The 57,671-nt window shown below is 71.0% G+C and carries 49 protein-coding genes and 2 pseudogenes (1 of these 51 only partly in view); 35 read left to right on the top strand and 16 right to left on the bottom strand.

What is annotated here, in order from left to right; all coding sequences use genetic code 11:
• The 10 genes from AB0D59_RS18180 to AB0D59_RS18135 form a co-directional block, all read left to right on the top strand.
• Positions 1-276: the 3' end of an ABC transporter substrate-binding protein gene (locus tag AB0D59_RS18180; RefSeq protein ID WP_362565876.1), read on the top strand. Its footprint begins 1,320 nt before the window's first position; 276 of the gene's 1,596 nt are visible here — the last part of the coding sequence; its start codon lies off the left edge, out of view; its stop codon occupies positions 274-276.
• 4 nt (positions 277-280) lie between these two features.
• Complete coding sequence (locus AB0D59_RS18175; protein ID WP_362565875.1) at positions 281-1,240, top strand: ABC transporter permease; 960 nt, start codon at positions 281-283, stop codon at positions 1,238-1,240.
• Positions 1,237-3,261, top strand: coding sequence for a dipeptide/oligopeptide/nickel ABC transporter permease/ATP-binding protein (locus tag AB0D59_RS18170; protein WP_362565874.1), 2,025 nt, complete (start codon positions 1,237-1,239; stop codon positions 3,259-3,261). Before AB0D59_RS18175 ends, AB0D59_RS18170 begins: the two co-directional genes overlap by 4 nt.
• Complete coding sequence (locus tag AB0D59_RS18165; RefSeq protein ID WP_362565872.1) at positions 3,258-4,256, top strand: ABC transporter ATP-binding protein; 999 nt, start codon at positions 3,258-3,260, stop codon at positions 4,254-4,256. The genes AB0D59_RS18170 and AB0D59_RS18165 overlap by 4 nt, the downstream gene beginning before the upstream one ends.
• An 80-nt stretch (positions 4,257-4,336) precedes the next feature.
• Positions 4,337-5,248: a dihydrodipicolinate synthase family protein gene (locus tag AB0D59_RS18160; protein ID WP_362565979.1), complete on the top strand. Its 912-nt coding sequence runs from the start codon at positions 4,337-4,339 to the stop codon at positions 5,246-5,248.
• A 105-nt stretch (positions 5,249-5,353) separates the two neighbouring features.
• A complete protein-coding gene (locus AB0D59_RS18155) occupies positions 5,354-5,578 on the top strand; it encodes a hypothetical protein (protein ID WP_352218895.1) in 225 nt (74 codons plus the stop codon).
• A 49-nt stretch (positions 5,579-5,627) separates the two neighbouring features.
• Positions 5,628-5,780, top strand: coding sequence for a hypothetical protein (locus AB0D59_RS18150; protein WP_362565870.1), 153 nt, complete (start codon positions 5,628-5,630; stop codon positions 5,778-5,780).
• Positions 5,777-6,526: a DNA repair protein RecO gene (gene recO, locus AB0D59_RS18145; RefSeq protein ID WP_351691460.1), complete on the top strand. Its 750-nt coding sequence runs from the start codon at positions 5,777-5,779 to the stop codon at positions 6,524-6,526. Before AB0D59_RS18150 ends, recO begins: the two co-directional genes overlap by 4 nt.
• Before the next feature lie 17 nt (positions 6,527-6,543).
• A complete protein-coding gene (locus tag AB0D59_RS18140) occupies positions 6,544-7,383 on the top strand; it encodes an isoprenyl transferase (protein ID WP_362565869.1) in 840 nt (279 codons plus the stop codon).
• Positions 7,384-7,467: 84 nt separating this feature from the next.
• Positions 7,468-8,208: a histidine-type phosphatase gene (locus AB0D59_RS18135; RefSeq protein WP_362565867.1), complete on the top strand. Its 741-nt coding sequence runs from the start codon at positions 7,468-7,470 to the stop codon at positions 8,206-8,208.
• A gap of 81 nt (positions 8,209-8,289) precedes the next feature.
• On the opposite strand, the gene AB0D59_RS18130 is transcribed toward AB0D59_RS18135, so the two are convergent.
• From AB0D59_RS18130 to AB0D59_RS18115, 4 genes are all read right to left on the bottom strand, one after another.
• A complete protein-coding gene (locus tag AB0D59_RS18130; RefSeq protein ID WP_362565865.1) occupies positions 8,290-8,709 on the bottom strand; it encodes a transcriptional repressor in 420 nt (139 codons plus the stop codon).
• A gap of 61 nt (positions 8,710-8,770) precedes the next feature.
• Positions 8,771-9,673 carry a metal ABC transporter permease gene (locus AB0D59_RS18125; RefSeq protein ID WP_362565864.1) on the bottom strand — a complete coding sequence of 301 codons (903 nt, stop codon included), beginning with the start codon at positions 9,671-9,673 and terminating at the stop codon, positions 8,771-8,773.
• The gene (locus tag AB0D59_RS18120) at positions 9,673-10,437 is read right to left on the bottom strand and encodes a metal ABC transporter ATP-binding protein (protein WP_362565863.1); all 765 of its coding nucleotides are present in this window, start codon (positions 10,435-10,437) and stop codon (positions 9,673-9,675) included. The genes AB0D59_RS18125 and AB0D59_RS18120 overlap by 1 nt, the downstream gene beginning before the upstream one ends.
• Positions 10,438-10,448: 11 nt before the next feature.
• Positions 10,449-11,405: a metal ABC transporter substrate-binding protein gene (locus AB0D59_RS18115; protein ID WP_362565862.1), complete on the bottom strand. Its 957-nt coding sequence runs from the start codon at positions 11,403-11,405 to the stop codon at positions 10,449-10,451.
• A 186-nt stretch (positions 11,406-11,591) separates the two neighbouring features.
• On the opposite strand from AB0D59_RS18115, the gene AB0D59_RS18110 reads away from it, so the two are divergent.
• The gene (locus AB0D59_RS18110) at positions 11,592-12,974 is read left to right on the top strand and encodes a glycine--tRNA ligase (protein ID WP_362565860.1); all 1,383 of its coding nucleotides are present in this window, start codon (positions 11,592-11,594) and stop codon (positions 12,972-12,974) included.
• A gap of 97 nt (positions 12,975-13,071) precedes the next feature.
• Here the strand turns inward: AB0D59_RS18110 and AB0D59_RS18105 are convergent, their stop codons facing one another.
• Positions 13,072-14,118 carry a chitinase gene (locus AB0D59_RS18105; RefSeq protein ID WP_362565859.1) on the bottom strand — a complete coding sequence of 349 codons (1,047 nt, stop codon included), beginning with the start codon at positions 14,116-14,118 and terminating at the stop codon, positions 13,072-13,074.
• 158 nt (positions 14,119-14,276) lie between these two features.
• Here AB0D59_RS18105 and AB0D59_RS18100 point away from each other — a divergent pair, with 158 nt between their 5' ends.
• Positions 14,277-15,287 carry an aldo/keto reductase gene (locus AB0D59_RS18100; protein ID WP_362565857.1) on the top strand — a complete coding sequence of 337 codons (1,011 nt, stop codon included), beginning with the start codon at positions 14,277-14,279 and terminating at the stop codon, positions 15,285-15,287.
• Positions 15,288-15,313: 26 nt separating this feature from the next.
• The gene (locus AB0D59_RS18095; protein WP_362565856.1) at positions 15,314-15,910 is read left to right on the top strand and encodes a TetR family transcriptional regulator; all 597 of its coding nucleotides are present in this window, start codon (positions 15,314-15,316) and stop codon (positions 15,908-15,910) included.
• On the opposite strand, the gene AB0D59_RS18090 is transcribed toward AB0D59_RS18095, so the two are convergent.
• From AB0D59_RS18090 to AB0D59_RS18080, 3 genes are all read right to left on the bottom strand, one after another.
• Positions 15,897-16,328 (bottom strand): hypothetical protein, encoded by a 432-nt coding sequence (locus AB0D59_RS18090; RefSeq protein ID WP_362565854.1) that lies wholly within the window; start codon positions 16,326-16,328, stop codon positions 15,897-15,899. The two genes, AB0D59_RS18095 and AB0D59_RS18090, sit on opposite strands and share 14 nt — an antisense overlap.
• Before the next feature lie 210 nt (positions 16,329-16,538).
• Positions 16,539-17,681, bottom strand: coding sequence for a serine hydrolase domain-containing protein (locus AB0D59_RS18085; protein WP_362565977.1), 1,143 nt, complete (start codon positions 17,679-17,681; stop codon positions 16,539-16,541).
• A 61-nt stretch (positions 17,682-17,742) separates the two neighbouring features.
• On the bottom strand, positions 17,743-17,961 hold the full coding sequence (locus AB0D59_RS18080) for a hypothetical protein (protein WP_362565853.1): 219 nt from the start codon (positions 17,959-17,961) through the stop codon (positions 17,743-17,745).
• A 290-nt stretch (positions 17,962-18,251) separates the two neighbouring features.
• Here AB0D59_RS18080 and AB0D59_RS18075 point away from each other — a divergent pair, with 290 nt between their 5' ends.
• Complete coding sequence (locus AB0D59_RS18075; protein ID WP_362565851.1) at positions 18,252-20,513, top strand: ATP-binding SpoIIE family protein phosphatase; 2,262 nt, start codon at positions 18,252-18,254, stop codon at positions 20,511-20,513.
• 7 nt (positions 20,514-20,520) lie between these two features.
• Here AB0D59_RS18075 and AB0D59_RS18070 read toward each other — a convergent pair whose 3' ends face one another.
• Positions 20,521-21,948, bottom strand: a complete 1,428-nt coding sequence (locus AB0D59_RS18070; RefSeq protein ID WP_362565849.1) for an MFS transporter — start codon at positions 21,946-21,948, stop codon at positions 20,521-20,523.
• Positions 21,949-22,049: 101 nt separating this feature from the next.
• Here AB0D59_RS18070 and AB0D59_RS18065 point away from each other — a divergent pair, with 101 nt between their 5' ends.
• Positions 22,050-22,943 (top strand): helix-turn-helix transcriptional regulator, encoded by an 894-nt coding sequence (locus AB0D59_RS18065; protein ID WP_362565847.1) that lies wholly within the window; start codon positions 22,050-22,052, stop codon positions 22,941-22,943.
• A 119-nt stretch (positions 22,944-23,062) separates the two neighbouring features.
• Entirely contained in the window at positions 23,063-23,422 is a 360-nt protein-coding gene (locus tag AB0D59_RS18060; protein ID WP_362565845.1) for a hypothetical protein, read from the top strand.
• Here AB0D59_RS18060 and AB0D59_RS18055 read toward each other — a convergent pair.
• The gene (locus AB0D59_RS18055) at positions 23,406-24,296 is read right to left on the bottom strand and encodes a LysR family transcriptional regulator (RefSeq protein ID WP_362565843.1); all 891 of its coding nucleotides are present in this window, start codon (positions 24,294-24,296) and stop codon (positions 23,406-23,408) included. The genes AB0D59_RS18060 and AB0D59_RS18055 overlap by 17 nt on opposite strands.
• Before the next feature lie 366 nt (positions 24,297-24,662).
• Here AB0D59_RS18055 and AB0D59_RS18050 point away from each other — a divergent pair, with 366 nt between their 5' ends.
• From AB0D59_RS18050 to AB0D59_RS18005, 10 genes are all read left to right on the top strand, one after another.
• Complete coding sequence (locus AB0D59_RS18050; RefSeq protein ID WP_362565841.1) at positions 24,663-25,358, top strand: lysophospholipase; 696 nt, start codon at positions 24,663-24,665, stop codon at positions 25,356-25,358.
• Positions 25,355-26,233, top strand: a complete 879-nt coding sequence (locus AB0D59_RS18045) for a sulfurtransferase (RefSeq protein WP_362565839.1) — start codon at positions 25,355-25,357, stop codon at positions 26,231-26,233. The genes AB0D59_RS18050 and AB0D59_RS18045 overlap by 4 nt, the downstream gene beginning before the upstream one ends.
• Positions 26,230-27,099, top strand: a complete 870-nt coding sequence (locus AB0D59_RS18040) for an ABC transporter permease (RefSeq protein ID WP_362565837.1) — start codon at positions 26,230-26,232, stop codon at positions 27,097-27,099. Before AB0D59_RS18045 ends, AB0D59_RS18040 begins: the two co-directional genes overlap by 4 nt.
• Positions 27,100-27,101: 2 nt before the next feature.
• Complete coding sequence (locus AB0D59_RS18035; protein ID WP_362565835.1) at positions 27,102-27,818, top strand: ABC transporter ATP-binding protein; 717 nt, start codon at positions 27,102-27,104, stop codon at positions 27,816-27,818.
• A complete protein-coding gene (locus AB0D59_RS18030) occupies positions 27,815-28,783 on the top strand; it encodes an ABC transporter substrate-binding protein (protein ID WP_362565834.1) in 969 nt (322 codons plus the stop codon). Before AB0D59_RS18035 ends, AB0D59_RS18030 begins: the two co-directional genes overlap by 4 nt.
• 23 nt (positions 28,784-28,806) lie before the next feature.
• The gene (locus AB0D59_RS18025) at positions 28,807-29,907 is read left to right on the top strand and encodes an LLM class flavin-dependent oxidoreductase (RefSeq protein WP_362565832.1); all 1,101 of its coding nucleotides are present in this window, start codon (positions 28,807-28,809) and stop codon (positions 29,905-29,907) included.
• A 29-nt stretch (positions 29,908-29,936) separates the two neighbouring features.
• Positions 29,937-30,938, top strand: coding sequence for an ABC transporter substrate-binding protein (locus AB0D59_RS18020; RefSeq protein WP_362565830.1), 1,002 nt, complete (start codon positions 29,937-29,939; stop codon positions 30,936-30,938).
• Positions 30,935-32,044, top strand: coding sequence for an acyl-CoA dehydrogenase family protein (locus AB0D59_RS18015; RefSeq protein ID WP_362565828.1), 1,110 nt, complete (start codon positions 30,935-30,937; stop codon positions 32,042-32,044). Before AB0D59_RS18020 ends, AB0D59_RS18015 begins: the two co-directional genes overlap by 4 nt.
• Positions 32,045-32,046: 2 nt before the next feature.
• Positions 32,047-33,426: an FAD-linked oxidase C-terminal domain-containing protein gene (locus tag AB0D59_RS18010; RefSeq protein WP_362565976.1), complete on the top strand. Its 1,380-nt coding sequence runs from the start codon at positions 32,047-32,049 to the stop codon at positions 33,424-33,426.
• A 143-nt stretch (positions 33,427-33,569) separates the two neighbouring features.
• The gene (locus tag AB0D59_RS18005; protein ID WP_362565826.1) at positions 33,570-33,701 is read left to right on the top strand and encodes a hypothetical protein; all 132 of its coding nucleotides are present in this window, start codon (positions 33,570-33,572) and stop codon (positions 33,699-33,701) included.
• On the opposite strand, the gene AB0D59_RS18000 is transcribed toward AB0D59_RS18005, so the two are convergent.
• Positions 33,698-35,149: an MFS transporter gene (locus AB0D59_RS18000; RefSeq protein WP_362565825.1), complete on the bottom strand. Its 1,452-nt coding sequence runs from the start codon at positions 35,147-35,149 to the stop codon at positions 33,698-33,700. The genes AB0D59_RS18005 and AB0D59_RS18000 overlap by 4 nt on opposite strands.
• A gap of 131 nt (positions 35,150-35,280) precedes the next feature.
• Here AB0D59_RS18000 and dusB point away from each other — a divergent pair, with 131 nt between their 5' ends.
• Positions 35,281-36,468 carry a tRNA dihydrouridine synthase DusB gene (gene dusB / locus AB0D59_RS17995; protein ID WP_362565824.1) on the top strand — a complete coding sequence of 396 codons (1,188 nt, stop codon included), beginning with the start codon at positions 35,281-35,283 and terminating at the stop codon, positions 36,466-36,468.
• A gap of 115 nt (positions 36,469-36,583) precedes the next feature.
• Here the strand turns inward: dusB and AB0D59_RS17990 are convergent, their stop codons facing one another.
• From AB0D59_RS17990 to AB0D59_RS17980, 3 genes are all read right to left on the bottom strand, one after another.
• Entirely contained in the window at positions 36,584-38,203 is a 1,620-nt protein-coding gene (locus AB0D59_RS17990) for a sulfatase-like hydrolase/transferase (RefSeq protein ID WP_362565974.1), read from the bottom strand.
• Positions 38,204-39,196: 993 nt separating this feature from the next.
• A complete protein-coding gene (locus AB0D59_RS17985; RefSeq protein WP_362565823.1) occupies positions 39,197-41,134 on the bottom strand; it encodes a glycogen debranching N-terminal domain-containing protein in 1,938 nt (645 codons plus the stop codon).
• Between the two features lie 64 nt (positions 41,135-41,198).
• Positions 41,199-42,644 carry a hypothetical protein gene (locus AB0D59_RS17980; RefSeq protein WP_362565821.1) on the bottom strand — a complete coding sequence of 482 codons (1,446 nt, stop codon included), beginning with the start codon at positions 42,642-42,644 and terminating at the stop codon, positions 41,199-41,201.
• 120 nt (positions 42,645-42,764) lie between these two features.
• Here AB0D59_RS17980 and AB0D59_RS17975 point away from each other — a divergent pair, with 120 nt between their 5' ends.
• The 7 genes and pseudogenes from AB0D59_RS17975 to AB0D59_RS17945 all read left to right on the top strand — a co-directional run bounded on the left by AB0D59_RS17975 (position 42,765) and on the right by AB0D59_RS17945 (position 50,797).
• On the top strand, positions 42,765-43,988 hold the full coding sequence (locus AB0D59_RS17975) for an ROK family protein (RefSeq protein WP_362565820.1): 1,224 nt from the start codon (positions 42,765-42,767) through the stop codon (positions 43,986-43,988).
• A gap of 555 nt (positions 43,989-44,543) precedes the next feature.
• Positions 44,544-47,264, top strand: coding sequence for a pyruvate, phosphate dikinase (gene ppdK, locus AB0D59_RS17970; RefSeq protein WP_362565819.1), 2,721 nt, complete (start codon positions 44,544-44,546; stop codon positions 47,262-47,264).
• A 373-nt stretch (positions 47,265-47,637) separates the two neighbouring features.
• Positions 47,638-47,823: pseudogene (locus AB0D59_RS17965) on the top strand (IS3 family transposase); the annotation flags it as partial.
• A 17-nt stretch (positions 47,824-47,840) separates the two neighbouring features.
• Positions 47,841-48,755, top strand: a complete 915-nt coding sequence (locus AB0D59_RS17960) for an IS3 family transposase (protein WP_362565818.1) — start codon at positions 47,841-47,843, stop codon at positions 48,753-48,755.
• Between the two features lie 415 nt (positions 48,756-49,170).
• Entirely contained in the window at positions 49,171-49,995 is an 825-nt protein-coding gene (locus AB0D59_RS17955; protein WP_362565816.1) for a hypothetical protein, read from the top strand.
• 149 nt (positions 49,996-50,144) lie between these two features.
• Positions 50,145-50,276: pseudogene (locus AB0D59_RS17950) on the top strand (tyrosine-type recombinase/integrase); the annotation flags it as partial.
• 80 nt (positions 50,277-50,356) lie between these two features.
• Positions 50,357-50,797, top strand: a complete 441-nt coding sequence (locus AB0D59_RS17945; protein ID WP_362565815.1) for a hypothetical protein — start codon at positions 50,357-50,359, stop codon at positions 50,795-50,797.
• Between the two features lie 207 nt (positions 50,798-51,004).
• Here the strand turns inward: AB0D59_RS17945 and AB0D59_RS17940 are convergent, their stop codons facing one another.
• On the bottom strand, positions 51,005-51,562 hold the full coding sequence (locus AB0D59_RS17940; RefSeq protein ID WP_362565813.1) for a hypothetical protein: 558 nt from the start codon (positions 51,560-51,562) through the stop codon (positions 51,005-51,007).
• Positions 51,563-52,124: 562 nt separating this feature from the next.
• Positions 52,125-53,111, bottom strand: a complete 987-nt coding sequence (locus tag AB0D59_RS17935) for a helix-turn-helix domain-containing protein (RefSeq protein ID WP_362565812.1) — start codon at positions 53,109-53,111, stop codon at positions 52,125-52,127.
• 203 nt (positions 53,112-53,314) lie between these two features.
• Here AB0D59_RS17935 and AB0D59_RS17930 point away from each other — a divergent pair, with 203 nt between their 5' ends.
• Positions 53,315-57,559 (top strand): hypothetical protein, encoded by a 4,245-nt coding sequence (locus AB0D59_RS17930; protein ID WP_362565811.1) that lies wholly within the window; start codon positions 53,315-53,317, stop codon positions 57,557-57,559.
• Positions 57,560-57,671 lie beyond the last annotated feature (112 nt).

The raw sequence follows: 57,671 nt of genomic DNA, 5'->3' as shown, positions 1-57,671 counted from the left end.
TACGGCCCCGACAACCTCTGGATGGGCTACGCCCGATGGGCCGACAACGCTGTCGCGAAACGGCTCTTCAAGGACATGGACGCGGCCACCCGCGAACCGGACCCGGACAAGAAGAAGACGATGATCCAGGACTACATCGACATCGTCGCCGAACAGGCCGTCCTCTACCCGGTCGTCCACAACGAGCTGATCACCGCCTGGGACCCGCGCAGGATCACCGGCATAAGGGCCCAGCCCTACCCCGGCATCAACGTCCTGACGGCCAAGTGGGCCTGACGGCATGAACGCCGTCCTGCGCATCCTGCTGCGCCGAATCGCCCTGCTGGTGCCGCTGCTGCTCGGCATCGCCCTGTTCGTGTTCCTGGTGATGCGTTTCTCCGACGTCGACCCGGCGTCCGCGTTCTTCCAGGGCGCCAACCCCACCCCGCGCCAGCTCCACGACTTCCGGGAGCGGGGCGGCCTCCTCGACCCGCTCCCGGTCCGCTACGTCCACTTCGTCGGCGACCTGTTCCACGGCGACCTCGGCACCAGCGCCCTCACCCGCACCCCGGTCCTCGACCAGGTCGCCACCGCCCTGCCGCTCACCCTCCAGCTGACCTTCCTCGGCCTCGGCATCGCGGTCGTCCTGGCGCTGGCCGGCGGCGTCACGGCGGCCATCCACCGGGACCGCTGGCCGGACCAGGTCATCCGGGTGCTCTCGCTCGGCGGCGTCGCCGCCCCCGCCTTCTGGCTGGCGCTGCTGATGATCCAGTACCTGGCGGTCGACCGGGGCTGGTTCCCGTCCGGCGGCTACATCAACCCGGAGGACTCCGTCACCGGCTGGCTGAAGACCATGGCCCTGCCCGCCCTCGCGCTCTCCCTTCCGGTCGCCGCCCAGCTCACCCGGATCGTCCGCACCTCGGTGGTCGAGGAACTCGACCGGGACTACGTCCGCACGGCGATCGGCAGCGGCCTGCCGCCCCATGTCGTGGTCGGCCGCAACGTCCTGCGCAACGCACTGGTCAACCCCCTGACCGTGCTCGGGCTGCGGGTCGGCTACCTCCTCGGCGGCGCCGTCGTCATCGAGACCATCTTCGCCCTGCCCGGCATGGGCAAGCTGATGATCGACGCCGTGCAGAACGGCGACCCGGCCGTCGTCCAGGGTGTCGTCCTCACCACCGCGACCGGCTTCGTCGTCGTCAACCTCGTCATCGACGTCCTCTACCTGCTGGTCAACCCCCGTCTGAGGGAGGCGACATGACGACATTCACCCGCGCGGCCCTCACCACCGCCCTGGCCCGTCCCGGCGTACGACTGCGCAGACTGTCGCCGCTGTCCAAGGCGGGCCTCGCCTTCCTGGCGTTGGTGGTCCTGGTCGCGGCGTTCGCCCCCCTGCTGGCCCCCGACGACCCCCTCGCCCAGCAGGCCCCCGCCGACGGCACCGGGCACCCCTCCGCCGCTCACTGGATGGGCCAGGACAGCCTCGGCCGGGACATCCTCAGCCGGCTGATGTACGGCGCCCGCTGGTCCCTCGCCATCGGCCTCGGCGCGACCGGCCTCGCCCTGGTCGCCGGCGCGCTGCTCGGCGCGCTCGCGGCCACCTCCCGCAAGGGCGTCGACGAGACGCTGATGCGCTGCCTGGACGTGGTGATGGCGTTCCCGGGCATCGCCCTTGCCGCTGTCCTGGTCGCTGTCTTCGGCGGCGGCATCACGGTCCTGATCTGCGCGATCGCCTTCCTCTTCACCCCACCGGTGGCCCGCGTGGTCCGGGCGAACGTCCTCGACCAGTACGGCGAGGACTACGTCACCGCGGAACGCGTGATCGGCGCCCGCACCCCGCACATCGTGCTCCGCCACGTGGCCGTGAACTGCGCCGCCCCCGTCCTGGTCTTCTGCACGGTCCAGGTCGCCGAGGCCATCGTCTTCGAGGCGTCCCTGTCCTTCATCGGCGCGGGCGTCCGGCCCCCGGACCCGTCCTGGGGCAGCGTCATCGCGGACGGCAGGAACATGGTGCTGACGGGAGGCTGGTGGGCGACCCTCTTTCCCGGCCTGCTGATCCTGCTCACCGTCCTCTGCCTGAACATCCTCTCCGAGGGCGTCTCGGACGCGTGGGCGTCACCGGCGCCCAGGGAGGTGGAGCCGACGGAGGCCGACCCGGTGGAGGCCGTCGAGCGGGGCGAGGTCCTGGAGCTGACCGGCCTGACGGAGGCGGGGGAGCGACTTCGCGCCCGGGCCCGGCCCCCCGTTGCGGACGGGCAACCGGTACTGGCCGTGGAGAGGCTGGCCATCGGCTTCCCCGACCGCCACCGGGGTGTGAACATCGTCGACGGCATCAGTTTCGAGGTACATCCCGGTGAGGTGCTGGGCCTGGTGGGGGAGTCGGGTTGTGGAAAGTCCCTGACGGCGCTGACGATCATGGGCCTGCACCCGAAGTCGGCACGGGTGAACGGGCAGATCCGGTTCGCCCCGAAAGGGGCGCGGGGCTGTACCGAATATGCGGCTGCCGCCGCGCGGGCGCGACCAGCACCCGCGAGCCCGCACCCGCCCACCGACCTCACCACCCCCCACCGCCGCCTCCTCGGCCACGAGCTCGCGATGGTCTACCAGGACGCCCTGTCCTCCCTGAACCCCTCCATGACCGTCAACGCCCAGCTCAAGCAGCTGACAAGACGCGGCGGCCACCACACCCCGGCCGAACTGCTCGCTCTCGTCGGCCTCGACCCCACCCGAACCCTGCGCAGTTACCCCCACGAACTCTCCGGCGGCCAACGCCAGCGTGTCCTGATCGCCATGGCCCTCTCCCGCGACCCCCGCCTGATCATCGCCGACGAACCGACCACCGCCCTCGACGTCACCGTCCAGGCCCAGGTGATGGAACTTCTCCTGCGCCTGCGCGAGGAACTCGGCTTCGCGCTGATCCTCGTCTCCCACGACCTGGCCCTGGTCGCGGACGTCACCGACCGGGTGGTGGTGATGTACGGCGGACAGATCGTCGAGACCGGCGTCACCGCGGAGCTGGTCGCCGCCCCCACCCACCACTACACGCGCGGCCTGCTCGGCAGCGTGCTGTCGCTGGAGTCCGGGGCCGAGCGGCTGACCCAGATCCGGGGCGTGGTGCCGTCCCCCGCCGACTTCCCGGCGGGCTGCCGCTTCGCGGACCGCTGCCCGGCGGCGAGCGAGATCTGCCGCACGACACCACCGGACCTCGTCGGCTCCCGCATCCACACCGCGGCCTGCCACCACCCGGCCGTCGACCTGGCGAGCACCGAGGCGGTGACATGAGCGCGGTGGAGCTGTCCGGCGTCCACGTGGTCCACCGGGCCCGCGGCGGAGGCGTGTTCGGCCGGGACCGGGTGTACGCGCTGACCGGCGCCGACCTCACCGTGGCGCCCGGCGAGACGGTCGGCGTGGTCGGCGAGTCGGGATGCGGGAAGTCGACGCTGGCGAAGGTACTGGTCGGCATCCAGCGGCCGACCGCCGGCACGGTCACCTTCCACGGCCGCGACCTGTGGGCGATGCCGGGGGCCGAACGCCGGTCGACCGTCGGCGCCGGCACCGGCATGATCTTCCAGGACCCGTCGACGGCCCTCAACCGCCGGCTGCCGGTACGCCGCGTCCTCCGCGACCCGCTGGACGTCCACGAGCGCGGCACCCGGGCCGAACGGGAGGAGCGGGTACGGGAGTTGATGAGCCTGGTCGGTCTGCCCCGGGCCCTCGCCGAGGCCCTGCCCGGCCAGCTCTCCGGCGGCCAGCGCCAGCGGGTGGCGATCGCCCGGGCCCTCGCCCTGGACCCCGACCTGGTGGTGGCGGACGAACCGACCAGCGCCCTGGACGTCTCCGTCCGCGCCCAGATCCTCAACCTCCTCCTCGACCTGCGCGAGCGGCTCGGCCTCGCCATGGTCTTCGTCTCCCACGACATCCAGACGGTACGGCGGATGAGCGACCGGGTGATCACCATGTACCTGGGCCGGATCGTCGAGGAGACCCCGGCCGCCGAGGTCACCGAGCACGCCCGGCATCCGTACACCAGGGCCCTGTTCTCGGCCACCCCCGGGCTGCTCCGCCCGATCGACCCCATCCCGCTCACCGGTCCGGTGCCCTCGGCCACCCGGCCGCCGTCCGGCTGCCCGTTCCGCACCCGCTGCTGGAAGGCGGACGACGAGTGTGCCGTCCGCATGCCTGACTTCACGGCCGCGTCACGCACCGCTCACCGTTACCGCTGTCACCATCCACTGGAGGAGGACCAGCCGAGCCACAGCCTGCCCAGGGAGCCCTGATGACCCTGCCCACCCCCCACCCCCGTGAGCCGAAGGGGCGCGCTCCGGCTTCCAGCGCCCCGGAGGGGAACGGTCAAAAGATGGTGTCCGGTGTCGTACCGCCCGTCTGCACCCCCCTGACACCGGACCGCGAGGTGGACGTCCCGTCCCTGCGCAGGCTCGTCGACCATCTGGTGGCGGCCGGGGTGGACGGCCTGTTCGTCCTCGGTTCGACGTCGGAGGCGGCGTATCTGACGGACCGGCAGCGCAGGCTGGTCACGGAGACCGTGGTGACGCACGCGGCCGGGCGGCTCCCGGTGCTGGCGGGCGTGATCGACATGACCACGCCCCGGGTCCTGGACCACGTCGAGTCCGTCACCTCCGCCGGCGCCGACGCGGTGGTCGTCACCGCGCCCTTCTACACCCGCACCCACCCCGCCGAGATCGCCCGCCACTTCCGCCTGGTCGCCGGCCGCTCGCCCGTCCCGGTGATCGCCTACGACATCCCGGCCGCCGTCCACACCAAGCTCCCCGCCGGCCTGGTCCTCGAGTTGGCCGCCGACGGGGTGCTGGCCGGACTGAAGGACTCCAGCGGCGACCTGGCGGGCTTCCGCGAGGTCGTCATCGGCAGCCGGAACCTGCCCCGTTTCAGCGCGCTGACGGGCTCCGAGCTGACCGTCGACTCGGCCCTCGCGCTGGGCGCCGACGGGGCGGTACCGGGTCTCGCCAACGTCGACCCGGACGGCTATGTCCGCCTGCACCGGCTCTGCCGGGCCGGTGACTGGGAGCGGGCGCGGGCGGAGCAGGAGCGCCTGTGCGGGCTCTTCCGGATGACCGGCGTCGGGGACCCGGCCCGGATGGGCGGCAGTTCGGCGGCGCTGGGCGCGTTCAAGACGGCGCTGCACCTGCGCGGGGTGATCGGCTGCCCGGCCACGGCCGAACCGCAGGTGCCGCTGTCGGAGGCGGAGACCGAGTGCGTGGGGAAGTTCCTGGCGGGAGCGGGGCTGCTGTAGCCGGCCGCGCCGGCGTCCGGGACAGACTCCGGCCGAGTCTAGGCACGCAGCGCCACCTCAGTGATGCGAAGCGTGAAATTCCCGGGGGCGGGGGAGCCAGGTGAGGTGAACGCGAAGAACCTCCCTCTCGGCTCCTGTGCCGTCGACACCCGTACCGGACGGCTGGGCATCGTCATGGGGCACGAAGGCCCCTATGTGCAGCTGAGGCCGTACGGGGGAGGGCGGGAGTGGGACGCCCACCCGGACGCCGTACGGATCGCGACCCAGGCCGAACGGCTCAGCGCGGCCACCGCCCACGCCAACGCCCGCAGCCGCGGCGAGGTGCCTTGAAGGTTCCGGTCCGGACCGGTCCCCTGCCACGGCAGGGCAGAATGGGCCCATGAGCCTGTTCCGCGACGACGGCATCGCGCTGCGCACCCGGAAGCCGGGTGAGGCGGACCGGATGGTGCTGCCGCCAGGCGGGGGCCACGGCATCCGATCGCGGCTGCGCCGCGGGCCGCACCCCCAGCCGCCCAGGGCCGGTGCGCGATGAGTCTCTTTCGGGATGACGGCATCGTCCTTCGGACCCAGAAGCTCGGCGAGGCGGACCGCATCATCACCCTGCTCACCCGCGGACACGGCCGGGTGCGGGCCGTCGCCCGTGGGGTGCGGCGGACCAAGTCGAAGTTCGGGGCGCGGCTCGAGCCGTTCTCCCATGTCGACGTGCAGTTCTTCGCGCGGGGGAGCGAGCTGATCGGGCGCGGGCTGCCGCTGTGCACCCAGAGCGAGACCATCGCGCCGTACGGCGGCGGGATCGTCACCGACTACGCCCGGTACACCGCCGGGACGGCCATGCTGGAGACCGCCGAGCGGTTCACCGACCACGAGGGCGAACCGGCCGTGCAGCAGTACCTGCTGCTGGTGGGGGCGCTCAGGACCCTCGCCCGCGGCGAGCACGCGCCCCACCTCGTCCTCGACGCCTTCCTGCTGCGCTCCCTCGCCGTCAACGGTTACGCGCCCAGCTTCGACTCCTGCGCCAAGTGCGGAATGCCCGGCCCGAACCGTTTCTTCTCGGTCGCTTCCGGCGGCAGTGTCTGCGTCGACTGCCGGGTGCCCGGCAGCGTCGTACCCTCGCCGCAGACCCTGGTTCTCCTCGGCGCGCTGCTTACGGGAGACTGGGAGACGGCGGACGCGGCCGAGGCACGGCACGTCCGGGAGGGCGGCGGGCTGGTGTCCGCCTATCTGCACTGGCACCTGGAGCGGGGGCTGCGCTCGCTCAGGTACGTAGAGAAGAGCTAGAGGGAGACGAGAAGCACATGGTCGTACGCGGGATCCTGGGGAGCCGGCGCCGCGAGTACCGGACGCCGGAGCCACACCCGTCCGGTGCCCGACCGCCGAAGCTCCCGGGCGAGCTGGTCCCGAACCATGTGGCCATCGTCATGGACGGCAACGGCCGCTGGGCGAAGGAGCGCGGGCTGCCGCGCACCGAGGGGCACAAGGTCGGCGCCGAGTGCGTCCTCGACGTGCTCCAGGGCTCCATCGAGATCGGCGTCCGGAACATCTCCCTCTACGCCTTCTCCACCGAGAACTGGAAGCGCTCGCCCGAAGAGGTCCGCTTCCTGATGAACTTCAACCGCGACTTCATCCGCAAGACCCGCGACCAGCTCGACGAACTCGGCATCCGGGTGCGCTGGGCGGGCCGGATGCCCCGGCTGTGGAAGTCGGTCGCCAAGGAGCTCCAGGTCGCCCAGGAGCAGACCAAGGGCAACGACCTGCTCACCCTGTACTTCTGCATGAACTACGGCGGCCGGGCCGAGATCGCCGACGCGGTGCAGGCGATCGCCGAGGAGGTGAAGGCGGGCCGCCTCGACCCGTCGAAGGTCAGCGAGAAGACCATCCAGAAGCACATGTACTACGGGGACATGCCCGACGTGGACATGTTCCTGCGCCCCAGCGGCGAGCAGCGCACCTCCAACTTCCTGCTCTGGCAGAGCGCCTACGCCGAGATGGTCTACCAGGACGTCCTGTGGCCCGACTTCGACCGCCGTGACCTGTGGCGCGCCTGCCTCGAATTCGCCTCCCGGGACCGCCGGTTCGGCGGCGCCATCCCCAACGAGGAACTGCTGGCGATGGAGGGCAACCACCCCGGCGACTGACGGCCACCCGCCGTTCACGCGAGCCGTCCAGGATGCGGGGGATCATGCCAGGCCCCCGGTCTCCCGCCTCTGGAACGGTCCCTCGTGAAGCGTGTCACCCCTGTCCTCGCCCTGGGCGCCCTGCTCCTCACCGCGCTGCCCGCGCACGCCACGGACAACGGGCCCACCCACCGCGACAGTTACGGCACCAAGGCCGTGTACTCCCTGGGCCAGAACCCGCGCACCTACCAGCAGGCGCCCGCCGGGTACACCGCCGTGTTCACCGAGAACGTCTCCCGGCACGGGTCCCGCTCCGCCACCGACGGCGAGGACGGCGAGACGATCCTCGCGCTCTGGAACCAGGCCGAGGCCGATGGCCAACTCACCAGGCTCGGCAAGGAGTTCGGCCCGGACGTGCAGGCCCTCGAGGCGGCCATGAGCACCATCGGGTACGGCAACCTCAGCGGCCGCGGCAAGGACGAACTCCGCGCCACCGCGGTGCGCCTGGAGAAGCGTCTGCCCTCCCTCTTCTCGTCCATCGCCGAAAACGGCGAGAAGATCGACGTCGTCAGCTCGGGCCAGGGCCGCGCGGTCGACAGCGGTACGGTCTTCGCCACCGCCCATCAAGAAGAACAGCAAGTTCTACGACCTGAACGAACTGGAGCGCTGCTTCGGCAGGGACTGACCGGGGTGGGGACGGGCGGCGACGCTTACCGGCGCTTGCAGGGTGCCTCCCCCGGAGGGGGTACCCCCAGCGCCCACCCTCCCCCACTCTCGGCTTCGCTCGAGCGGGGGGACCCCCATCGCCCCAGCGGCACGACTACCCACGGCCAACGAGCCCCGTGAGGGGCGCGGGGCTGTATCAATCTGCGGCTCCGCCGTGTGGGCGCGCCCAGCCCCCACCCACCCGCGGCCGAAACGAACGGCTCAACCCGCGGCGCACTCCGCACAGTCCGCGCACGTACCAAAGATCTCCACGGTGTGCGCCACATTCACGTACCCGTGCTCCGCGGCGATCGCCTCCGCCCACTTCTCGACGGCGGGCCCCTCCACCTCCACCGCCTTGCCGCACACGCGGCAGACCAGGTGGTGGTGGTGTTCACCGGTGGAGCAGCGGCGGTACACCGACTCGCCCTCGGACGTGCGCAGGACGTCCACCTCGCCGGCGTCGGCGAGGTTCTGGAGCGTGCGGTAGACCGTGGTGAGGCCCACCGAGTCGCCCTTGTGCTTGAGCATGTCGTGCAGTTCCTGCGCGCTGCGGAACTCCTCGACCTCGTCCAGGGCCGCCGCCACGGCTGCCCGCTGACGGGTCGAGCGGCCCTTCACGGGCGGTCCAGCGGTCGTCACCGGTTGCCTCCTCACATCACTGCTTCTGCCGGGCCATTGTGCCAGCCCGGACTGTGCGCGGTCAGACGCCGACCTCGTCGGCGGCCCCCCTGGTGGCCGGAATCGCGCACTCCGCCGGGTCCCCGGCGGGCCGCCGCGCGGCGGCCGTGCGGGCGCGTCGCCGGGCCAGCGGTGCGGCCAGCAGGCTCAGCACGATGAACGCGGCGATCGTCAGCAGCACGATGGTCGCGCCCGGCGGAACGTACTGGTAGTACGACGTGATCGTGCCCCCGATCGTCACCGTCACGCCGATTGCGACGGCGATCGCGAACGTGGCCGCGAAGCTCCGGCTGAGCTGCTGGGCGGCGGCCACCGGGACCACCATCAGCGCCGACACCAGCAGCAGGCCCACCACCCGCATCGCGACCGTCACCGTGACCGCCGCCGTGATCGCCGTCAGCAGGTTCAGCGCCCGCACCGGCAGACCCGTCACCCGGGCGAACTCCTCGTCCTGGCTCACCGCGAACAGCTGCCGGCGCAGGCCGAGGGTGACCAGCAGGACGAAGGCGGCGAGCACGCAGATCGCGGTCACGTCCGACTCCGAGACCGTCGACAGCGAGCCGAAGAGATACGACATCAGGTTGGCGTTGGAGCCGCCCGGCGCGAGGTTGATCAGCATCACCCCGCCGGCCATCCCGCCGTAGAAGAGCATCGCGAGGGCGATGTCGCCACGGGTCCTGCCGTACCAGCGGATCAGCTCCATCAGGATCGCGCCGAGCACGGAGACGGCCGTGGCCATCCACACCGGGGAGGTCGAGAGCAGGAAGCCGAGGCCGACGCCGGTCATGGCCACGTGCCCGATGCCGTCGCCCATCAGGGCCTGGCGGCGCTGGACCAGGTAGATGCCGATGGCGGGGGCGGTGAGGCCGACCAGGACGGCGGCGAGCAGGGCCCGCTGCATGAAGGCGTAGTTCAGGAAGTCCATCAGCTCAGCAGTCCCGTGCGGATCGGCGCGTGCTCGTGGGGGTGTACGTGGTCGTGGCCGGGGAGGGCGTGCTGGCCGACCGCGCGCGGCGGCGGGCCGTCGTGCAGCACGCAGCCGTCGCGCAGCACGACCGCGCGGTCGATCAGCGGCTCCAGCGGGCCCAGTTCGTGCAGGACCAGCAGGACCGTGGTGCCCTGCTCGACCTGCTCGCGCAGCGTCCGCGCGAGGATCTCCTGGCTGGCCAGGTCGACGCCCGCCATCGGCTCGTCCATGATCAGCAGTTCGGGCCGGGCGACCAGGGCGCGGGCGATCAGCACCCGCTGGTGCTGGCCGCCGGAGAGCGCCTCGACGTTGTCCTTGGCCCGGTCCGCCATCCCGACCAGGCCGAGCGCGTCCCGTACCGCCTGGTGGTCGGCCTTGCGGAAGAGGCCGAAGCGGGTGCGGGAGAGGAGACCGGCGGAGACGACCTCGGTGACGGTGGCGGGGACCCCGCCCGCGGCGGTGGTGCGCTGTGGGACGTAGCCGACCCGGGACCAGTCGCGGAAGGTGCGGCGCGGGGTGCCGAAGAGGGTGATCTCGCCGTCGCCGGCCGGTACCTGGCCGATGATGGTGCGGATCGCGGTCGACTTGCCGGAGCCGTTCGCGCCGAGCAGCGCGACGACCTCACCGCGGTGCACGGTGAGGTCGATGCCACGCAGTACGGGGCGCGAGCCCAGCTCGGCGGTGACACCGCGCAGGGATATGACGGGCTCGCCGGTGGTCATCTCGTCTCCGCTCACTTGGTGCCCAGGGCCGTCTGGAGGGCCTTGAGGTTGGCTTCCTGGACCGCGAAGTAGTCCTTGCCGCGGGACTTGGCGGTGATGCCCTCGATCGGGTCGAGGACGTCCGTCTTCAGTCCGGCGTCGGCGGCGATGGTCTTCGCGGTCTTGTCGCTGACGAGCGTCTCGTAGAACACGGTGCTGACGCCGTCGGCCTTGGCCATGGTCTCCAGGTCCTTCACGCGGGCCGCGCTCGGCTCCGACTCCGGGTCGAGGCCGTTGACGGCCTCCTCGGTCAGGCCGTAGCGCTCGGCGAGGTAGCCGAAGGCCGCGTGGGTGGTGATGAAGACCTTGGTCCTCGTGTTCGCGAGCCCGTTCTTGAACTGGGTGTCGAGCGCGTCCAGCTTCTTCACCAGGGTCGCGGTGTTCTTCCGGTAGTCGGCCGCGTGGTCCGGGTCGGCCTTCTCGAAGGCCTTGCCGACCCCTTCGGCGACCTGGGCGTAGCGCACCGGGTCCAGCCAGATGTGGGGGTCGAGGCCGGACAGCTCCTCGTTCTTCGAGGTGTCGTGGGAGGCAGCGTGGCCGCCGGCCTCGTTGCCGTGCTGCTCCAGCGTGGTCAGGGAGGCCGCGTCGATCTTCGTCCCCACCGAGGACTGGGCGACGGCGTCGTCGACGGAGGGCTGGAGGTTCTTCAGGTAGAGGACCGCGTCGGACTTCTCGATCCCGATGATCTGCTTGGGGCTGATCTCCAGGTCGTGCGGTTCCTGGCCGGGTGATGTGAGACTGGTGACGTGGACGTGGTTCCCGCCTATCCGGTCGGCGAGGAAGGCCATCGGGTAGAAGGACGCGACGACGTCGAACTTGCCGGTCTGGGCCGCCGTGGCGTCGCCGCCGCAGGCGGAGAGGGTCGCGATGCCGAGTGCGGTGACGGTGGCCGCGGCGGCCGTGGGTATGAGGCGTCGTCGTACGTTCATGAGACTCATTTTCAACAAATATGGAAACCGTTGTCAACAAGCAGCGGTAAAGGCCTCGGTGAGCCCTGGGTGGTCTGTCCGTCATGGGGGACCGATTTGGTCGAGGGGGAGCCCCCGCCGGTAACCTGAAGCATTCGCTCTGAAGCATCTCGCTTCGTCGCCCGTCGTCGTAATGAAGAGAGCACCGTGGCCGCCGACAAGATCGACACCATCGTCAGCCTGAGCAAGCGCCGTGGCTTCGTATTCCCGTGCAGTGAGATCTACGGCGGACAGCGTGCCGCCTGGGACTACGGGCCGCTCGGTGTCGAGCTGAAGGAGAACCTGAAGCGCCAGTGGTGGCGCTACATGGTGACGTCGCGCGAGGACGTGGTCGGTATCGACTCGTCCGTCATCCTGGCCCCCGAGGTCTGGGTGGCCTCCGGCCATGTCGCCACCTTCACGGACCCGCTGACCGAGTGCACCGCCTGCCACAAGCGGTTCCGCGCCGACCACCTGGAGGAGGCCTACGAGGCCAAGCACGGCCGCCTCCCGGAGAACGGCCTGGCGGACGTGAACTGCCCGAACTGCGGAAACAAGGGCCAGTTCACCGAGCCCAAGCAGTTCTCGGGTCTGCTCTCCACGCACCTCGGCCCGACCCAGGACAGCGGCTCGGTCGCCTACCTGCGCCCCGAGACGGCGCAGGGCATCTTCACCAACTTCGCCCAGGTGCAGACCACCTCGCGCCGCAAGCCGCCGTTCGGCATCGCGCAGATGGGCAAGTCCTTCCGCAACGAGATCACGCCCGGCAACTTCATCTTCCGCACCCGCGAGTTCGAGCAGATGGAGATGGAGTTCTTCGTCAAGCCGGGCGAGGACGAGACGTGGCAGGAGTACTGGATGGAGCAGCGCTGGAACTGGTACACCGGCCTGGGCCTGCGTGAAGAGAACATGCGGTGGTACGAGCACCCGAAGGAGAAGCTCTCCCACTACTCCAAGCGCACCGCCGACATCGAGTACCGATTCCAGTTCGGCGGCAACGAGTGGGGCGAGCTGGAGGGCGTCGCCAACCGCACCGACTACGACCTGGGTGCCCACTCCAAGGCCTCCGGCCAGGACCTCTCCTACTTCGACCAGGAGGCCGGGGAGCGCTGGACGCCGTACGTCATCGAGCCCGCGGCCGGTGTCGGCCGCGCGATGCTGGCGTTCCTGCTCGACGCCTACGTCGAGGACGAGGCGCCGAACGCCAAGGGCAAGCTGGAGAAGCGCACGGTGCTGCGCCTGGACCACCGCCTGGCGCCGGTGAAGGTCGCGGTCCTGCCGCTGTCCCGCAACCCCGAGCTGTCCCCGAAGGCCAAGGGGCTGGCCGCCGCCCTGCGGCAGAACTGGAACATCGAGTTCGACGACGCCGGCGCCATCGGCCGCCGCTACCGTCGCCAGGACGAGATCGGCACGCCGTACTGCGTGACCGTCGACTTCGACACGCTCGAGGACAACGCGGTCACGGTCCGGGAGCGTGACTCGATGAAGCAGGAGCGGATCTCGCTGGACCAGATCGAGGGTTACCTCGCCGGGCGCCTGCTGGGCTGCTAGGTCCGGGGTCCTTACGCCTTTGCGCCCACCCGCCACCCGACTCGGTCGGCTGGAGGGTGGGCGTTTCGGGTTGGGGGACTCGGCCGGTTCGGTGGGGTCAGCGGTGCTGCAGTGCCTTCACGTTGTCGCCGAACGTCCAGTTCTTCGAGCCGTCCCAGTTGACCGACCAGGTCATCAGGCCCTTGAGGGACGTGCCGTAGTGGTTCCAGGCCTGGGCGACCAGGCTCGGTGACATGTAGCCGCCGCCCGCGCCGGACTGCGCGGGCAGCCCCGGCACCTGCTTGTCGTACGGCACCTTGATCGTCGTACCCTGCACGACCAGGCCCTTGTTGAGGCAGTCGGTCTGGGCGGTGAAGCCGGCCACCGTGCCCGCCGAGTAGGAGTCGCCGGAGCAGCCGTACATGCTGCCGTTGTAGTACTGCATGTTGAGCCACCACAGCCGGCCGTTGTCGGCGTACTTCTTGACGATCGGCAGGTAGGCGCCCCAGATCGAGCCGTAGGTGATGCTGCCGCCGGTGACGTACGCCGTCTCCGGGGCCATCGTCAGGCCGAAGCCCGCCGGCATCTGGGCGAGGACCCCGTCGATGATGCGGACCAGGTTGGCCTGCGACGTGGAGAGCTGGGTGATCGACCCGCTGCCCACCAGGCCGGTCTCGATGTCGATGTCGATGCCGTCGAAGTTGTACTTCTTGAGGATCGGGACGATCGTCGCGACGAACCTGTCGGCCACGGTGGAGGAGCTGAGGTCGATGCCGGCGGCCGCGCCGCCGATCGACAGCAGGATGGTCTGGCCGGCGGCCTTCGCCGCGCACATCTCCGCGGGCGTCGCCACCTTCACGCCCGCGTCCATGCCGTCCTCCCAGAGGGCTGTTCCGTCGGAACGGATCACGGGGAACGCCGCGTTGATCACGTTGTAACCGTGGGTGGCGATCCGGGAGTCGGTGATCGGGGTCCAGCCGAAGGGCGGGTGGACGCCGTTGGCGGAGCCGTCCCAGTTCTCCCAGTAGCCCTGCAGGACCTTTCCGGTCGGCCTCGACTTCACCGCGCAGGTGTCGGCGGCGGAGGCGGGCGCGGCGGCGGGGAGTTGGGTGAGTGTCGCGGTCGCGAGCGCTGCGGCGAGCAGGGCGAGGGCGCGGCGGATCATGCGGGGCCTCCCGGTGGGGTCGGGGTGGGGCGCACGGGTGTCGTAGTCATGACAATGCTCGTGGTCCAGACCTCCCGTCAATAGGTCTGGACCATTCTTGCCTCCGCCATGGAATGACAGATATTGAAATCTGTCAGCTGTCATGCCAGGGTGGAACCATGACGACGCACACCCGAACCCTCGGATCCACCGGCCCCCGGGTCTTTGCCCTCGGCCTCGGCTGCATGGGCATGTCCGCGCTGTACGGCGAGGCCGACCGCGCCGAGTCGATCGCCACCGTCCACGCCGCCCTCGACGCCGGCGTGACCCTGCTCGACACCGGCGACTTCTACGCCATGGGCCACAACGAGATGCTGATCGGCGAGGCCCTGCGCACCGCCCCCGCCGCCCTCCGTGAAAAGGCCCTGACCAGCGTCAAGTTCGGCGCCCTGCGCGACCCGGCCGGCGGCTGGAACGCCTACGACGGCCGCCCGCAGGCCGTGAAGAACTTCGCCGCCTACTCCCTCCAGCGCCTCGGCGTCGACCACATCGACGTCTACCGGATCGCCCGCGTCGATCCGGACGTGCCGATCGAGGAGACGGTCGGCGCGATCGCCGAACTGGTCGAGCAGGGATACGTCCGGCACATCGGCCTCAGCGAGGCCTCCGTGGACAACATCCGCCGGGCCGCCGCCACCGCGCCCATCTCCGACCTGCAGATCGAGTACGCGATCATCACCCGCGACATCGAGCGGGAGATCCTGCCCACCACCCGTGAGCTGGGTATCGGCATCACCGCGTACGGCGTGCTGTCCCGGGGCCTGATCTCCGGCCACTTCACCCGTGACCGGCAGCTCGGCGCGGGCGACTTCCGGGCCTTCTCGCCCCGCTTCCAGGGCGAGAACCTCCGGCACAACCTCGACCTCGTCGAGGCGCTGCGCAAGATCGCCGAGGAGAAGGGCGTGACCGTCGCGCAGATCGCGATCGGCTGGGTGCTCTCGCGGGGCGACGACATCGTGCCGCTGGTCGGCGCCCGCACCCGTGAGCGGCTCGCCGAATCCCTCGGGGCGCTGGACGTCACCCTGGACGCGGCCGACCTGGCGGCGATCGAGGCGGCCGTACCGGCGGACGCGGCGGCGGGCACCCGCTACCCGGCCGCGCAGATGTCCCACCTCGGCACCGAGCACTGACGACGGCTTTGGGTACCGTCTAGGTCATGGCAGCCACCTCCCCGCCCCCGACCCTCACTGCCGAGCGCATCCTTCAGGCGACCGAGGAGGTCCTGCGCCGGCACGGCCCGGCCAAGGCCACCGTGGTGGACGTGGCCCGTGCGCTCGGCGTCAGCCACGGCAGTGTCTACCGGCACTTCCGGACCAAGGCGGCGCTGCGCGAGGCGGTGACCAAGCGGTGGCTGGACCGCACCTCGCTGGTGCTGTCCGTCATCGTGGCCGAGGACCGCGCTCCGCAGGAGCGGCTGCGCGACTGGCTGTGGGCGCTCTTCGACGCCAAGCGCCGCAAGGCGGGCGACGACCCGGAGCTGTTCGCCACCTACATGGTGCTGGTCGACGAGAACGGCCCGGCCGTCACCGAGCACATCGACGACCTGACCGGGCAGCTCACCGACATCCTCCGGGACGGGGCCGGCACGGGAGCCTTCACCGTGTCCGACCCCGCCGCGGCGGCCCGGGTCGTCTTCCAGGCCACCGGCCGCTTCCACGACCCGGGCTACGCGCGCGAGTGGGTGCGGCCGGAGGCCGAGGCGGACTTCGCCTCGCTGGTGGACCTGCTGCTGCGCGGCCTCAGTTCACCTTGACGGTGACCGTGGGGGAGTGGGTCCGGCCGGCCGCGATCCGCAGATGCTCGGTGCCCTTGGTGTTGATCTTCGCGGTCAGCGAGTAGGCGCTGCCGTTCTTGACCTTGACGCTCGCCCTGAGCGGGATCCACTTGCCGTGGTTCTGGTGCTGGAGCACCAGCGGCGTGCCGATCTTCAGGCCCTGGGTGCGGCCGGTGAAGGTCACCGGGTCGCCGGCCTTGACCGAGGTCTTGCTCGCCTTGATCGTGATCGAGCCCATGGCGGACATGGACGGGCTCGGCTTCGGCCTGGGGCTGCTGGGCGCGGGGGTCGGCCTGGCCTCCGAGGCGAAGGCGCCGGCGGTACCGGCGGACAGCAGGGCCAGGGAGAGGGCGCCGGCGGCGAGGGCCCGGGACACCGGGCGGTGGATGCGGTGCATGGCAGAGCTCCTGTCGACGAGGACGGGGGACTCCTCAAGGCTTGGCCGGGCCGCGTGCGACGGCGACCCAGGAGAGTCGGCAAGCGGTGGGGGCGGCCCCATGCTCCGGTAAAGTCCGCAGGTGGCGATATGTGCGCTGACCTCGCGATTCTTACCCGCGCTGTCACCCGAATGCAGTAACCGAAGGGCTAGGGCCCGTCTGACGGGGCCCTAGGCGGTGACCCGCCAGAAGTCGCGCATCAGCGGGGTCGGCGTCGGGCCCGTCATGGCCACCTGGGTCAGCAGGACCGTGACCGTGCCGGTGGCGGGGACCAGGTGCGCGGCGGTGCCGGTGCCGCCGACCCAGCCGTAGCGGCCGGGGACGTTCCAGGGGCCGGCCGGGGTGACGTCGACCTGGCCGCCGTAACCCCAGCCCTGGCCCTCCAGGAAGAGGGTGGCGCGCTCGCGCTGGGCCGCCGTCAGATGGTTGGTGGTCATCCGGCTGACCGAGGTGGCGGACAGGAGCCGGCGGCCGTCCGGGGCGGCGCCCGCGTTCAGCAGCAGCCGGGCGAACGCCAGCCAGTCGTCGGCCGTGGAGACCAGGCCCCCACCACCCGAGGGGAAGCGCGGCAGGCGGCTGAAGTCGCCGTCCGGAGTGTCCGTCAGGCGCAGGGTGCCGCCCTCGGCGGGGGCGTAGGACGACGTGAGGCGGTCCCGCTTCGACGCCGGCACCTCGAAGCCCGTGTCCCGCATGCCCAGCGGCGCGAAGATCCGCTCCGCCAGGAAGTCGGGGAGGGGACGGCCCGACACCCGGGCGACCAGGATGCCCTGGAGGGCGGACGAGGTGCCGTACAGCCAGGCCTCGCCCGGCTGGTGCAGCATCGGCACCTGGGCGAGCTGCCCCAGCCAGGTGTCCGGGTCCGGCCAGTCCTGGAAGGGGCGGCTGTGATCCTGCACCGCGAACAGGGCCCGCGCGGCGGGCAGCGCGAAGTCGTCGGGAAGGCCCCAGCCGGCGCGGAAGCTGAGCAGGTCCTCCACGGTGACCGGGCGGCCCGCCGGCACGACGTCGTCGACGGGGCTCGCGGGCGTCCGGACCACCACCGGCTTCGCCAACTCCGGGAGCCACTCGGCCACCGGGTCGTCGAGCCCGATCCGGCCCTCGTCCACCAGCATCAGCACCGCCGCCGCGGTGACCGGCTTGGTGATCGACGCGATCCGGAAGATCGACTCCCGGGTCATCGGCGCGGACCCCTCGGCATCCAGGTCCCCGACGGTCACGACCTCGACGTCGGCACCCCGGGCGACCAGCCCGACGGCCCCGGGGACCGTTCCGTCCTCGACATGACGGCGCAGGGTGGCGTGGAGCGGGGACACGGTCATCGGTCGTCCTTCCGTCGGGTGCGGTCGTGTGTACGACTGCCACGCCGACGGAAACTCATCGGGAGGGCTCGGCTCCCGCCGGGTCCACGGTGGCCTGGTGGGCCTCGGCCAGATGCTCCTCCGCCTTCAGCCAGGGCAGGAACTGCGCGCTCTGCCGCCAGCCGCAGGTGTCACACCTGATCGTGCGCTGGATGCCGGTGCGCTGCACCCGCACCGTGTGTTCGCGCCCGTGCTGGTCCCAGCGGCTGACCTTGCTCGAGTCGATCTGTGACATGACGCCTCCGAGTCGGTGCCCGATCTGCCGTTCGGCACGTGTCGACGGGAGGAGTGTGCAGCATGACCAACATCAACAGGGATTTCTTCACAGCGAGTTGGCCAAGCCGTGTCCGGCCCGCCGGGTTCCTGCCGCTGGACAGGCGGTACCCGGTGCGGATCCGGGCCGCCGGACCAACCCTCGGACCACGAGCCCGACTTGGTGTACCGGCGGAAACCCTGGACACGGCATTGACCAAGGCTCAAGATGAGAGCGACCTTAGCTGAAGCGGCCACCGGCACGGAGAGGCGATGCTGCCGGATCCTCAACGTTTCCTGGCCGTCTCCGGCCGCCGGATCGCTCGCGCCGAGGGCGCGGCCCAGGTCGTCAGGGAGCTGTGCCTGTCGACCGTCCCGGACCTGGCGGACGGAGTGTTCGTCTACCTCGCCGAGCAACGGCGGGACCCGGACGGCCCGTTGCGCCTGCGGCTGGACGGAGTGTCGGCCGAACTCGGCGGTCTGATGGGCGGCACGCCCCCGGCCGTCGCTCCCGTGCCGTCCGACGGCGTGCTGGCCGGGTTCCTGCGGTGCGGCGCGGCGCGCGGCAGAGGTCCGGACGACGTCGAGGAGGCACTCCGTGAGCTGCTGGGGACCGCTTCCCGCCTCCCGCAGGGGAACAGGGTCCTGCTCGCCCCGCTGCGCGCGCCCGACGCCGTCGTGGGCGTGGCGGTGTTCCTGCGGCGCATCGACCGGGAGGACTTCGTGGTGGACGACATCGCCCTGGCCGACGCGCTGGCCGCACAGGCCGCGCTCGGCGTGAGCGAGGACACCGGCGCCCCGCAGGCCCGGCCCGCCGCCATGCCCAAGGCCCCGGACGAGGACCGGCTGCGCTACGTCGGCGCCGCCACCCGCCGGATCGCCCGCGGCTTCGACACCGACGAGATCGTGCTCGGCCTGTGCCGGGCCGCCGTACCGACCTACTCGGACGCGGCCCTCGTCTATCTGCGCGACCCGCTGCCGGTCGGCGACGAACGCCCCGCCGGCCCCGCCGTGCTGCGGCTGCGCCGCACCGACCGGATCAAGGGCCCCGGAGCCGAGGGCCTGGTCTGGCCCGCGGAGACCGTGAACGACGAGCAGGGCGACCTGGACGCGGCCGACTGGAGCGAGGTGGTGCCCGGCGGCGCGCTCGCCGAGGTGCTGCGCGGGGTCCGGCCGGTGTTCGCCGACGACCCGGCCACCCGGGTCGCGCTGAGCGAACTCGTCGGCGAGGACAGCGCGTTGAACGGCTGGGCCGGTACGCACGCGATCCTCGCCCCGCTGCGCGGCCGCCGCCGGGTCACCGGCGCGGTGGTCTTCCTGCGCCGCCCGGAACGCCCGGCGTTCGAGCCCGCCGACCTCCTGGTCGCCGCCCAGCTGGCCACCCACACCGCGCTCGGCGTCGACAAGGCGGTGCTGTACAGCCGCGAGGCCTTCATCGCCGACCGGCTGCAGCGCGCGATGCTGCCGCATTCCCTGCCCCGGCCCACCGGCGTCCGGCTGGCCGTCCGCTATCTCCCCGCCGCCGAGACCGCGCGTGTCGGCGGCGACTGGTACGACGCGATCCCGCTGCCCGGCAGCCGGGTGGCCCTCGTCGTCGGCGACGTCATGGGGCACTCCATGACCTCGGCCGCCGTCATGGGCCAGCTGCGCACCACCGCGCTCACCCTGGCCGGCCTCGACCTGCCCCCGCAGGAGGTGCTCCACCACCTCGACGAGCAGGCCCAGCGGCTGGGCACCGACCGGATGGCGACCTGCCTGTACGTCGTCTACGACCCGGTCTCGCACCGCATGACCGTCGCCAACGCCGGCCATCCGCCGCCGATCCTGCTGCACCCCGGCGGCAAGACGGAGGTCCTCGCGGTGCCGCCCGGCGCCCCGATCGGCGTCGGCGGCATCGACTTCGAGGCGGTCGAGCTGGACGCCCCCGCCGGGGCGACCCTGCTCCTGTACACCGACGGCCTGGTCGAGTCCCGGCTGCGTGACGTGTGGACCGGCATCGAGCAGCTGCGCGAACGGCTCGCCGCCACCGCCCAGTTGACCGGCCCCGACCGGCCGCCCCCGCTGGAGGCGCTGTGCGACGAGGTCCTCGACATGCTCGGGCCGGGCGACCGGGACGACGACATCGCGCTGCTCGCCGCCCGCTTCGACGGCATCGCGCCGAGCGACGTGGCCTACTGGACCTTCGATCCGGAGGTCGGCAGCCCCGGCCGGGCCCGCCGGCTGACCCGGCAGGCCCTGGCCGACTGGGGCCTGGAGGAACTCACCGACACCGCCGAGCTGTTGGTCAGCGAGATCGTCACCAACGCCGTACGGCACGCCTCCCGCCCGATCAGCCTGCGGCTGCTGCGCACCGAGGTGCTGCGCTGCGAGGTCGGCGACGACGTGCCGCAACTGCCCAGGCTGCGCCGTGCGTCGCCCGAGGAGGAGCACGGGCGGGGACTGTTCCTGGTGAACCGGCTGGCCCGGCGCTGGGGCACCACCCGGCTGGGGACCGGCAAGAACGTGTGGTTCGAACTGGGCGGTCCCGCGGGCTGAGGTCCGCTCAGCCGACCGTCCGCGGCAGCCGCAGGCTGAGCAGTCCGGTCAGCACCACCAGGCCCAGCTGCACCAGCAGCGTGATGACCAGGGCGTCCCGGGCGCCCTGGTGCGGGACCAGGGAGAGGAACAGGGTCCCCAGGGTGGCCACGCCCAGGGCCAGGGCGGACTGCTGGGTGGTGACCATCACCCCGCTGCCGACGCCGGCCCGCGCGGCCGGCACCTCCGACATCACCAGCCGTAGCACGTTGGGGAGTTGGAGGGCCTGACCGGCCCCGGCGACCGCGACCCCGGGGAGCAGCCCGGCGAAGTCCAGGTGCGGCCAGTCCCGCCAGGCGGCCAGCGTGATGAGGGCGATGCCGATCCCCTGGATCACCGAGCCCGCCGTCACCACCCGGCTGCCGTACCGGGCGATCAGCCGTGGCCCGGCCAGCGACACGAACAGGAAGGCGACGGCCATCGGCGCGAGCGCCAGCCCCGCCGGGACCGGGTCCAGGTGTTCCCCGCTCTGCAGGGCCACGGCGATCACGAACATGAACCCGCTGAAGCCGATGGAGAACGGCACCATCATCACCAGCCCGCGGCGCAGCGAGGCGAGTGCGAACAGGCTCGGCGGGACCAGCGGCGTACGGCCGGCCCGGTCGGCGCGGCGCTCCACGGCGTAGAACGCGGAGGCCACCCCCGGGAACGCGGCCAGCGACAGCCAGGTCCACAGCGGCCAGCCCGCCGCCCGGCCCTCGGTGAGCGGGGCGAGGAGGGTGAGCAGGGAGAGGGCGAGCAGGACGGTGCCGGGTCCGTCGACGGGTTCGGGCTTCTGCGACCGTGTCTCCGGCACGAACCGCGCGCCGAGCACCAGCCCGGCGACCACGACCGGCACGTTGACGAGGAACACGGCGCGCCAGCCGGTGCCCGCGATGTCGGCGGCGACCAGCACCCCGCCGAGTATCTGCCCGGCGACCATCGAGAGGCCGGCGGTGGCGCCGTACAGGCTCATGGCCTTGGCCCGGCGGCCGCCGCTGGTGGCGGCCTGGATGGTGGCGAGGACCTGCGGGAGCATCGCGGCGGCCGCGGCGCCCTGGACGACCCGGGCGGCCACCAGCGACCAGGCGCCGGGCGCGAGCCCGCAGGCCAGCGAGGTCAGGCCGAAGGCGGCCATGCCGGCGAGGAAGAGCCGGCGGCGCCCGAACAGGTCGCCGAGCCGGCCGCCGAGCACGAGCAGCACGGCGTAGGCGACGCCGTATCCGGCGACGACGAGTTCCAGGACCGCCTCGCCGGCGTGCAGATCGGTGCCGATGGTGGGCAGGGCGACGTTGACGATGAAGAAGTCGACGAGGGGCAGGGCCGCGGCCAGCAGGACGGTGAACAGTCCAAGGCCGCCGAGCGCGGGTGGCGCGGACGGGGACCGTACGGCCGGAGTGGTGACGGTTTCGGTCATGGTCCTGAGCCTGCTGTGTCACTCAGACTGGTACCAGAGTCTTCTTATCCTGGTAGAAGAAGTACCTGGAAACAGGATGCGGTCCGCGGCAGGCTGGAGGCATGACGACCATGGCGCACGAGACGGCGGCCCCGGTGGCCCCGGTGGTACGGAGTGCGGGCATCCGGCGCAGCGAACTGGCCGCGTTCCTGCGCAGCCGCCGCGAGCGGATCGCCCCGGAACAGGTGGGCCTGCCGCACGGTACCCGCCGGCGCACACCAGGCCTGCGCCGCGAGGAGGTCGCGCAGCTCTCCGCGGTCGGCGTCACCTGGTACACCTGGCTCGAACAGGCCCGGGACATCCAGGTCTCCGTCCAGGTCCTGGACGCCCTCGCCCGCACCCTCCTGCTCGACGCGAGCGAGCGCGCCCACCTCTTCCAGCTGGCCGCCGCCGTCGACCCGACCCCGGCCGCGAGCTGTACGGGCGTCACCCCGGCGCTGCAGGAGATGCTGCACGCGCTTGAGCCCATCCCGGCCTGCATCCAGAACAGCCGTTACGACATCCTCGCCTACAACCGCACCTACGCCCGCCTGATGTGCGACCTCGACGCGATCCCGCCCGAGGACCGCAACTGCATCGTCCTCGTCTACACCAACCCGGACTGGCGCCGCTCTGTCGTGCACCTGGAGGAGACCCGCCGTCTGATGGCCGCGAAGCTCCGCGCCGCCATGGCCGGCCACCTCGCCGAGCCGGCCTGGAAGATGCTGGTCAAGCGGTTGACGGCCGAGTCCCCCGAGTTCTGCGAGAACTGGGAGCGGTACGAGGTGATGGGCCTGCCCAACACCAGGACCAAACAGTTCCTCAACCAGCACGTCGGGCTTCTCACCATGGACCACACGGACCTGTGGCTGAACCCGGGGTCCGGGGCGCGGATGGTCGCGTACGTCCCGGCGGACGAGGAGTCGCGGGAGCGCCTGGAGAAGCTGTACGGGCTGGCGCTGGCGGCGAACTCCTGACCGGATTACGGGAATTCGTTCGGTCAACTGAGTACGGATACTCAGGACCGGGGGACCGTCCTGCCCCGACCATGCAGGAGGGGAGAGGAAACGACGACCGGCCCCCGGGGGAGACGACGATGGAATCCGGCCCTGCCCGCACCCTGGTCCGACTGGCCCGACTGGTCCGCCTGATGTGCGCCAACCGCCTCTCGGCGGCCTACCTCGGCCTGGTCGCCGTGGTCATCGCCAAGGACACCGTCGGCTCCCTCCAGGGGGCGGGCCCCGGTACGGACTACGCCTGGCTGTGGGCGCCCCTGGTCACCTTCCCCGCCTTCCCGCTCGTCTCGGCGCTCGGCAGGACGGCCTGGGGCACGGACGCCCCGAACTGGTTCTTCGTCGGCATGATCGTCGTATCGGCGCTGCTCCAGGCCCTGGCCCTGGGCGCCCTGCGCGAGGCCGTCCTCGCCCGGCACCGCCGCGCTATCCACTCCCCGTGACACCCGGGGCCGTATCCGGCCCGCCTCCGCCGAGCAGGTCGCGTGCGGCGGCGAACGCGGCCCGTACGGTCATGGGGTCGGCGCCGGGGCGGGCGAGGGCGCTCATCGGGATGGGGGTGACGGCGGGCAGGCCGCCGTACCGGGTCAGGCCGTCCGGGGCCGCGCCGACCGCGGCGATGAGCGCGACGCCCTGGCCGGTGCGGGCGATGTCGAGGACGCCCGCGAGATAGCCGGCGTCGCCGACGACCGTGGCGGAGACGCCGTGTGCGGCGAGGGTGGCGATGGCCCGGTGGCGGATGGCACAGGGCTCCTCGATGGCGACCAGCGGGACGGGGGAGGGTGCGTCGGGCCGCTGCCAGCCGGGGGTGGCGTGCCAGGAGAGCGGGAGTCCGCCGACGGGCGTGCCCTCGGTGGCGGCGGCCTCGGTGACGTACACCGCCACGTCGACACTGCCCCGCTCGACCGCCTCCACCAGCCGCGCGGAGCGGTCGATGCGGTAGCGGACCCGGCAGCCGGGCCGCACCTCCTGGACGGCGGCGGTCAGGCGCGGCAGGAACTGGTCGGCCGCGTGCTCGGTGGAGCCGATGGTGACGGTGTCGCCGTCCGTGTCGAGCAGCACGCGCACGGCCTCGTCGTGGACGGCGAGGATCCGCCGGGCCTGTTCCAGCAGCAGGCGCCCCGCGGGCGTGAAACGGGTGCCGCGCCCCTCGCGTTCGACCACCGGGTGCCCCAGCGTCTTCTCCAGTCTGCGCACATGCTGGCTCACCGCCGACTGGCTGAGGGCGAGCGCGCGGGCGGCACGGTGGAAGCCGCCGCAGTCGGCCACCGCGGTCAGGCTGCGCAGGGCCACGATGTCAAGGACGGGGCGGGACATACCGGTGACGGTAGCTGGTCACCCAACCGATCGCGATCCCTGATCGGTTTCGATGCGGAATCATCGTTGGACGCGTCCGGTCGCCGCCGGTCATGATGGACGCATGTACGCGACCGCCACGGCTGCCCTTCTGACGCAGCGCCGAGTCATCGACTTCGGCGTGGCGTGCAGCGCCCGCTGTCGCTGAATCACCCGCGCGTACGCGCGTCTTCCCGCTGCCCCCACCAAGTCTGCCGCGTGGCTGACACGCGCCGGTGACGGCCGCCTCTCTTCCCCTCCCTTGCCCTTTCTGCCCCTTCTCTGCCCCTTCTCTGCCCCTTCTTTTCCCCTTCTTTTCCCCTGCTCCGGAACGGGAGTTGCCCCCTCATGCCCTTCTCCTGGGACGAACCCGAAGGCCTCGCCGCACGCGGCACGCTGATCGTGCTGGCCGGCCGCGGCGAACACGGCGGTGTGTACGAGCGGTTCGGCCGCCGGCTCGCCTTCGACGCCTACCGTGTCCGCGCCCTCGGCGACCCGGTCGCCGATCCGGCGGTCCTCGACGAGGCCGCCAAACTGCTCGCCGACGAGTCACTGCCCGGCCCCAAGGTGCTGGTCGGCTCGGACACCGGCGCCCGGTACGCCGTACAGCTGGCCGCCGAACCGGCCCCCGGCGTCGACGCCCTGATCCTGGCCGGACTGCCCACCGGGCCCTGGACGGCGGGCGGCTGGGAGACGGAGATCGAGGCGCGCACCGGCTGCCCCACCCACCAGGGCCGGCTGACCGGTGATCCCGCCGTCCGGCGCGGGGCCCTGGACGAGACCCCCGACCTTTTTGACCTGCCCTGGGACCGGGTACGGGTGCCGGTGCTGGCCCTGCACGGCAAGGACGACGTGGTCAGCCCCCTGGCGGCGGCCCGCGCGGCCTACGCAGGTTCCCCGGCGCACCTGGTGGAGTTCGCCGGCGGCCGCCACGACGTCCTCAACGACGCCCTGCACCGCACGGCCGCCGCCACCGTCGTGCTGTTCCTGGAACGGCTGCGGCTCTCGCCCGAGCTGCCCCTGATCGCGGAGGGCCTCGCGTGAGCCGCCCGGTCACGACCACCGTCGCCGAACTGCGCGAGCTGCTCGACTCCGGCCGGCCACCCGCCGTGCTGGACGTCCGCTGGGCGCTGGGCGACCCGCACGGCCGCGACCACTACGCCGAGGGCCACATCCCGGGCGCGGTGTACGTCGACCTCGACACCGAGCTGGCCGCGCCGCCTTCGCCGCAGGGCGGCCGGCACCCGCTGCCCGACCTCGCCGCGTTGCAGGCGGCGGCACGACGCTGGGGTGTCCGGCAGGGCCGGCCCGTCGTGGTCCACGACGACCTGGGCAACACGGCGGCCGCACGGGCCTGGTGGCTGCTGCGGTACGCGGGGATCGCCGACGTCACGCTCCTCGACGGGGCTCTGGGCGCCTGGCGGGCGGCCGGACTGCCGCTGGAGACCGGGATCCCCGCCGCTCCGGCGACCGGAGACGTCGTACTCCGGGCCGGTGCGCTGCCCGTGACGGACGCCGACGGTGCCGCCGAACTCGCCGCCACCGGGCTGCTGCTGGACGGGCGTGCCGGTGAGCGGTACCGGGGCGAGATGGAGCCGGTGGACCCGAGGGCGGGGCACATCCCGGGCGCGGTGTCCGCGCCGACCGGCGAGAACCTCGCGGCCGACGGCACCTTCCGGCCGGCCGGCGCGCTGCGCGAGCGGTTCGAGAAGGCGGGCGCGGGGGCGGCCACGCGCATCGGCGTCTACTGCGGCTCCGGGGTCACCGCCGCCCACCAGATCGCCGCGCTGGAGATCGCCGGGTTCGAGGCGGTCCTGTTCCCCGGCTCCTGGTCCGCCTGGTCCGCCGACCCGGACCGCCCGGCCGCGACCGGACCGCTGCCGTCCGGGCCGGTCTCCGTTCTGAGGGGCTCCTCATGACGACCGAATCGCTGCGTGCCGCGCCGCCCGCCGAGCAGGCGGCCCCTGCGGCCGGGCGCGTCACGATCCGCGGCACCGCCAAACCGGGCGGCCGCCGCACGGGCGTGCCCCGTTCCGTGCGCCGCGCCGCCGGACCGGTCGGCCTGGTCCTGCTCTGGTTCCTGGCCTCGGCCACCGGCGTCCTCCCGGAGTCCGTGCTCGCCTCACCGGTCGACGTGATCAAGCAGGCCGTCGACCTGACCAAGGACGGCGAACTGCCCCGAGCCATCGCCGCGTCGGGCCGCCGGGCCGCCATCGGCTTCCTCATCGGCGCCACGGTCGCCCTCGTCCTCTCCCTCCTGGCCGGGCTGTTCCGGCTCGGCGAGGACGTCATCGACTCCTCGATGGGCATGTTCCGGGCGATCCCGTGGGTGGGTCTGATCCCGCTGTTCATCGTCTGGTTCGGCATCGAGGAGACCCCGAAGATCGCCCTGGTCGCACTCGGCGTGACCTACCCCCTGTACTTCAACATCTACGGCGGCATCCGCTCCACCGACGCCCAACTCGTCGAGGCCGCCCGCATGATGGGCCTCGGACGGCTCGGCCTCATCACGTACGTGATCCTGCCGAGCGCCCTGCCCGGCGCCCTCGTGGGGCTCCGGTACGCCCTGTCGACGGCCTGGCTGGCGCTGGTCTTCGCCGAACAGATCAACGCGGACGCGGGCCTCGGCTATCTGATGAGCAACGCCCAGCAGTACTTCCGCACGGACGTGATCGTGCTGTGCCTCGTCGTCTACGCCCTGCTCGGGCTGGTCTGCGACTTCGCCGTACGGATCCTGTCGCGCCGGCTGCTGACCTGGCGGGCCAACTTCGAGGGCGAGGCGTGACGATGAGCAACAGCGTGGAGATCAGAGGGCTTTCGCGGGCCTTCGACGGCAACACGGTCCTGCACGACCTCGATCTCGACATCCAGCAGGGCGAGTTCGTGGCCCTGCTCGGGCACAGCGGCTGCGGCAAGTCGACGCTGCTGCGGATCCTCGCCGGCCTCGACGAAGAGATCGGCGGCGAGGTGACCGTGCCCGTGCGGCGCAGTGCCGCGTTCCAGTCGCCGCGGCTGCTGCCCTGGCTGAAGGTGTGGCGCAACGTCGTCCTCGGCCTGCCGGGCCGCCCCGACCGGGCGCTCGCCGCGAAGGCACTGGACGAGGTGGGCATCGCCGACCGCGCCGGGGTGTGGCCGAAGACCCTCTCCGGCGGCCAGGCCCAGCGCGTCTCGCTGGCCCGTGCCCTGGTCCGGGAGCCCGAACTGCTGCTCCTGGACGAGCCGTTCGGCGCCCTCGACGCCCTCACCCGGGGCAAGGTCCAGCAGCTCGTCGCCGAGCTCTGGCAGTCGCACGGCTGCGCGGTCCTGCTGGTCACCCATGACGTGGAGGAGGCCCTGCTGCTCGCCGACCGGGTGCTGGTCATGGACGACGGCCGGATCGCCCACGAACTCACCGTCGACCTGCCCCGCCCCCGCGACCTGACCACCCCCGAGTTCGTGACCCTGCGCGCCCGCCTGCTGACCTGGCTCGGCGTGACCCGCACCCTGGAAGGAACCCCGTCGTGATCCGCAGAATCGCCGCCGCCACCCTGAGCATGACCGCCCTGCTGGCGCTGAGCGCCTGCGGCGCCGACTCCTCGGCGGACACCTCCGCCGGCCGGCAGGTCACCCTCACCATCGGCGACCAGGCCAAGACCCTCCAGACCATCGTCGCCGCCTCCGACGTCCTCAAGGGCGCCAAGTACAAGGTGAAGTGGGCCGAGTTCGAGGGCGCGGCCCCGCTCTACCAGGCCGTGCAGGCGGGCGCCGCCGACACCGGGTACTCCGCCGACCTGCCCGCCCTGCAGGCGCTCAGCGGCGGGGTGAAGATCAAGAACGTCGCCGCCCTCAAGAACGACGGCACGCACGTCGGCATCGTCGTCCGCAAGGACTCCGGCATCGACAGCGTCAAGGACCTCAAGGGCCAGAAGGTGGTCGTCTCCTCGGCCAGGGGCAGCGTCTCGGAGTACCTGCTGGCCAACGTCCTCAAGCAGAACGGGCTCAGCTACAAGGACGTCCAGGTGCAGTACCTGCTGCCGACCGACGCGCAGGCCGCCTTCGCCTCCGGGAAGGTCAAGATCTGGGCCACCTTCGGTGTCTACCAGGCCGTCGGCCTGGAGCAGGGCGGCAGGCTGCTCGTCGACGGGGCGGACGGCCGGGTCAGCGGCGTCGGCTTCGTCAACGCCTCGGACAAGGCACTCGCCGACACCTCGAAGAAGGCCGCGCTGTCCGACTTCCTCAAGCGGCTCGGTACGGCCCTGAAATGGACCAGCACGCACCAGGACGCGTACGCGAAGGCCATCGAGCAGCGCAACGGCGCCGACGCGTCCGTCGCCAGGACCCTCGCCTCCGCCGCGTACAGCCAGGTCCTGCCGGTCACCTCCGACGTGAACACGACCGTGCAGGGCGTCGCCGACCTCATGAACGGCATCGGCGTCCTCGACCCGAACGTCGACGTGGCGAAGTCCGCCGACACCTCTCTCCTCAAGTGACTGTTACGACACAGGAGTCCACCATGCCCGTCGAGTTCATCAGCGCCGTCCACACCGACTCCGGAGCCTCCGGGCCCGCCGCCGCCAGCCGTACCGGCCTCGACGTCGACCACCTGCGCAGGTACGCCCGCGCCCTGGACGACGGCGGCTTCGACCACACCCTGGTCGCCTACCACTCGGCCTCCCCGGACGCCTTCCAGGTCGCCCAGTTCGTCGCCACCCACACCGAACGCGTCCGCCCGATCCTCGCCCACCGCCCCGGCGTGATCTTCCCGACCCACGCGGCCCGCGCCCTGGCCACCCTGGACCGGATCAGCGACGGCCGGCTCACGCTCCACATCATCTCCGGCGGCAGTGACGAGGAGCAGCACCGCGAGGGCGACTACCTCAACAAGACCGAGCGGTACGAGCGTTCGGACGAGTACATCCAGATCCTCAGGAAGGTCTGGCAGGCCGACGGCCCGGTCTCGCACCACGGCAAGTACTTCACCTTCGAGGGCTACCACTCCGACGTGAAGCCGGTGCACGGCCTGGTTCCGATCTCCGTCGGCGGCTCCTCCCAGGACGCCTACCGGGTCGGCGGGCAGCAGGGCGACATCTTCGGGCTGTGGGGCGAGCCGCTGAAGGAGACGGCCGAGCAGATCGCCGCCGTCAACGCGGTCGCCGACGCGGCCGGCCGCCCGCACCCCCGGATCTGGGTGTCGTTCCGCCCGATCATCGCACCCACCGAGGAACTCGCCTGGGAGAAGGCGCACCGCACCCTCGGCGTCCTCAAGGACCAGGCCCGCAACACCGAACTGCTCCGCCACTACCGCACCACAGGGCGCCCGGCGAACGTCGGCTCCCAGCGGCTGCTCGACATCGCCGAGCGCGGCGAGGTCCACGACCGCTGCCTGTGGACCGCCCCCGCGGTCGCCACCAACGCGGCCGGCGCCTCCACCGCCCTCGTCGGCACCCCCGAGACCGTCGCCCAGGCCCTGCTCGACTACGTCGACATCGGCTGCGACCTGCTGTCGATCCGCGGCTACGACCCGCTCAACGACGCCATCGACTACGCCCGGCACGTCCTCCCCCTGGTCCGCCAGGAACTGGCCCACCGCGCCGCCACCGCCCCCGCTGCCTGACACCCCCGCGAGTACCCCATGGAGACCCCGTGTTGTTGCCCCGCGCCCTGCGCGCGCCCGCCGCCCTGCTCACCGCCCTCCTGCTGCCCTTCGCCGCGGCCTGCGGCGGCAGCGCACAGGCCGACTCCGAGAACGACGTCACCCTCCGCGTCGGCGCCACCGGATGGAAGGTCGAGGAGGCGGTACTGAAGTTCGCCCACCTCGACGACACCCCCTACAAAGTGAAGTGGAGCGTGTTCCAGGGCGGCGACCAGCAGCTCCAGGCCGTCCGTGCCGGAGCCCTGGACCTCGCCTCCTCCAGCGAGATCCCGCCGGTCTTCTCGGCCGCCGACGGCAGAGCGAACTTCAAGGTCGTCGCCGTCCAGCGGGGTTCGACCCTCAACCAGGAGGTCGTCGTCCCCAAGAGCTCGAAGGTGACCGGCATCGCAGGCCTCAAGGGCAAGAAGGTCGGTTACGTCAAGAACACCACCGCCCACTACTTCCTCTACGAGCTGCTGAAGCAGGCGGGCCTGAAGTGGTCCGACATCGACGCCAAGCCCCTCCTCCCCAACGACGGCCTGGCCGCCCTCAACGGCGGCTCCATCGACGCCTTCGCCTCCTACGGCACCTCGATCATCACCGCCCACCAGCAGGGCGCCACCACCGTCGGCTCCGGCGCGGACATCCTGTCCGGCAACTTCCTCTGGTCGGCCCGCGACAGCGTGCTGGACAGCTCCGCGCAGAAGGCCGCGGCGGCCGACCTGATCGCCCGGATCAGCAAGGCGTACGCCTACGTCCGCGACGGCCGCGAGGCCGACTTCGCGAAGGTCGTCGCCCAGAACACCCACCAGCCCCTCGCCCAGGCCGAGCAGGACCTGGCCGCCCAGCAGAAGCAGCGCCCCACCCGGGCCCGCACGGTCGACGACGCGGCGATCGCCTCCGAGCAGAAGGTGGCCGACGCCTTCACGGAGCTGGGCGCCCTCTCCGCGCACCTGGACGTGAAGTCCTTCTGGACCACCGCCCTCAACACCGACCTGAAGAAGGCCCTGTGACCGTCGACCGCATAGCCGAACTGGCAGCCGAGTACGACCGTTCCGGCGCGTTTCCCGCCTCGTCCCTCGAGCTGGTCCACGAGGCGGGCTGGCTGACCGCGACGATCGGCCGGCAGTACGGCGGCCAGGGCGCCGGTGTCGAACAGACCGCACGCATCCTGCACACCATCGGACAGGGCGACCCGTCCGTCGCCCTGATCACCGCGATGACACTCGCCACCCACGCCCGGCAGGCGGCCCGTCCGCACTGGCCGCAGGAGCTGTACGCGCGCGTGCTGAAGGAGTCCGGGGAGCGCCCGGTTCTCGTCAACCACGCGCGCGTGGAGCCCGAACTCGGCTCCCCGGCCCGGGGCGGCCTCCCGGCCACCCGTGCTCACCGCACCCCGGACGGCTGGTCGATCAGCGGCACCAAGAGGTTCGTGACCGGCGCGGAGGGCCTGGACTGGTTCCTGGTGTGGGCGACGACCGACGAACCGGAACCGAGAGTGGGCACCTTCCTGGTGCCGGGCGACTCATCCGGCATCGAGATCACCGGCCGCTGGGACCAGCTGGGTCTGCGGGCGAGCGGCAGCCACGACGTGACGTTCCACGCCGTCGAGGTGCCGTACGAGCACGTCATCGGCATCGGCCCGCACGGCCCCGCCGCCGAGCAGGACAACCGCGCGGGCGCCTCCCTGCACCTGCCTCTCGCGGCGCTCTACCTGGGCGCGGCCCGGGCGGCGCAGTCCTTCTTCCACACCTTCGCGCACACGCGCGTGCCCGCCAACCTCGGCCACCCGGTGGCCCGTACGGAACGCTTCCGCAGGACCGCCGGCGAGATCGAGGTCCTGCTCACGGCCGCCGAACAGCTGGTGTTCGACGGGGCCGCCCGGGTCGACACGGCCGAGCCGTCGTACACCCCCGAACAGGCCCTCGGCGCGCGCGTGCTGGCCGACCGGCACGCGGTACGGGCGGTCGAACTGGCCGTACGCCTGCTCGGCAACCCCGGGCTGGCGCGCGGCAACCCCCTGGAGCGGCACTTCCGCGACATCCAGTGCGCGCCGGTGCACGCACCCCAGGAGGACATCTCCCTGCTGGCGATCGGAACGAAGGCCCTGAACCCGTGACCATCGCAGACACCACCACGACCACGACCGCCCCCGCCCGGTTGCTCGGCCTGCTCGCCCGCGACCTGCCGCCCGACCGGCTGGCCACCGACCCCCGCACCCTGGCCGCGCGCGCCACCGACCGCTCCGGCACCCGCCCCGAGGGGCTGCCGCTGGCCGTCGTACACGCCCGGCGCACCGAGGACGTGACGGTGACCCTGCGGCACGCGCACGCGCTGCGGGTGCCGGTGGTGGCCCGGGGCGCGGGCACCGGCCTGTCCGGCGGAGCGACGGCCGGCGAGGGTTCGCTGGTCCTGGACCTGTCCGGGATGAACCGCATCCTCGAACTGTCCCCGCAGGACCAGCTCGCGGTCGTCGAACCAGGCGTGATCACGGCGGAGCTGGACCGCGCGGCGGGCGCGCACGGACTGCGCTACGCGCCCGACCCGGCGAGCGCGGCACTGTCCACGATCGGCGGGAACATCGCCACCAACGCGGGCGGGCTGCGCTGCGCGAAGTACGGCGTGACCCGGGACAGCGTGCTCGGTCTTGAGGCGGTCCTCGCGGACGGCACGGTGATCGCCACCGGCCGCCGTACCGTCAAGGGCGTCACCGGCTACGACCTCACCGCGCTGCTGACCGGCTCGGAGGGCACCCTCGCGGTGATCACCTCGGCGACGCTCCGGCTGCGGCCCCTGCCCGCCGCCACGGCGACACTGGCCGCCTACTTCGCCACCTTCGAGGCGGCGGCCGAGGCGTCGTACGCGATCGCCCGGGCAGGTGTGGTCCCGGCCCTCGCGGAACTGCTCGACGGACCGGTGCTCGAGGCCGTCGACCCGGCCCTGCGCGAGCGTGGGGCCGCCCTGCTGATCGTGCAGTGCGACGGCGCCGGGGCGGCCACCGAGGCGAAAGCGGTGGCGGACGTGCTGGCCCCGCTGGCCACGAGCGTGCGGACGACCGACGACCCGGCCGAGGCGGACGCGCTGCTCGCCGCCCGCCGCCAGGCACTCCCCGCACTGGAGCGTCTCGGCCGTCCCCTCATCGAGGACATCGCGGTACCCCGCTCCCGGCTCGCCGAGGCGGCCCGCGAGATCCGCGCGATCTCGGCCCGCCACGAGGTACCGGTCTTCACCCTCGCGCACGCGGCGGACGGCAACCTGCACCCGATCATCGTGGTCGACCCGGCCCTGGACCGGCTGCCGGACGCGGCCTGGGAGGCGGCCGGCGAGATCTTCGCGCTGGCCCTGCGTCTGGGCGGCACCCTCACCGGCGAACACGGGGTCGGTGTCCTCAAGCGACAGTGGGTCGCCGACGAACTGGGCCCGGCCGCCCACGCGTTGCAACGGCGCCTGAAGGACGCCTTCGACCCGTACGGGATCCTCAACCCGGGCAAGAGCCTGTGACCCGCCCGGGACACGCCTCAGCCGTCAGGCGAGGCCGAGATCCCGGCGGGCGCGGCCTCCCCCGCCCTGAACCTGATCGACCTGGGGCGAGTGCGCGCGGATGTCGCATTGAGGCTCGCCGACGTGCTGTGGCGGGGGTGCGCATGAGCGCGCCGGTCACCGACGGGGCGGCGCTGTCCGCCGAGTGCAGGATGGCCAGGCGTACCGGCTACGGAGAGCCGCACAGCGCGTGCAGACAGATCACCGACGTACCGCTGCCCCACCCGAACGGCTAAACCCGCCCCGCCGACCCCACGGCCTCGCGTATCTCCGGTGACGCCAGTCGCTGCGCGGCCCGCTCGGCCGTGGCGCGGGCCCAGCGGCCGTTCGTCAGGGCGCCCAGGAGCAGGACGGCGAGGCCGCAGCCCGCGAGGATCCACCAGCCCGGCCGCGCCGCGCCCACGAACGTGCCGGCGTACGGCGACGAGCCGATCCCGGACGCCAGTACCGCGCCGATCACGGCGACGCCCAGGGTCTGGCCCAGCTGGCGGCTGGTCGAGGCGACCGCGGCGGCGACGCCCGCCTGGGACCTCGGCATGCCCGACACCGCCGTGTTGGTGATCGGGGCGTTCACGAAGCCGAAGCCGATGCCGAAGAGGACGTAGCCGAGGAAGAGGGAGGTGTCCGACGTCTCCGCCTCGAACGCCGCGAAGAGGACCGCGCTGGCGGTCATCGCGACACCGGCGATCACCAGCGGCAGGCGCGGGCCCCGGCTGCCGACCAGACGGCCCGCCAGCGGGGCGCACAGGAACATCGGGACCGCCATCGGCAGCATCCACAGGCCCGCGTGCAGGGCGTCCAGACCGCGGACGTTCTGCAGGTAGAGGGTGGACAGGAACAGGAAGCCGCCGAGCGAGGCGAACGCGCTGATCGCGATCACGGTCGCGCCGCTGAACGGCGCCGAACGGAAGAAGCGCAGGTCGATCAGGGGTTCGTCACGCCTCGGCTCGTACCAGAGCAGGCCGGCCAGGGCGACGAGGGCCACCGCGGCGAACGGCAGGACCGTGCCCGCACCGGCCGTCGGCGCCTCGATGATCGAGTACGTCAGCGAACCGAACAGGGCGATCACCAGCACCTGTCCGACCGGGTCGGGGCGGCGGGCCTTGGGCGCCCGGGACTCCGGCACGAAGCGCAGCGTCAGCAGGACCGCCGCCAGGCCCACCGGGATGTTGACCCAGAAGATCGCACGCCAGCCGACCGACTCCACCAGCAGGCCGCCGACCAGCGGGCCGGCGGCCATGGATATGCCGACCACCGCACCCCACACCCCGATCGCCCGGGCCCGCTCACGCGGGTCGGTGAAGGTGTTGGTGATGATCGACATGGCCACGGGGTTGAGCATCGAGCCGCCCACCGCCTGGACCATCCGGAACGCGATCAGCGAGTCGAGGTTCGGCGCCAGGGAGCAGAGCAGTGAGCCGATCGAGAAGACGACCAGGCCCGTCATGAAGACCTTCTTGCGGCCGACCCGGTCGCCCGTGGAGCCCGCGAGCATCAGCAGGGAGGCCAGCACCAGGGTGTAGGCGTCGATGGTCCACTGCAGACCGGCCGTCGAGGCATGCAGTTCGCGCTGCATGGACGGCAGGCCGACATTGAGGGCGGTGGTGTCGAGACTCACGATCAGCAGGCTCATGCAGCAGATCGCGAGAACGAGCATGCGACGGCGGGGGCTCAGCTCGGGCATGCGTTCCATCGTACGCCCACTTCGATAGTGCGTCTAACTAATGAGTGCTACATGATCGTGACGGAGGGTGTGGAAGAGGCGGTTGTCCACAGGCCGGCCGAGCACCGTGGGCCATACGGGACAATGGGGGAATGCCCGAGCCCACGACCCCGCTCCAGATCGGCCCGCACACCGCCCGGCCGCCGGTCGTCCTCGCCCCCATGGCGGGGATCACCAACGCGCCCTTCCGGACCCTGTGCCGGCACTTCGCCGGAGGCGGAGCCTTCGCCGGAGGCGAGGCAAAGGATGGAGCCAGTGAGGGCAAGGGGCTGTTCGTCAGCGAGATGATCACGACGCGGGCGCTGGTCGAGCGCAACGAGAAGACCATGCAGCTGATCCGCTTCGACGCGAGCGAGAAGCCCCGGTCCATCCAGCTGTACGGCGTCGACCCGGGCACCGTCGGCAAGGCCGTCCGCATGATCGCGGAGGAGGGCCTGGCCGACCACATCGACCTGAACTTCGGCTGCCCGGTCCCGAAGGTCACCCGCAAGGGCGGCGGCTCGGCCCTCCCCTACAAGCGCAACCTGCTGCGCGCCATCCTGCGCGAAGCGGTGAGCGGCGCCGGCGACCTCCCGGTCACCATGAAGATGCGCAAGGGCATCGACGACGACCACATCACCTACCTCGACGCCGGCCGTATCGCCGTCGAGGAGGGCGTCACGGCGATCGCGCTGCACGGCCGCACCGCCGCCCAGCACTACGGCGGCACCGCCGACTGGGAGGCCATCGCCCGCCTCAAGGAGCACGTCCCGGAGATCCCGGTCCTCGGCAACGGCGACATCTGGTCGGCCGAGGACGCGCTCAGGATGGTCCGGGAGACGGGCTGCGACGGAGTGGTGGTCGGACGCGGCTGCCTGGGCCGGCCGTGGCTGTTCGCGGACCTGGTCGCCGCGTTCGAGGGCCGCCACGAGGACATCGCGCGCCCGTCCCTGCGCCAGGTCGCCGAGGTCATGGTCCGGCACGCCACGCTGCTCGGCGAGTGGCTCGGCGACGAGGCCAAGGGAGTCGTCGACTTCCGCAAGCACGTCGCCTGGTACCTCAAGGGCTTCGCGGTCGGCAGCGAGATGCGGGGGCGCCTCGCCATCACCTCCTCGCTGGCCGAACTCCGCGCCGGCCTGGACGAGCTGGACCTCGACCAGCCCTGGCCCACGGGCGCCGAAGGGCCCCGCGGCCGTACGTCCGGCAACAACCGGGTGGTGCTGCCGGACGGCTGGCTGAAGGATCCCTACGACTGCGCCGGCATCGGCGAGGACGCCGAACTGGACACCTCCGGCGGCTGAGGCCCGAGGCGGCCTCGACGCCCGCGACCCCTTCGACGAGGCCCGCCAGGGATGCACGCGGTGCCTGGAGGAGTTCGTCGAAGGGGCGCGGGTGGCGACGGCGGAGTCCTGAGCGTCAGTTCGTCTTCGGGTGCGGCGTGGAGCCGTAGGCCGTCAGGAACCTGTCGCGGAAGGAGCTCATCTTCCACACCGGGGCGTTGTGCGCCGGGCGCAGACCGTCGGTCCAGTTCCAGGAGTTGATCGCGTCCAGCACCTTCGGGTCCTTGGCGACGATCGAGATCGGCACGTCACGGCTGGCGTGGTTGCCGCTGACCCGGGCGATCGGCTGGTGGTCGCCGAGGAAGACGAGCACCGTGTTGTCGTTGCCGTAGCGTTCCAGCCACTGGGTGAGCGCGGTCACCGAGTACTGGATCGACTTGCCGTACTCCTGGCGGGACCTGGTGGTGTCGGCGATGACGTCCGACGCCTTGTTGCCGGCCTTCTGGATGGCGTCGAAGACCGAACCGTCGCCCAGCTGGTCCCACGGCACCATCTTCGGGATCGGCGCCCACGGCTGGTGGCTGGAGGTCAGGATGAGGAACGACATCCGTGACTTGCCGTCGGCCGGCTGCTTGCTGTGCACCCGGTCCTGGAACTGCTGGAGCGCGTACTGGTCGGGCATCGTCGACCAGCTGAACTTGGGTCCCTTGTACCCGAGCTGGAAGGCGTTGTAGACCTTGTCGAGGCCGTAGTAGCTCTGCTCCGGCCAGCCCTTCTGGATGCCCGGCATCACACCGACCGTGTCGAAGTCACCGGTCTTCTGGAACGCCTTGGTGATGCTGAGGTGATCACTGGCCATGACGGTCCGGTAGCGCTGCTGGTTGCTCACCCACAGCCCCGACATGGTCGTGGAGTGCCCGAGCCAGCTGCTGCCGCCGTAGGTCGCCGACGTCAGCCATCCGCTCTTCGCCGCGTAACCGGCCTTGGTGAGTGCCTCGGTCTGGGCGTCGAGCGTCTTGTCGACACCGGGCGCCATGATCGGGTCCTCGATGGCGCTGCGGCCGTAGCTCTCGATGAACGTGAAGATCATGTCCTTGCCGCGCAGGTCCGGCACCAGCTGGTCGGCCGGGGTGTTCCCGAAGGCGTCCACCTTGGCGACCTTCCGGAACTCCGCCTCGTCGTGCAGGGTGTCCCGCACCTGGCGGGCCTTGATCTCCAGCGCGCTCGCGGTGCGGTCGGAGGCCAGCGGCACACCGCCGGCGATCTGGAGGCCGAAGGAGGAGCAGGTGATCCAGACGACGCCCGCGATCAGCGTGCCGCGGGTGGCCCGCCCCGGATGCCGGGCCAGCAGATTGCTCAGCCGTACCGTCGCCAGGGCGAGCAGCACGAACAGCAGCACCACGAGGACGACGGCACCGACGCTGACGGCGACGGTGGCCGTCTTGCCCAGGGTGTCCTCCAGGTACGACTCCGCGTCGCTGAGCAGGCTCCAGTCCAGGATGGCGTTGAAGCTCCGGCCGAGGTACTCGTTGAACCCCATGTCGAGGAAGTTGATCAGGGTCAGCGCACCGAGCACGACGCCGAACACCGCGGCCAGCACGATCCGGGGCCGCCGGGGCAGCGCCAGCGCGACGGCGGCCGCGATGATCCCCTCGGACGGTATCCGCAGGAACTTCGCCGGCCCGAGCCCGACGACGGTGTTCGGCATCACCAGCGCGGCGATCACCAGCGCGGCGCACAGCACGGTGACACCGATGGACAGCGCGGAGGCAGCGCCGGGATGAGCATCCCGCCAGGCCGCCCGCCACACCCGAACCCGCCCACTCCAGGACGCCCAGCCGCGACGGCGGGGGGTGGTGGGAGCGGGGGCGTCCGAGGCGTCACCGGCGCCGGATTCGCGTCCGCTTCCGGCGGTGGGGGTGGCTTCGGGGTCGGCGGCGGACGCGGCTTCCTGGTCAGTGGGTGCGGTTCCGGGGTCGGGGGCGGAGACGGCTTCCGGGTCTGCGGCGGAGACGGCTTCCGGGTCGGCGGCGGACGCGGCGTCCCGGTCGGTGGGTGTGGTTCCGGGGTCGGGGGCGGAGACGGCTTCCAGGTCGGCGGCGGAGACGGCTTCCGGGTCGGCGGTGGGTGCGGCTTCCCGGTCGGCTGTGGATGCGGCATCGGGGCCGGAATCGGGCTCGGAATCGGACTCGGCGTCGGCGGATTCCGCGGCGGGCGTCGACTGCTCGGCCGCGGCCGCGGCGGCGGATGCCGGTTCCGGTTCGGGTGCGGGGGCGGATGCCGGTTCGGGCTCGGGCTCGGCGGCGGATGCCGGTTCGGATCCCCGGGGCTCCGCATCCGGCGCGGCGCTCTGCACGGCCGGCTCCTCGGGCTCCGCGGTCGTGTCGGCGGCGGGCTCGGAGGTTTCGGGAGCCGCTTTCCGCTCGGACGTCAGGGCCTCGGACTCCTCCGGTGCGCCCTCGCGTTCGGACGGCCCGGAGGGCGTGTCCGATGACTGGCGAATGCTCGTGTGCTGAGGCAACCCGGAGGTCCTTCCGTGCGAGACCCGTGAAACGGAATCGGCGGGCCAATGCCTGGGATGTCCCGGCCCGCCGCCTTCCCGTACGGCTCACACAAGCCCCCTGTTCAGGTCTTTCGGCAAACAAGGGGCAAATACAGCGCCTCGACAGGGGTGCGGGGCTGTGTCGATATGCGGCTTCGCCGCGCGGGCGCGAACAACCCCGCCGCCCCGCAGCGATCGCCCAACCCCTTACGCACCGCCCACGGCGGTGAGCAGCGCCAGTGGAGCCGCCGCCGACCGGGACTCCCGCACACACGCATGCGGATACGGCACCGGCTCCGGATGTGTGTCCCTCCCGTACCCGGCCAGCACCTCCGGCAGCCGATGCCCGCCGGCCGTCGCCGCGTCGACCAGCCCGTGTGCCACGGCCCGCGCCTCGTCGTGCAGCCCGTACCGCGCCAGCCCCAACGCGATCAGCGCGTTGTCGTGCGGCCACACCGACCCCCGGTGGTACGACAACGGGTGGTACGCCGCCTGTCCCGCGGCCAGCGTCCGTACCCCCCACCCCGAGAAGAAGTCCGGTTCCAGCAGCCGCCGTCCGACCTCCTCCCCGTACTCCTTGTCGAGCAGCCCGGACCACAGCAGATGCCCGGCGTCCGAGGCGAGCGCGTCGACCTGCCGGCCCTCCCCGTCCAGGGCCAGCGCGGGGAAGGCGGACCTGTGCATCCAGAAGTCGCGCTGGAACCGGTCCCGCAGATCGGCGGCGGCCTGTTCGAGCAGCGCCGCGTAGGTCTCGTCGGCCCACACCGTCCGCGCCACCCATGCCGTCCGGCGCAGCGCGTCGTAGGCGTATCCCTGCGCGCCCGCCGCCGTCACGGTGCCCACCGGCCGGCTGCCGTCGGCGGAACAGATCGCGCCGGGGGAGTCCTTCCAGTTCTGGTTGGCGAGCCCGCCCTTGTCGGCGCGGTAGACGAGATAGCCGCGTGAGGTCAGCCCGCCGTGGTCGAGCATCCAGCCGATGGCCGCGCGGGCGTTGCGTTCGAGGCGCCGGGCCATGCCGGTGTCCCCGGTCTGCTCCACATACGCGCCCAGCAGGATCAGGAAGAGCGGGGTGGCGTCGACGGAGCCGTAGTAGCGGCCGTACGGCACCTGCCCGAAGTGCGCCAGCTCGCCGTGCCGTACCTCGTGGACGATCTTCCCGGGCTGGGCCACGGAGTGCGCGCCGGCCTCGGTGGCCTGGGTGGCGGCGAGCGCCGGGAGGGTGGCGGCGGCCAGCCGGGGCCGGTAGGGGAGGGCGAAGAGGGAGGTGATGAGGGCGTCGCGGCCGAGCAGGGTGAGGAACCAAGGGGCGCCCGCGGCGGGGACCTTGAGTTCCTCGCCGTCCGGGCCGGTGGCCGGCACCTGGAGCGCGGCGAGGTCGGAGAGGCCGCGGGCGCAGGCCGCCGCCAGCTCCGGCCAGCCGGTCGGGAAGGCCACGCCTTCTACGAACTCCCCTTCCAGGGCGAGAAGTTGCTCGTTCAGCGCGGCCGGGTCGCGGGGGACGCGCAGGGCCCGCCGGTCGCCGTGCGGGCGCCCGATGACCCGTACGACCAGCTCGGCCGTGCCGTGCGGCGGGAGTTCCAGCGTCCAGACCATGCGCCGGGCGCCGGTCCCGGTCTCCTCGACGCCGTCCGGCGCCGGCTCGGCGGTGATCGTCGTACAGGACCGCCACTCGCCCCGGCGGTAGCCGAACTCCACCCCGTCGTCGAGGGCCTGGCGGGAGCGTACGGCGCCGGACTTGGTGTAGGTGCGGTGGTCGGCGCGGAGTTCGAACTGGTCGGTGAAGTCGGCGTCGGCGGTGATCGCGAGGCGGATGGTGGTCGGCACCGGACGGTTGCTGGTGACCCGCAGGGACTCGGCGAACGAGCCGTCGCCGACGGCCTGTTCACGGAAGAGGGTGTGCGCGGGCGGTTCCTGGCGGCCGCCGCGCGGGACCAGCACACACCGGGTGCCGTCCCCGTCGGCGACCGGGGTGAGCACCTCGGGCAGCGCCCCGTCGACCGTCAGCTGCCAGCGGCTGAGGTGCCGGGCGTCCCGTACGAACAACCCGTCCGGGGAGCCGCTGCCCCGGACGCCGCTGATGTCTCCGCGGTCGTCCACGGCGGCGAACGTCGCGCCGTGCACGAGCAGATGATGCCGGTCCGTCATCCCCGGTCCCCTCCTTTGTCCCACAGGTCGAACGTGCGGTGTCCGTCGAAGACACCTCGTTTTGTCAGCTCTTGTCCATACTTTGACGCTTTTCGCGCCTCTGAGGTTTTTGGCGTTCGTCGTGCGGTGCGTGCCGCCGGTGGTGCAGATCGAGCGCGAGCGCCGCCGTCCAGCTGAACCCGGTCGCGCCGCACGCCTCACCGGTGTACGGGTCGACGTACTCGGCGAACCCGGTCGCGTCGGCCGTCCGTACGACCGCCTCGCCGAGCGCGTCCGCCCGCTCCCGCTCGCCGTGCTCGCGCAGCCCCCGCTCCAGCAGCCAGCCGGTGTTGGCCCAGGCCGGTCCGCGCCAGTACCGGTGCGGGTCGAAGGCCGCGCCGAGCAGGTCGTAACTGGGCACCAGATGCGTGCCGGTGCCGAAGTGCGGGCCGCCGAGCGTCCGGACGAGCGCGGCGGCGATCTCGCGCGGCAACTCCGGGAGGATCAGCGGGATCAGACCCGAGACCCCGCGTTCGGGGATCAGTCCGCCACCGCCTCGCAGGTCCCGGCAGAGGAAGATCTCCCGCTCCGGATCCCACAGCCGGTCCACCAGCGCCGCCGTCAGCCGCTCCGCGCGGGCGTGCCGTGCCGTCCCCGTGGCGCCCAACTCCTGTGCGATCCGCGCGAGGGCGTACTCGGAGGCGATGAGCAGCGCGTTGAACGCCGGGTCCTCGACGGCGAACTCGCGGCGCCGGTCGGCGTATTCGGCGTCCCGGTAGTCCGTCGCCAGCCGCACGTACCGCCCGTAGTCCAGGTCCGTCGGCCGGTCCTCGGCGGCGCCGTGGTCCAGGTCGGCGCGGTGGAAGGAGCGCGCCGGAGCGGGCGCGACGCGGGCCAGCGGGGCGTCCCAGCAGGGACTGTTGTCCATACCCTGTTCCCAGGGGTGCACGACGGACGCGAGACCGCCGCCGCCGAGGTCCCGCCGGTGCAGCAGATAGCGGTGCCAGGCGGCGAGCCGGGGGTAGGCGGTGGCCAGGAAGCCGCGCGCCCGCGACAGACCGGGATCGGCGAGGTGCACCAGCCAGGCGGCCAGCGCGTGCACCGGCGGCTGCACGATCCCGGAGGTCTGTACGGTGCGGGGGGCGCCCGCGGCGCGCCCCGCGGTCGAGGAACGCCAGAAGTCGGGGCTCGGGAAGTACGCGTCGAGGGGCACGGAGGGGTTGAACACGATGTGCGGGATCCGCCCGTCGGCCCACTGGGCGGCCAGCAGCGTCTCCAGTTCCGTCTGTGCGCGCAGCGGCGACAGGTGCCTGAGGCCGATCGCGACGAACGCCGAGTCCCACGACCACTGGTGCGGGTACAGGCTCCGGGACGGCACGGTCGAACTGCCGGTCCAGTTGTCGGCGAGCACCCGTGCGGCTCTGACGTGCAGGGACCCTGAGCCGGTGGTACCGGGGGCGCGTGTGGACGGTGGATCGTATGCGATCCCGGAACCGAGCGCATGGGCTGTGAGCTGGGCAGTGCGATCCACGCGGGGCTCCCCGAAGACGTCCGGCCGACCGGGTTTGGCTGTGGCTACCGTAGGGTTACGTCTATTTAACACGCAAAACTCAATATGTAATGCAAGCTTGAGAAACACAAGGGGGTGCGCATGACCGGACGTCCCGGCAGGACCGGCAAGGGCGGCGGACAGGCGAGCTCGGGCGAACTGCTGGAGCTGGTGCGCAGCGGGCGGGCCGTGACCCGCGGTGCCCTCCAGCAGGCCACCGGACTCTCCCGCGCGACCGTCGGCCTGCGCCTGGACCGGCTGTTCCGCGCGGGCTGGCTGCGCGAGGGCGCCGGCGGCCCCGTCGACTCCCCACTGGGCGGCCGCCCCTCGATCACCCTCGAATTCGACGACTCGCACGCGGTGGTCCTCGCCGCCGACCTGGAGACCCGCCATGCCAGGGCCGCCGTCCTCTCCCTGACCGGCGAGCTCCTGGCCGAGCACTCCGGCACGCTGGTCATCCAGGACGGCCCGGACGCCGTACTCACCGAACTCGGCCGCTGGTTCGCCGAGTTGCTGGAGAAGGCCGGCCACCTGGCGACGGAGGTGTGCGGGATCGGCCTCGCGGTGCCGGGCCCGGTCGACACCGAGACCGGCCGGGTCGTGCAGCCGCCGATCATGCCCGGCTGGGACGGCTACGACATACGCGGCCGCATGGCCAGGGCGTTCACCGAGCACACGGGCGCGCCGCCGGGCGTCCCGGTCCTGGTGGACAACGACGCGAACCTGATGGCGTACGGCGAACAGCGCACGAGTCACCCGGACTGCTCGGCGTTCGTGCTGGTGAAGGTCTCCACGGGTATCGGCGCCGGGGTGGTGGTCGACGGCTCGATCTACCGGGGCATCGACGGCGGCGCCGGGGACATCGGCCATATCCGGGTGGGCGCCGAGGCGCAGTGCCGCTGCGGTTCGTACGGCTGCCTCGCCGCCGTCGCGAGCGGCGGCGCGGTGGCCCGGCGGCTGGCGGAGGCCGGGGTTCCGGCGGCCTCCGGCTCAGATGTGCGCGATCTGCTCGCCTCGGGCCATCCGGAGGCGGCGGCACTGGCCAGGGAGGCCGGCCGCCGGGTCGGGGACGTACTGGCGACGGTCGTGACCCTGTTGAATCCGGGCGTGCTGATGATCGCGGGGGATCTGGCGGGCATGTCGTTCCTCACCGGCGTGCGGGAGTTGCTGTACCAGCGGGCGCTGCCCCGCTCCACCGCCCACCTGGACGTCGTGACCTCACGACTGGGGGACCGGGCGGGGCTGATCGGCGCCGGGGCGCAGGTCGTGGAGCATCTGTACGCGCCGGAACGGGTCGAGGAACGGTTGCTGGCGCTCGGGATGTGAGGCTGCCGGCGTCGGTGGGACGGCATGGCTGTCAGCGGCGGGACGGCATGGCCGGCGCGGGTGGACGGCATGTCCGTCGCCGACGGGACGGCATGGCCGGCGCAGGCCGCCGGTACGGCTGTCAGGGGGGAGATGACGCGGGTGTTTCCGTCCGCTTTCCGCGTCCATTCCGTGTCCGCATGGTGAAATCCCGGCGTCTGTGGCAGCGTGATTCTCGCCACCCTTGATAAGGGTTGCGCTCAGATGAGCGGATCATGAGCGACTGCACTTCTCCAAGGGGTGGCACTGGGTGCCACCCCTTGATCGTTCATCGATCGAAATCAGACGTGCAGTCACTCCGCTCATCTGAGCGAAATAGTGCGGCCCTGAGCGATCTTGCGTTCAAGAAGTGAAAACATCAGCCCGTCTCCGCTTGCCAAGCTTTGACTTTCGATCCGGTGGCGGACGATCGGTTACGGGCGCATGACACGCGAGTAGACGTACCCAGGCGCCTTCGATCTGGGTATGTTCCTCGCCGTCAGGGCAGCCACCGCGTCCTTCAGGGAGTCGAGACCCGTGTCGGAAAACAAAGAACCCCACGTAGCGAAGTTCGTTTACGACTTCACCGAGGGAAACAAGGACCTCAAGGACCTCCTGGGTGGCAAGGGCGCGAACCTCGCCGAGATGACCAACCTCGGGCTCCCCGTTCCCCCGGGCTTCACGATCACGACGGAAGCCTGCAAGGTCTACCTCGACAGCGGCGAGGAACCGGTGGCACTGCGTGACGAGGTGAGTGCGCACCTCGACGCGCTGGAGCAGCGAATGGGCAAGAAGCTCGGGCAGGCCGACGACCCGCTCCTGGTCTCGGTCCGCTCCGGTGCGAAGTTCTCCATGCCCGGCATGATGGACACGGTCCTGAACATCGGCCTCTCCGACAAGTCCGTGCAGGGCCTGGCCAAGCAGGCCGGCGACGACCGGTTCGCCTGGGACTCCTACCGCAGGCTCGTCCAGATGTTCGGCAAGACGGTCCTCGGCGTCGACGGCGACCTCTTCGAGGAGGCCCTCGACGCGGCGAAGGCCGCCAAGAAGGTCACCGTCGACACGGAGCTGGAGGCGGCCGACCTCAAGAAGCTCGTCACCAAGTTCAAGAAGATCGTCAAGACCGAGGCCGGCCGGGACTTCCCGCAGGACCCGCGCGAGCAGATGGACCTCGCGATCCGCGCGGTCTTCGACTCCTGGAACACCGACCGCGCCAAGCTCTACCGCCGCCAGGAGCGCATCCCCGGCGACCTCGGCACCGCGGTCAACGTCTGCTCCATGGTCTTCGGCAACCTCGGCCCCGACTCCGGCACCGGCGTCGCCTTCACCCGCGACCCCGCCTCGGGCCACCAGGGCGTCTACGGCGACTACCTCCAGAACGCGCAGGGCGAGGATGTGGTCGCGGGCATCCGCAACACGGTCCCCCTGGCCGAGCTGGAGAACATCGACAAGAAGTCGTACGACCAGCTGATGCAGATCATGGAGACGCTGGAGAACCACTACAAGGACCTCTGCGACATCGAGTTCACGATCGAGCGCGGTCAGCTGTGGATGCTCCAGACGCGCGTCGGCAAGCGCACCGCGGGCGCCGCGTTCCGCATCGCGACCCAGCTGGTCGACCAGGGGCTGATCGACGAGACCGAGGCCCTCCAGCGCGTCACCGGCGCCCAGCTGGCCCAGCTGATGTTCCCCCGCTTCGACGAGCAGGCGAAGGCACAGTCGGTCGGCCGGGGCATCGCGGCGTCGCCGGGCGCGGCGGTCGGCAAGGCGGTCTTCGACTCGTACACCGCGGTCAAGTGGTCCCGCTCGGGCGAGAAGGTCATCCTGGTCCGCCGCGAGACCAACCCCGACGACCTCGACGGCATGATCGCGGCGGAGGGCATCCTGACCTCCCGGGGCGGCAAGACCTCCCACGCGGCCGTGGTGGCCCGGGGCATGGGCAAGACGTGCGTGTGCGGCGCGGAGGAGCTGGAGGTCGACACCAAGCGCCGGCGGATGACGGTCCCCGGCGGCCATGTGGTCGAGGAGGGCGACGTCATCTCCATCGACGGCTCCTCCGGCAAGGTCTACCTGGGCGAGGTCCCGGTCGTGCCCTCCCCGGTCGTCGAGTACTTCGAAGGGCGGATGCACGCGGGCGCCCACGACGCCGGCGAACTCGTCGAAGCCGTGCACCGCATCATGGCGTTCGCGGACCGCAAGCGCCGGCTGCGGGTGCGCGCCAACGCCGACAACGCCGAGGACGCGCTGCGGGCCCGCCGCTTCGGCGCCCAGGGCATCGGCCTGTGCCGCACCGAGCACATGTTCCTCGGCGACCGCCGCGAACTGGTGGAACGCCTGATCCTGGCGGACACCGAGGCGGAGCGTGAGGAGGCCCTCGGGGCCCTGCTCCCGCTCCAGAAGAAGGACTTCGTCGAACTCCTCTCCGCCATGGACGGCCTCCCGGTCACGGTCCGCCTCCTCGACCCGCCGCTGCACGAGTTCCTTCCGGACATCACGGAACTCTCGGTCCGGGTGGCCCTCGCCGAGTCCCGCCAGGAGCCGCACGAGAACGAACTCCGCCTCCTCCAGGCCGTCCACCGCCTGCACGAGCAGAACCCGATGCTGGGCCTGCGCGGCGTACGCCTGGGCCTGGTGATCCCCGGCCTGTTCACCATGCAGGTCCGCGCGATCGCCGAGGCCGCGGCCGAACGCAAGAACGCCAAGGGCGACCCGCGCGCCGAGATCATGATCCCCCTCGTCGGCACGGTCCAGGAGCTGGAGATCGTCCGCGAGGAGGCCGACCAGGTCATCGCCGAGGTGGAAGCGGCGACCGGCACCAGCCTCAAGCTCTCGATCGGCACGATGATCGAACTCCCGCGTGCCGCCCTGACGGCGGGCCAGATCGCCGAGGCCGCGGAGTTCTTCTCCTTCGGCACCAACGACCTGACGCAGACGGTCTGGGGCTTCAGCCGGGACGACGTGGAGGCGAGCTTCTTCACCGCGTACCTGGAGAAGGGCATCTTCGGCGTCTCCCCCTTCGAGACGATCGACCGGGACGGCGTCGGCTCCCTGGTGGCGGCGGCGGCGAAGGCCGGCCGCGCGACCCGCCCGGACCTGAAACTGGGCGTCTGCGGCGAGCACGGCGGCGACCCGGAGTCCGTCCACTTCTTCCACGAGGTGGGCCTGGACTACGTCTCCTGCTCCCCGTTCCGTATCCCGGTGGCCCGCCTGGAGGCGGGCCGTGCGGCGACGCAGTCGGCAGGCAGCGACCACCGCTGAGGCGCTGCCTTTGAACCCCGGGTCCGCCGTCCGTCCCCGACCCTCAAGACCGATGGACGGCGGCCCCGGCACGCAAGAGAGGGGCGGCACCCTGTGCGGGGGTGCCGCCCCTTGGTGCATTAACTGCGGGGACTGTCAAACTAAGCCGCTGACCAGGCTAAACGGCGTTTGCTGGCGTTGGTTGCCGTTGAACTCGCTGAAGCCGTTGTGCCCTCGTTGTGCCTGGACCCGTCACATGCCGTGATAGCCGCCGAGCGCGCGGGCCGGGCGTGACCCACTGACCAACCTCGGCACCTGGCCGGACCTCCGTTCGTTCACGCCGCAGTTCAAGGCCGAGATAGTTGAGCTGTGCTGACGTGGTGACCGCTCGGTCGGCCAGATCGCCAAGGATTTCGATCTGACCGAGACGGCGGTGCGGCTGTGGGTCAGCCAGGCCGAGGTCGACGCGGGCGAGCGCGATGGCCTGACCAGCAGCGAACGCGAGGAACTGGCGGCCTTGCGGCGGGAGAACCGCCGGCTGCGGGAGGACGTCGAGGTCCTCAAGCGTGCGACGGCTTTCTTCGTGAAGGAGACCCGGTGACGGTGCACCCGTTCATCGAGGCGGAGAAGCAGAGCGGCCACAACGTCAAGCGCGCATGTGAACTGCTGAAGGTCTCCCGAACCGCCTTCTATGCCCGCCGCACCGGCCGGCCCGGCCCGCGGGCGGTCCGCGATGCCGAGCTGACCGAGAAGATCACCGAAGCCCACGAGAACTCCCACGGCACCTACGGCGCCCCGCGCGTCCACGCCGTCCTGCAACGGGAGGGCGAGGATTGCGGTCGTCGCCGCGTCGCCAGGCCGATGCGGGACGCCGGACTTCAAGGGCGGCACCGCAGAAGGCGACACCTGACCACAGTCCCGGACCCGAGGGCCGCCGCCCGGCCCAATCTGGTCGTCCGGGACTTCCGGCCGGACGCCACCGGGCTGGACGCTCGCTGGTGCGGCGACATCACGTACATTCCGACCGATCAGGGCGGGCTCTACCTTGCCACCGTCATCGACATCGCCTCCCGCCGCGTCGTCGGCTGGGCAACCGCCGATCACCTGCGAACCGATGTGGTCGCCGACGCTTTCAAAGCAGCCTGCCGACAGCGTCGCCCCACCCGTCCAGTGATCTTCCACTCGGACCGCGGCTGTCAGTACACCAGCCAACAATTCGCTGCCCTGGCAGACGAGCTCGGCATTCGGCTGTCGGTCGGCCGCACCGGACAGTGCCGGGACAATGCGCTCGCCGAGTCGTTCTTCGCCACCATCAAACGCGAGTTGCTCGGCACCAGCGCCTGGCCCAGCAGAGCCGCCGTCCGCACCGCGATCTTCGAGTGGATCGAGAGCTGGTACAAACTTGCACCGGTTGCACAGCAGCCTCGGCTACCTCAGTCCCGCCGACTACGAGACCGCACTCGCAGCCTGACCACCACACCAATCGTGTCCGATCAGGGTTGGTTGCTGTAGCTGCCACACGTCGCTGCTGTACCCCACCCGGGCACCTGCAGGCGGGGTCAGACCAGTGCTGGACCTTGATCGACGTTCGCTTGATGACATACCTAGTGCTACTTCACACCAGCCTGGCTCAATCCGCCCCACTGGAGCCACTGAGCAGCCGTGACGTAACATCAACCCTCCATCACATACAGTGCTTTACTCAGTGAGGCTGCCGCCAATGGCCGATACTGGAACACCCCCTGCAACGCCTCCCCCTACCCCGCAACCGGGAAGCGGCGACCAGCCTGGTGAATCAAGCAGCGACAGCGCGTCAACGCAGGCGGGACGGCAACCTTCGACCCAGCCGTCGCTGATGGAGGACGTACTTGGTCACGTCCTACCGGGAGCAGCGGATCCGAATCCTCACAGACGGAACCGGAAGATCTTGATTTGGCTGGGCTCATTGATTGCGAGTGCCTTGCTCGCCTCCGTTTGGGCTAAGGGCGGGGAGTGGTTCTGGGCGAAGCACGACGCGCAGGTCGCCAACGAAGCCGAAGACCAAGTTGATCGTGAGGGTCCCGCATTCTCGGCAAGCGTACGCTTGGACACTCAATACCCCGAAGCTACAATCTTCAATTCCCCTTTCTCTGCAGAGGAAAAGAAGAAAATCCTTGGACATCCGGATGACCTCGCTTCCTTCTCCAAGGTTCATCATGGGCGAGCTGTCTACTACTCCGACGTAGACCACCCCCTCATGAAGGTCAAATCACCCGGATACTCCGAGGAATGGCTGATAGACCTCATCAGCGACAGAAAAGCTGCGCTCGTGATTAACGAAATTCAGATGAAGGGGCTGAGATGCGCGCCAGCCAAAGCGACCACAGTCATCATCACCAAGGAAGAGGGCGGCGGCAGTTACGAGGGCATGCTCTTCGACCCGGGGCGGTCCATCGACACCCCACTCATCACCGGAGATGAGGAGAAGCACTACGCGGAACCCTTCTTCAAATATAAAAAGATCGACCTGGGGAACGGCGCGACACCCGGAGGGTTGAGGGTGCAAGTCACCTCTGGGTTCGAAGACTGTACATGGAAGGCGTTCGAGGCCACTTACGTCGATTCAGAGGGGACCCATACTCAAGACATTACCAATAAAGGCAAGGGCTTCACCGTTCACGGCTTCCCGGAACAACCGAAGCAGATCTTCCAGCATTCCATTAATGGCATCGTGGAGTGCACCCCTCTGGGTCAGGGCCGCTATAAGTGCTGACATAGGCCACACTCATTGGAACTGAAGACGAAGCGCCACGTGTGGAGCATTGAGTCAGCGGAGCGGATTGGGCTCATTCTGTCTTGTTGGGGGAATAGTCAGGTTTGCAGGGGTGGTTCTGACCTCGGCCATCGAAAGTCAGCGATGATACGACGCTTCACGATCTGCGGCACCTCTACGCCTCGGTCCTGATCGAGAATGGGGCGATATCGAAGCAGGTGCAGATGAAGCTTGGTCACGCTAAGCCATCGATCACGCTGAACGTGTACGCCCACTTGTGAGAGGCGGAAGAAGACCGGACGGCCAGCATGATGGAGGAGGCTCTCGGCTAAGGCGGGTCATCATCAGTTATGGTGGCCGCGTGCACCGAACCGTCCTGAGAGCACTCGCCGCCCTAGCGCTATTTTTGATGCTCACTGCGTGTGCGGGCAGCCAGTCGACGACCGAGGTCGCGGCCGACCGCATCACCGGGAACTGGGCGGGACCACACGGCGAGAAGTTCACCTTTGCCGCCGACCGGACGTTTTCCGCCAGCAGTCTCGATTCGAAGAACCTTACCGCGGCAATGTGCACCGGAAAACCCTCCGAAGGCGGTTGGGCTTTCTATGTCACGGAGGGCGGCGGCACCGAAATCTCGGAGAAGGCCGTCAAGGCCGGTTCCTGGATCGGCCTTTCGTTCCACGGAGCGGCCGAGAACTGCCGTATCGACCTGGCGGTGGTGGACGGCGGCAAGGCACTGTGCGCGACGGACGACCGGGATGCGCCGTGCGGGCTGGACGTGAAGTTCACCAGGGAGTCGTAGCGGCACGGCTCACTTCTTGGGCGCCGCCATGACCCCCTTAATGAAGCCGTGTCCGTCCTGCCGCCCGACCCGCATCGGCTGCGAACCAGGGTCACCTACCTGCGCGGCGAACTCGGCTGTCGGGCCGAAAAAGCCTTTTGTGGTCGCCGAGGAGCGCGAGGCCCTCGCCTCGTCCGGACGGCCGGCCAAGGTGCCTACGCAAACACATTAGTAGCAACGGTACGTGCGCAAGTCGGTGAAAGGTGACAGGTGGGTGTCCGTCCATTTTGAGAACCAGTCAGTATTAGTTTCCTGTTTGAAGTTGGTGAAATGGTATCCGCCTGTCCCGCAGTGCAGATTAAGCTCGGAGGACCACGTGTAATAGGCAACAACCTCATCGCCAATGAAGTCGAACCACAGCTGGAAGGGTCCGAATGAACTGTAGTTGATAGCAATGACGTCACCTTGTGCAGTGAGGTCGATCCGAGCGGGTGTGTGGTGGCGCCATTTCTTGACTGTGAGGGTGAGGTTGGCAATTGCCCCGACGGTCGCTCCGTATCCCTCGTCATGCAAGTCGACCCGCTCGTACTGAACCGTCTTGGTGAGCACATAGTTGATCGGGCTCTGATCTGCAGGGAGGCCGAAACTTAGATCCTCCATCAGTTTCGATGGCACCTCGATCTCCCGCTCCTCAACGTGCCTGAGGTTACCGTTGTCCGCCCTCACCACAGCCGGTCGAAGTTCGAATAGGCCCTCCCCTGTGCCGGTCTCGTGATTGATGGCCATACTCATCACCCTTTCTGAGTTGCTGCCCGCTCGCAATTGACCGTTGGATGATGCGGGCTGTTTCCGGCAGCCTGCGCACAAGGAAGGCGCCTTACGGCGGTGGGGCACTCGAACGGAATTCGGAAACGCGACGAAACGGAGGGGATGGAGCCTTTGTTGCCTGACGGGCCCTAATGCAAGTGTGGACCGTTCGCAACGCAGACGCATCCCGGCGCGACCCACTGCGCCCACCGCAACGTCATCGGTTCCTCGGGACGCGGGCGCGCCTGCGAGATCACGAAAGGGCGGGGTGCGTGCGGCAGGTGCGGCGCCTGGGCCGACTCGCGAACTTGCGCCTCGTGTCTGTCGCGTTGTGCTGCGGCGTGGACGGGTAGGCGGGTCACATGTGTACGTCCGCCTGCTGCACTACCGTCCGAGAAATTCGTGCCCTGAGAGTGCCCTCGGGTACGAGGGAAGGGCTGGCTTCCCAGCTCAGGAAGTCAGCTGCACACTCTGTGCGGTGGTGCCGCCCGTGGTGCGTCATCAGGCTGTAGTACGGGGGTCACGCCCGCTCGTACTCGTTTCACAGCCAGCCGCGTCGGGTGGCGGTGATGCCCGCCTGGAAGCGGGTGGAGGCGCCGAGTTGGCACATGAGTTGGTGGACGCGACGCTGGGTGGTCCGCTCGCTCCAGCCCTGGGCGCGCGCGATGGCCGCGTCGGTGAGGCCGGAGGCGAGCAGGGCAAGCAGGGACCGGGTCTCCTCGTCAGGCTCTGCGCCCTCGGATTCCGCCGCGGTGGTGGCGTCGCCGGGTGGCAGCGGGGTGTCCGACAGCGGCACCGCGCGCTCCCATTGCGCCTCGAAGAGCGATTCCAGGGCGACGAGCACGGGGGAGCGGTGGACCAGGTAGGCGACTGACTGGCCCCCGGGTCCGAGGGTGAAGGGGAGGATGGCCGCCCGGTCGTCACTGATGACGAGTTTGAGGGGCAACTCGGGGTGTACCCGCGCCTGCTCGCCTGCCTTCATGCTGGGCACGATGTCGTTGTTCAGCCTGCCGGGCCAGGCCACCGCCTCGCGGTCGTAGATCACCCGGTAGATCACGCCGCGCCGCTGCTGCTGGAGTTGGCTGTCGAGGCTGCTGCCGGGGCCGTCGAAATAGGGCGGCCGGTCGCACACCCGCACCTCGTGGCGGGCGTCGACAGCCAGGCGGAGAACTGTGGCGTTGATGTGTTCACGGCTGGTGAGCAGTTCGACGGCCATGTCGCGCTGGCTGATCCGGGCCGCCTCCCGGTGAGTCTCGGTCAACCGCTGTACCAGGGCTCGTGCTTGCTTGAGCTGGTGCTCGCGCTGGTCTATCAGCGCGGTGACGGCGACATCCGGGGGAGTGGCGGTGAAGCGTGGCGGGCGTCCGGCGTCCTGCACGGCGAGCCCGGCCTTGACCAGTTTGGACAGCAGTCTTCCCACCGTGGTCGCGGGCATGCCGCAGACGTCGGCCAACTCCGAAGAGGTGCCACGAGGCTGCCGGACCAGTGCCACGTAGACGTGTTCTGTTTCTTCCGCAAGCCCGAGCACGCTAAATTCCATACCGCTCCGCCCATTTCCGTGGCGGCTTCCGCCACCTGGCAGAGATCCGCCAGCCTCTTAACCTTGTGTTTCGTTGGTCGCGGTTGACATCTTTCACGCTGAAGTCGGCGCTGTCCTGCGCACGTCCGAGCGGGCAGAGCCTTCCGGTGCGGATCCGTGCTCGCGGATTCGCTCCTTGAGAAAGGTGTCCCATGACGTATGCCCACACGCGCGGCAGACGGCTTGGTGCCGTCGGTGTCGCGCTCGTGGCCATCACCGCGGCCGTAACGATACCCGCGGCCGCGCTTCCCTCAGGCTCCCCCGGGTCCGGCTCCGCGGCCACTGACTCCGGCCGGTCGCCGGCCGTCAGGACCCCGCTCGGCAGCAGCTCATCAGCGGCACAGGCCGGTGCGGGGGCCGCGCTGCCCTCCACACCCGGATCTTCCGCGCTCGGTCCGTGGCGCCCGTTCCTGAAGCCCACCCCCGCGCAGTCGGCGAAGAACAGCCCTCACCAGGTCCTTGCGGTACTCGGCTCGGCCACCGAGGTGACGGGCACGTCGCTGGGCAAGCAGCACAACCTGCAGGCCCGTACCCCGCTGACCTCGGACACCGCGGTCAACACCGCGCTCCGGCGGGCCCACGCGGTCTCCATGCGGCCCCTGGTGCCGGAACTGTCGGCCGCCCAGGCGAAGCAGTTGCGCTCGGCCGCCCAGACGAAGCTGGGCTCCGGGGCGATCGACCTGTCCAAGGTCCAGGTCGTCCAACTCGCCGGTGGCGACGCCTCGGCGGCTGCCCGGGCGCTGGCCGCCACACCCGGTGTCGTCTACGCCGAGCCCGACCAGACCGTCTCCCCCATGAACACCGGCTCCGTGCCGCTGCCCTCCTCGGTGAGCGCCGCGGCGGGAAAGGCCGGCTCGTCGGAGAAGGGGAAGGGGCAGGACGGCGGTGCGACCGGCTCCGACGGTGTGCCCGGCAACGCGGCTCTCGGCACCTCGGTGCAGAGCTTCCTCAACGCCGGCGGCGTCAACGCGACGGGTGCCTTCAGTGTGTTGAAGCAGAAGTTCGGCCAGCTGCCGGGCACTGGTGAGACCATCACCAACGTCTCGGTCGGCGACCTCACCGACGAGGGGACGCCCGACCTCGCCCCGAGCGGGCCGACGACCGTCGTCCAGAACGGCCAGCGGTACCTGGACATCCCCACGATGCCCTTGATCCCCACCTACACCGCGGACCCGACCGGCGCACTCGACCCGACCGGATCGACCCAGGGACAGGACCCCGCACTGGGCGAGGTGCTGCTGGACTTCTCCGTGATGGCGCCGCTTCCGCACGACCTGCAGCGCTCGGGCATGGAGGGCAGCGGGTCCGCCGACCTGCTGGGCATCGCCCCGGGCGCGCACTACCGGCTGGTCGTCCCGCAGCAGCCGACGTTCAGCCAGATCGCGGTGGCGCTGCTGGCCGCGGCCCGGCAACAGCCGCGACCCGACGTGATCACCGCCAGCCTCGGTTACGGCACCGACGCCGCGGGTCTCCCCGGCCGCTACCTGGAGGACGACCCGGTCCAGCAGGCCGTGATCGCGTCGATCGTGCAGCAGTACGGCATCACCGTGGTGGTCTCGTCGAACGACGGGACCAGGCTGTACACCAATGCGGCCGTCGGGCCCGACGGTGGCAGCACCGCGACCGACGTCACGCGCAAGGCCGCCGACACCACCCGGATCGACGACGACCAGCTGTCGACCACGCCCAGCAAGGTGCTGGACTCCGGCGCGATCGCCGCGGGTGGTACGACGACCGACGACACGCTGTCCGTTCCGCCGCAGAACGGCGGAGCCGCGTCGGCCGACGGGACCTGGGCGACCACCAGACTCAACGGTTCCGGGGTCTTCTCCTCGGGATTCGGTACGCGCGTGGACGTCTCGGCGCCCAGCGACGGCATCCCCGCCTTCGAACACCAGGGCCAGACCGCGCAGTCGGTGACGGAGGTCCTCAACGGAGGCACTTCGGCGTCCGCGCCCGAGATCGCGGCCGCCGCCGCGGTCGTCCTGCAGGCCTCCCGGCTGACCGGGCAGCACCCGTCGCCCGACGACGTCCGTTCGCTGCTGGAGCGCACCGGCCGGGCCGTGCCCACTCCGCCGCAGATCGACCAGCCGCTGCACGTGGGCCCGCAACTCGACGTCACCGCCGCTGTGCAGGCGGTCCTGGCCAAGGCGCCCGGCAGCCATGCCCACACCGGCGCGCCCCGCATCGTCCGGCTCTCGGTGGCGCATCGCCAGACCACGGGCGGACTCGGCGGCGCGTACACCGAAGGCACCGACCCCGGCTACATCGACCTGGCCGGACCGGGCACGGGCGCCGGCGCCACCGGGGAGGGCGTGGTGGGACCGGTGACCATCGGCGCCGACGTGACCGGCCTGCCCGACCGGCAGGGCGTCAGCTACGCGCTGCGCATCGGGAAGCACGAGTTCACCTCCGACGTGCCGGCGATCCGGCTGACCCCCGCGCAGATGCTGACCGCGGCCGGACTGCCGGTCGTCTCCACGATGGACCGCCAGGTCTCGCCCACCTTCGAGGTGCGCCACGGCAACCAGGTGCTGGCCTCGGCCACCCACGAGCTGACCTTCGGCCCCACCGACGGCGGCTACGCCGAGGCACTCGCCCCGGTAGTCCGGCCCGTGGTCAAGGCGGGGCACTCCGTGCAGGTGAGCTACGACCTCACCGGAGTGCGGAACGTCAGCTCGCCGAAGTTGGTCGTGTCGGGAGTCGGCCACTGGAACCCCGCGGCGGCGCCCATCTTCTCCGCCTCCTACACCGCCCCGCTGACGGGACTTCGCGGCACGGTCTCCGTCCCGGCCGGCGCCTTCTCCGCCGGCGGCGGCATCTACGGGATCGGTATCCTCCAGAACCCCACAGCCGGCTCCAGGGGTGGCCCGGCATACGGCGAGTTCGCCTCGATCCGGGTCGACGGCGGTGCCCCCTCGCAACGCCCGGCGGCGCCGACCCTGGCCGCGAAGGCATCCGGAGACTTCGGTCACCTGCTGGAGATCAACCGGGCCGCACCGCAGTTCTCCGTGCACTACGACGTATCGCGGGTCAAGGGCGCCACCGGCGCGCTGCTGGAGTTCTCCGCGCCCGGGCCGAACATGTACGGCTCGTACAACCTGGTCAGCAATCAGAACGGCACCACCCGCGACCACAACGGGGTGGACAGCCCGGCCACGCTCGACCGCTCGCTGACGGGCACCCGAGGCACGGCGGCACTCGACGCCCTCGCGCTCAAGCTGCCCTCATCGATCGCCTACGACCTGCGGGTGTTCGCCGTCGACCGGCACGGCAGGACAGTCGGGCAGGCTTCGCCGACGTCGCTGCTGGGATACGACGACGGACTGGCCCCCGACGGCACCAACCTGACGAACTTCGCGATCGTCCCCGGCGGCACCTCCGTCGCGGCGGTCGAAAGCCCCACCGGTGAAGGCTCGGTGTACGACTACGACGCCGCGACCGGAACCTACGGACGCAAGTTGACGAGCGATCCCGCGTACGGCTCCATCTACGAGGTGTTCGGCGTCGACTCCGCCCACCACACGCTGGTCCTGCACAAGCAGACCACAACCGGCGAGCAGTGGCTCGAGACCTACGACACGAGCACCGGCAACGCGGTCGGCAGCCCCGTCCGGATCGACGACCAGTACGTCGTGACGGGTGGGCGGGTGGACGCCAAGCGCCATCGTGCGGCGGTGCTCGCCTACCGCTCGAGCGACCGTGCGGGCTTCGTCCTGCCCGTGGACACGGCGACCGGCACTCAGGGGACGCCGCTCCAGCTCGACCCCACCCCGGATGGGAGAACCCCGTACGGCCTGCTGGACGTGGACGAGTCGACCGGCGTCTTCTCCGCGCAGAAGTCCGGGTCGGCCATCAACTGCCTGGCCTCGGTCGGGTCCGGCACCGTGGCCGCGATCGATTTGGACAGCGCAACGGTCACCCGCAGCCAGGGGGGATCCCCTTGTGCCACGGACCTCGCCTCCGACCAGAAGGGCAACCTCTACGAAACGTGGTACCACTCATTCAGCGTCAACTTCGCCGGCACCGGGTACTTCGCGCAGTTGCCCAGCGGGGATCAGGTGAACCTCGGAATGGCCCAGGCGCCCCTCGCGCTCGCCGTTGACGGCGTGCACCACCTGGCACTGTTCGCCTTCCGGGTCCCGGACCTGAAGCCGACGGGCGGCTTTCAGCAGTACGGCTTCGGCGACAACAACGCCACCGGCCGGATCGCCGTCGTCGACCTGAAGACGGGCCAGACGGTGCGCACCGTGACCGGCGTCGAGTACCCGCTGTTCGGGTCCTACAACGGCCGGCTCGAAAACCATCGCGAGCGCGTCATGCAACTCGACCCGGCGACCCGGACCGGCTGGACGTACGCGGGCGACGGCAGCCAGATCCAGCAGTTCTCCTACTGACCCGATCCGCTGCTCGACCACCCGGGTGGCGGGGGGGGGGGGGGGCGGGCCGCGCCGGCCGGGGGGGGGGGGCGGGCGCACCGAGGAGATGCAGGCGTGGGGCGGCCTGCGT

This window comes from Streptomyces sp. NPDC048417 (genome assembly GCF_040651615.1).
GTDB lineage: Bacteria > Actinomycetota > Actinomycetes > Streptomycetales > Streptomycetaceae > Streptomyces.
The sequence above is the reverse complement of the archived record's forward strand: the minus strand, read 5'-3'. Positions and strand labels throughout refer to the sequence as shown.

Coding starts and splice junctions, on each gene's coding strand:
- AB0D59_RS18175 (WP_362565875.1), top strand. CDS start 281: ATGAACGCCGTCCTGCGCATCCTGCTGCGCCGAATCGCCCTGCTGGTG.
- AB0D59_RS18170 (WP_362565874.1), top strand. CDS start 1,237: ATGACGACATTCACCCGCGCGGCCCTCACCACCGCCCTGGCCCGTCCC.
- AB0D59_RS18165 (WP_362565872.1), top strand. CDS start 3,258: ATGAGCGCGGTGGAGCTGTCCGGCGTCCACGTGGTCCACCGGGCCCGC.
- AB0D59_RS18160 (WP_362565979.1), top strand. CDS start 4,337: ATGGTGTCCGGTGTCGTACCGCCCGTCTGCACCCCCCTGACACCGGAC.
- AB0D59_RS18150 (WP_362565870.1), top strand. CDS start 5,628: ATGAGCCTGTTCCGCGACGACGGCATCGCGCTGCGCACCCGGAAGCCG.
- recO (WP_351691460.1), top strand. CDS start 5,777: ATGAGTCTCTTTCGGGATGACGGCATCGTCCTTCGGACCCAGAAGCTC.
- AB0D59_RS18140 (WP_362565869.1), top strand. CDS start 6,544: ATGGTCGTACGCGGGATCCTGGGGAGCCGGCGCCGCGAGTACCGGACG.
- AB0D59_RS18125 (WP_362565864.1), bottom strand. CDS start 9,673: ATGGACTTCCTGAACTACGCCTTCATGCAGCGGGCCCTGCTCGCCGCC.
- AB0D59_RS18120 (WP_362565863.1), bottom strand. CDS start 10,437: ATGACCACCGGCGAGCCCGTCATATCCCTGCGCGGTGTCACCGCCGAG.
- AB0D59_RS18115 (WP_362565862.1), bottom strand. CDS start 11,405: ATGAACGTACGACGACGCCTCATACCCACGGCCGCCGCGGCCACCGTC.
- AB0D59_RS18105 (WP_362565859.1), bottom strand. CDS start 14,118: ATGATCCGCCGCGCCCTCGCCCTGCTCGCCGCAGCGCTCGCGACCGCG.
- AB0D59_RS18100 (WP_362565857.1), top strand. CDS start 14,277: ATGACGACGCACACCCGAACCCTCGGATCCACCGGCCCCCGGGTCTTT.
- AB0D59_RS18095 (WP_362565856.1), top strand. CDS start 15,314: ATGGCAGCCACCTCCCCGCCCCCGACCCTCACTGCCGAGCGCATCCTT.
- AB0D59_RS18090 (WP_362565854.1), bottom strand. CDS start 16,328: ATGCACCGCATCCACCGCCCGGTGTCCCGGGCCCTCGCCGCCGGCGCC.
- AB0D59_RS18080 (WP_362565853.1), bottom strand. CDS start 17,961: ATGTCACAGATCGACTCGAGCAAGGTCAGCCGCTGGGACCAGCACGGG.
- AB0D59_RS18075 (WP_362565851.1), top strand. CDS start 18,252: ATGCTGCCGGATCCTCAACGTTTCCTGGCCGTCTCCGGCCGCCGGATC.
- AB0D59_RS18070 (WP_362565849.1), bottom strand. CDS start 21,948: ATGACCGAAACCGTCACCACTCCGGCCGTACGGTCCCCGTCCGCGCCA.
- AB0D59_RS18065 (WP_362565847.1), top strand. CDS start 22,050: ATGACGACCATGGCGCACGAGACGGCGGCCCCGGTGGCCCCGGTGGTA.
- AB0D59_RS18060 (WP_362565845.1), top strand. CDS start 23,063: ATGGAATCCGGCCCTGCCCGCACCCTGGTCCGACTGGCCCGACTGGTC.
- AB0D59_RS18055 (WP_362565843.1), bottom strand. CDS start 24,296: ATGTCCCGCCCCGTCCTTGACATCGTGGCCCTGCGCAGCCTGACCGCG.
- AB0D59_RS18050 (WP_362565841.1), top strand. CDS start 24,663: ATGCCCTTCTCCTGGGACGAACCCGAAGGCCTCGCCGCACGCGGCACG.
- AB0D59_RS18040 (WP_362565837.1), top strand. CDS start 26,230: ATGACGACCGAATCGCTGCGTGCCGCGCCGCCCGCCGAGCAGGCGGCC.
- AB0D59_RS18035 (WP_362565835.1), top strand. CDS start 27,102: ATGAGCAACAGCGTGGAGATCAGAGGGCTTTCGCGGGCCTTCGACGGC.
- AB0D59_RS18025 (WP_362565832.1), top strand. CDS start 28,807: ATGCCCGTCGAGTTCATCAGCGCCGTCCACACCGACTCCGGAGCCTCC.
- AB0D59_RS18005 (WP_362565826.1), top strand. CDS start 33,570: ATGAGCGCGCCGGTCACCGACGGGGCGGCGCTGTCCGCCGAGTGCAGG.
- AB0D59_RS18000 (WP_362565825.1), bottom strand. CDS start 35,149: ATGCCCGAGCTGAGCCCCCGCCGTCGCATGCTCGTTCTCGCGATCTGC.
- dusB (WP_362565824.1), top strand. CDS start 35,281: ATGCCCGAGCCCACGACCCCGCTCCAGATCGGCCCGCACACCGCCCGG.
- AB0D59_RS17985 (WP_362565823.1), bottom strand. CDS start 41,134: ATGACGGACCGGCATCATCTGCTCGTGCACGGCGCGACGTTCGCCGCC.
- AB0D59_RS17975 (WP_362565820.1), top strand. CDS start 42,765: ATGACCGGACGTCCCGGCAGGACCGGCAAGGGCGGCGGACAGGCGAGC.
- AB0D59_RS17940 (WP_362565813.1), bottom strand. CDS start 51,562: ATGGCCATCAATCACGAGACCGGCACAGGGGAGGGCCTATTCGAACTT.
- AB0D59_RS17930 (WP_362565811.1), top strand. CDS start 53,315: ATGACGTATGCCCACACGCGCGGCAGACGGCTTGGTGCCGTCGGTGTC.